At 38.1% G+C, this 57,671-nt stretch carries 54 protein-coding genes and 1 riboswitch (1 of these 55 running past the window's edge); of the genes, 13 read left to right on the forward strand and 41 right to left on the reverse strand.

Annotated elements, in window-relative coordinates:
• Positions 1 to 352: 352 nt before the first annotated feature.
• Together ACTH6U_RS13505 and speA are read right to left on the reverse strand one after the other, a co-directional pair.
• Positions 353 to 1,345 carry a tyrosine-type recombinase/integrase gene (locus ACTH6U_RS13505; protein WP_441832429.1) on the reverse strand — a complete coding sequence of 331 codons (993 nt, stop codon included), beginning with the start codon at positions 1,343 to 1,345 and terminating at the stop codon, positions 353 to 355.
• 98 nt (positions 1,346 to 1,443) lie between these two features.
• On the reverse strand, positions 1,444 to 3,348 hold the full coding sequence (gene speA / locus ACTH6U_RS13510; protein WP_294103190.1) for a biosynthetic arginine decarboxylase: 1,905 nt from the start codon (positions 3,346 to 3,348) through the stop codon (positions 1,444 to 1,446).
• 694 nt (positions 3,349 to 4,042) lie between these two features.
• Between speA and metK the strand changes: the two genes are divergently transcribed.
• Positions 4,043 to 5,194: a methionine adenosyltransferase gene (gene metK, locus ACTH6U_RS13515; protein ID WP_294103187.1), complete on the forward strand. Its 1,152-nt coding sequence runs from the start codon at positions 4,043 to 4,045 to the stop codon at positions 5,192 to 5,194.
• A 160-nt stretch (positions 5,195 to 5,354) separates the two neighbouring features.
• Here the strand turns inward: metK and ACTH6U_RS13520 are convergent, their stop codons facing one another.
• From ACTH6U_RS13520 to ACTH6U_RS13530, 3 genes are read right to left on the reverse strand one after another with little or no spacing between them, the layout of a single operon-like run.
• Entirely contained in the window at positions 5,355 to 5,765 is a 411-nt protein-coding gene (locus ACTH6U_RS13520) for a DUF6691 family protein (protein ID WP_294103185.1), read from the reverse strand.
• Between the two features lie 5 nt (positions 5,766 to 5,770).
• Positions 5,771 to 6,208: a YeeE/YedE family protein gene (locus tag ACTH6U_RS13525; RefSeq protein ID WP_294103183.1), complete on the reverse strand. Its 438-nt coding sequence runs from the start codon at positions 6,206 to 6,208 to the stop codon at positions 5,771 to 5,773.
• A 1-nt stretch (position 6,209) separates the two neighbouring features.
• Positions 6,210 to 6,536, reverse strand: coding sequence for an ArsR/SmtB family transcription factor (locus tag ACTH6U_RS13530; protein ID WP_294103181.1), 327 nt, complete (start codon positions 6,534 to 6,536; stop codon positions 6,210 to 6,212).
• A gap of 128 nt (positions 6,537 to 6,664) precedes the next feature.
• Here ACTH6U_RS13530 and ACTH6U_RS13535 point away from each other — a divergent pair, with 128 nt between their 5' ends.
• On the forward strand, positions 6,665 to 7,192 hold the full coding sequence (locus tag ACTH6U_RS13535) for a SprT family zinc-dependent metalloprotease (protein ID WP_441832454.1): 528 nt from the start codon (positions 6,665 to 6,667) through the stop codon (positions 7,190 to 7,192).
• Between the two features lie 31 nt (positions 7,193 to 7,223).
• Here ACTH6U_RS13535 and ACTH6U_RS13540 read toward each other — a convergent pair whose 3' ends face one another.
• On the reverse strand, positions 7,224 to 8,294 hold the full coding sequence (locus tag ACTH6U_RS13540) for a magnesium transporter (RefSeq protein WP_294103179.1): 1,071 nt from the start codon (positions 8,292 to 8,294) through the stop codon (positions 7,224 to 7,226).
• A 73-nt stretch (positions 8,295 to 8,367) separates the two neighbouring features.
• Positions 8,368 to 8,540, reverse strand: a riboswitch (M-box (ykoK) riboswitch).
• Between the two features lie 563 nt (positions 8,541 to 9,103).
• On the opposite strand from ACTH6U_RS13540, the gene ACTH6U_RS13545 reads away from it, so the two are divergent.
• On the forward strand, positions 9,104 to 9,340 hold the full coding sequence (locus ACTH6U_RS13545) for a HEAT repeat domain-containing protein (protein WP_294103177.1): 237 nt from the start codon (positions 9,104 to 9,106) through the stop codon (positions 9,338 to 9,340).
• 122 nt (positions 9,341 to 9,462) lie between these two features.
• On the opposite strand, the gene hcr is transcribed toward ACTH6U_RS13545, so the two are convergent.
• Complete coding sequence (hcr, locus tag ACTH6U_RS13550) at positions 9,463 to 10,467, reverse strand: NADH oxidoreductase (RefSeq protein ID WP_441832430.1); 1,005 nt, start codon at positions 10,465 to 10,467, stop codon at positions 9,463 to 9,465.
• 76 nt (positions 10,468 to 10,543) lie between these two features.
• On the reverse strand, positions 10,544 to 12,196 hold the full coding sequence (gene hcp, locus ACTH6U_RS13555; protein WP_294103174.1) for a hydroxylamine reductase: 1,653 nt from the start codon (positions 12,194 to 12,196) through the stop codon (positions 10,544 to 10,546).
• Positions 12,197 to 12,516: 320 nt separating this feature from the next.
• Here hcp and clcA point away from each other — a divergent pair, with 320 nt between their 5' ends.
• Positions 12,517 to 13,920 (forward strand): H(+)/Cl(-) exchange transporter ClcA, encoded by a 1,404-nt coding sequence (gene clcA, locus ACTH6U_RS13560; protein WP_294103169.1) that lies wholly within the window; start codon positions 12,517 to 12,519, stop codon positions 13,918 to 13,920.
• A gap of 90 nt (positions 13,921 to 14,010) precedes the next feature.
• Here the strand turns inward: clcA and tehB are convergent, their stop codons facing one another.
• From tehB to ACTH6U_RS13585, 5 genes are all read right to left on the reverse strand, one after another.
• Positions 14,011 to 14,898, reverse strand: coding sequence for an SAM-dependent methyltransferase TehB (gene tehB, locus ACTH6U_RS13565; RefSeq protein WP_294103166.1), 888 nt, complete (start codon positions 14,896 to 14,898; stop codon positions 14,011 to 14,013).
• Between the two features lie 115 nt (positions 14,899 to 15,013).
• Positions 15,014 to 16,093 carry a linear amide C-N hydrolase gene (locus ACTH6U_RS13570; RefSeq protein ID WP_441832431.1) on the reverse strand — a complete coding sequence of 360 codons (1,080 nt, stop codon included), beginning with the start codon at positions 16,091 to 16,093 and terminating at the stop codon, positions 15,014 to 15,016.
• Positions 16,094 to 16,370: 277 nt separating this feature from the next.
• Entirely contained in the window at positions 16,371 to 17,144 is a 774-nt protein-coding gene (locus tag ACTH6U_RS13575; RefSeq protein WP_441832432.1) for a topoisomerase IV, read from the reverse strand.
• 202 nt (positions 17,145 to 17,346) lie between these two features.
• Entirely contained in the window at positions 17,347 to 17,925 is a 579-nt protein-coding gene (locus ACTH6U_RS13580; protein WP_441832433.1) for a YceI family protein, read from the reverse strand.
• 13 nt (positions 17,926 to 17,938) lie between these two features.
• On the reverse strand, positions 17,939 to 18,496 hold the full coding sequence (locus tag ACTH6U_RS13585) for a cytochrome b (protein WP_434719384.1): 558 nt from the start codon (positions 18,494 to 18,496) through the stop codon (positions 17,939 to 17,941).
• A gap of 388 nt (positions 18,497 to 18,884) precedes the next feature.
• On the opposite strand from ACTH6U_RS13585, the gene ACTH6U_RS13590 reads away from it, so the two are divergent.
• Positions 18,885 to 19,514, forward strand: a complete 630-nt coding sequence (locus ACTH6U_RS13590) for a glutathione S-transferase family protein (protein ID WP_434719385.1) — start codon at positions 18,885 to 18,887, stop codon at positions 19,512 to 19,514.
• A gap of 180 nt (positions 19,515 to 19,694) precedes the next feature.
• On the opposite strand, the gene ACTH6U_RS13595 is transcribed toward ACTH6U_RS13590, so the two are convergent.
• Entirely contained in the window at positions 19,695 to 20,315 is a 621-nt protein-coding gene (locus ACTH6U_RS13595) for a malonate decarboxylase holo-ACP synthase (protein ID WP_434719386.1), read from the reverse strand.
• A 231-nt stretch (positions 20,316 to 20,546) separates the two neighbouring features.
• On the opposite strand from ACTH6U_RS13595, the gene ACTH6U_RS13600 reads away from it, so the two are divergent.
• Positions 20,547 to 21,515 carry an FUSC family protein gene (locus tag ACTH6U_RS13600; RefSeq protein WP_294103148.1) on the forward strand — a complete coding sequence of 323 codons (969 nt, stop codon included), beginning with the start codon at positions 20,547 to 20,549 and terminating at the stop codon, positions 21,513 to 21,515.
• 26 nt (positions 21,516 to 21,541) lie between these two features.
• Here ACTH6U_RS13600 and ACTH6U_RS13605 read toward each other — a convergent pair whose 3' ends face one another.
• Complete coding sequence (locus ACTH6U_RS13605; protein WP_441832434.1) at positions 21,542 to 22,234, reverse strand: DAPG hydrolase family protein; 693 nt, start codon at positions 22,232 to 22,234, stop codon at positions 21,542 to 21,544.
• A 93-nt stretch (positions 22,235 to 22,327) separates the two neighbouring features.
• Between ACTH6U_RS13605 and ACTH6U_RS13610 the strand changes: the two genes are divergently transcribed.
• Entirely contained in the window at positions 22,328 to 22,972 is a 645-nt protein-coding gene (locus ACTH6U_RS13610; RefSeq protein ID WP_434719387.1) for a TetR/AcrR family transcriptional regulator, read from the forward strand.
• 110 nt (positions 22,973 to 23,082) lie between these two features.
• Positions 23,083 to 23,724, forward strand: a complete 642-nt coding sequence (locus tag ACTH6U_RS13615; protein WP_434719388.1) for an NAD(P)-dependent oxidoreductase — start codon at positions 23,083 to 23,085, stop codon at positions 23,722 to 23,724.
• 94 nt (positions 23,725 to 23,818) lie between these two features.
• Here the strand turns inward: ACTH6U_RS13615 and iolB are convergent, their stop codons facing one another.
• The 4 genes from iolB to ACTH6U_RS13635 are packed head-to-tail and all read right to left on the reverse strand — an operon-like array spanning position 23,819 to position 28,673.
• On the reverse strand, positions 23,819 to 24,649 hold the full coding sequence (gene iolB / locus ACTH6U_RS13620) for a 5-deoxy-glucuronate isomerase (protein ID WP_441832435.1): 831 nt from the start codon (positions 24,647 to 24,649) through the stop codon (positions 23,819 to 23,821).
• Between the two features lie 36 nt (positions 24,650 to 24,685).
• Positions 24,686 to 25,579, reverse strand: coding sequence for a myo-inosose-2 dehydratase (gene iolE, locus ACTH6U_RS13625; RefSeq protein WP_294103131.1), 894 nt, complete (start codon positions 25,577 to 25,579; stop codon positions 24,686 to 24,688).
• 30 nt (positions 25,580 to 25,609) lie between these two features.
• Positions 25,610 to 27,514: a bifunctional 5-dehydro-2-deoxygluconokinase/5-dehydro-2-deoxyphosphogluconate aldolase gene (locus ACTH6U_RS13630; RefSeq protein ID WP_441832436.1), complete on the reverse strand. Its 1,905-nt coding sequence runs from the start codon at positions 27,512 to 27,514 to the stop codon at positions 25,610 to 25,612.
• 25 nt (positions 27,515 to 27,539) lie between these two features.
• Positions 27,540 to 28,673, reverse strand: coding sequence for a Gfo/Idh/MocA family protein (locus ACTH6U_RS13635; RefSeq protein WP_336428867.1), 1,134 nt, complete (start codon positions 28,671 to 28,673; stop codon positions 27,540 to 27,542).
• Between the two features lie 477 nt (positions 28,674 to 29,150).
• Between ACTH6U_RS13635 and ACTH6U_RS13640 the strand changes: the two genes are divergently transcribed.
• Positions 29,151 to 29,471 carry a type II toxin-antitoxin system RelE/ParE family toxin gene (locus tag ACTH6U_RS13640; protein ID WP_441832437.1) on the forward strand — a complete coding sequence of 107 codons (321 nt, stop codon included), beginning with the start codon at positions 29,151 to 29,153 and terminating at the stop codon, positions 29,469 to 29,471.
• Complete coding sequence (locus ACTH6U_RS13645; RefSeq protein ID WP_441832438.1) at positions 29,464 to 29,748, forward strand: helix-turn-helix domain-containing protein; 285 nt, start codon at positions 29,464 to 29,466, stop codon at positions 29,746 to 29,748. Before ACTH6U_RS13640 ends, ACTH6U_RS13645 begins: the two co-directional genes overlap by 8 nt.
• Before the next feature lie 55 nt (positions 29,749 to 29,803).
• Here ACTH6U_RS13645 and ACTH6U_RS13650 read toward each other — a convergent pair whose 3' ends face one another.
• The 5 genes from ACTH6U_RS13650 to ACTH6U_RS13670 all read right to left on the reverse strand — a co-directional run bounded on the left by ACTH6U_RS13650 (position 29,804) and on the right by ACTH6U_RS13670 (position 37,257).
• Positions 29,804 to 30,232 (reverse strand): PTS sugar transporter subunit IIA, encoded by a 429-nt coding sequence (locus tag ACTH6U_RS13650; RefSeq protein ID WP_294103120.1) that lies wholly within the window; start codon positions 30,230 to 30,232, stop codon positions 29,804 to 29,806.
• 76 nt (positions 30,233 to 30,308) lie between these two features.
• Complete coding sequence (locus ACTH6U_RS13655) at positions 30,309 to 31,715, reverse strand: sugar porter family MFS transporter (protein WP_441832439.1); 1,407 nt, start codon at positions 31,713 to 31,715, stop codon at positions 30,309 to 30,311.
• 443 nt (positions 31,716 to 32,158) lie between these two features.
• Positions 32,159 to 33,145 carry an inositol 2-dehydrogenase gene (gene iolG / locus ACTH6U_RS13660; protein ID WP_434719395.1) on the reverse strand — a complete coding sequence of 329 codons (987 nt, stop codon included), beginning with the start codon at positions 33,143 to 33,145 and terminating at the stop codon, positions 32,159 to 32,161.
• A 650-nt stretch (positions 33,146 to 33,795) separates the two neighbouring features.
• Positions 33,796 to 35,733, reverse strand: a complete 1,938-nt coding sequence (iolD, locus tag ACTH6U_RS13665; protein WP_441832440.1) for a 3D-(3,5/4)-trihydroxycyclohexane-1,2-dione acylhydrolase (decyclizing) — start codon at positions 35,731 to 35,733, stop codon at positions 33,796 to 33,798.
• A gap of 12 nt (positions 35,734 to 35,745) precedes the next feature.
• Entirely contained in the window at positions 35,746 to 37,257 is a 1,512-nt protein-coding gene (locus ACTH6U_RS13670) for a CoA-acylating methylmalonate-semialdehyde dehydrogenase (RefSeq protein WP_441832441.1), read from the reverse strand.
• 367 nt (positions 37,258 to 37,624) lie between these two features.
• Here ACTH6U_RS13670 and ACTH6U_RS13675 point away from each other — a divergent pair, with 367 nt between their 5' ends.
• Both ACTH6U_RS13675 and ACTH6U_RS13680 read left to right on the forward strand, forming a co-directional pair.
• Positions 37,625 to 38,464, forward strand: coding sequence for a MurR/RpiR family transcriptional regulator (locus ACTH6U_RS13675; protein ID WP_294103108.1), 840 nt, complete (start codon positions 37,625 to 37,627; stop codon positions 38,462 to 38,464).
• A gap of 308 nt (positions 38,465 to 38,772) precedes the next feature.
• Positions 38,773 to 39,768 (forward strand): hypothetical protein, encoded by a 996-nt coding sequence (locus ACTH6U_RS13680; protein ID WP_441832442.1) that lies wholly within the window; start codon positions 38,773 to 38,775, stop codon positions 39,766 to 39,768.
• A gap of 222 nt (positions 39,769 to 39,990) precedes the next feature.
• Here the strand turns inward: ACTH6U_RS13680 and ACTH6U_RS13685 are convergent, their stop codons facing one another.
• Positions 39,991 to 40,245, reverse strand: a complete 255-nt coding sequence (locus tag ACTH6U_RS13685; protein ID WP_294103103.1) for a helix-turn-helix domain-containing protein — start codon at positions 40,243 to 40,245, stop codon at positions 39,991 to 39,993.
• Between the two features lie 936 nt (positions 40,246 to 41,181).
• On the opposite strand from ACTH6U_RS13685, the gene ACTH6U_RS13690 reads away from it, so the two are divergent.
• On the forward strand, positions 41,182 to 42,069 hold the full coding sequence (locus ACTH6U_RS13690; RefSeq protein WP_294103101.1) for a helix-turn-helix domain-containing protein: 888 nt from the start codon (positions 41,182 to 41,184) through the stop codon (positions 42,067 to 42,069).
• A gap of 115 nt (positions 42,070 to 42,184) precedes the next feature.
• Here the strand turns inward: ACTH6U_RS13690 and ACTH6U_RS13695 are convergent, their stop codons facing one another.
• From ACTH6U_RS13695 to napG, 16 genes are all read right to left on the reverse strand, one after another.
• Complete coding sequence (locus ACTH6U_RS13695; RefSeq protein ID WP_294103097.1) at positions 42,185 to 44,215, reverse strand: TonB-dependent copper receptor; 2,031 nt, start codon at positions 44,213 to 44,215, stop codon at positions 42,185 to 42,187.
• A gap of 172 nt (positions 44,216 to 44,387) precedes the next feature.
• The gene (locus ACTH6U_RS13700; protein WP_336428854.1) at positions 44,388 to 44,813 is read right to left on the reverse strand and encodes a DUF2946 domain-containing protein; all 426 of its coding nucleotides are present in this window, start codon (positions 44,811 to 44,813) and stop codon (positions 44,388 to 44,390) included.
• Positions 44,814 to 45,233: 420 nt separating this feature from the next.
• Complete coding sequence (locus ACTH6U_RS13705; protein ID WP_294103092.1) at positions 45,234 to 46,265, reverse strand: phosphotriesterase family protein; 1,032 nt, start codon at positions 46,263 to 46,265, stop codon at positions 45,234 to 45,236.
• A gap of 2 nt (positions 46,266 to 46,267) precedes the next feature.
• The gene (locus ACTH6U_RS13710; RefSeq protein ID WP_441832443.1) at positions 46,268 to 47,233 is read right to left on the reverse strand and encodes a DMT family transporter; all 966 of its coding nucleotides are present in this window, start codon (positions 47,231 to 47,233) and stop codon (positions 46,268 to 46,270) included.
• 113 nt (positions 47,234 to 47,346) lie between these two features.
• Entirely contained in the window at positions 47,347 to 48,084 is a 738-nt protein-coding gene (locus ACTH6U_RS13715; protein WP_294103087.1) for a glutamine amidotransferase, read from the reverse strand.
• Between the two features lie 26 nt (positions 48,085 to 48,110).
• Positions 48,111 to 49,331, reverse strand: coding sequence for a PfkB family carbohydrate kinase (locus ACTH6U_RS13720; RefSeq protein WP_294103082.1), 1,221 nt, complete (start codon positions 49,329 to 49,331; stop codon positions 48,111 to 48,113).
• A 511-nt stretch (positions 49,332 to 49,842) separates the two neighbouring features.
• Entirely contained in the window at positions 49,843 to 50,913 is a 1,071-nt protein-coding gene (locus ACTH6U_RS13725; protein ID WP_294103080.1) for a cytochrome c-type biogenesis protein CcmH, read from the reverse strand.
• A complete protein-coding gene (dsbE, locus tag ACTH6U_RS13730; RefSeq protein WP_434719402.1) occupies positions 50,910 to 51,467 on the reverse strand; it encodes a thiol:disulfide interchange protein DsbE in 558 nt (185 codons plus the stop codon). Before dsbE ends, ACTH6U_RS13725 begins: the two co-directional genes overlap by 4 nt.
• On the reverse strand, positions 51,464 to 53,395 hold the full coding sequence (locus ACTH6U_RS13735) for a heme lyase CcmF/NrfE family subunit (protein WP_336428843.1): 1,932 nt from the start codon (positions 53,393 to 53,395) through the stop codon (positions 51,464 to 51,466). The genes dsbE and ACTH6U_RS13735 overlap by 4 nt, the downstream gene beginning before the upstream one ends.
• On the reverse strand, positions 53,392 to 53,871 hold the full coding sequence (gene ccmE, locus ACTH6U_RS13740) for a cytochrome c maturation protein CcmE (RefSeq protein ID WP_336428841.1): 480 nt from the start codon (positions 53,869 to 53,871) through the stop codon (positions 53,392 to 53,394). Before ccmE ends, ACTH6U_RS13735 begins: the two co-directional genes overlap by 4 nt.
• A complete protein-coding gene (ccmD, locus tag ACTH6U_RS13745) occupies positions 53,868 to 54,080 on the reverse strand; it encodes a heme exporter protein CcmD (RefSeq protein WP_434719403.1) in 213 nt (70 codons plus the stop codon). Before ccmD ends, ccmE begins: the two co-directional genes overlap by 4 nt.
• Positions 54,080 to 54,817: a heme ABC transporter permease gene (locus ACTH6U_RS13750; protein ID WP_294103069.1), complete on the reverse strand. Its 738-nt coding sequence runs from the start codon at positions 54,815 to 54,817 to the stop codon at positions 54,080 to 54,082. Before ACTH6U_RS13750 ends, ccmD begins: the two co-directional genes overlap by 1 nt.
• A gap of 239 nt (positions 54,818 to 55,056) precedes the next feature.
• On the reverse strand, positions 55,057 to 55,695 hold the full coding sequence (napC, locus tag ACTH6U_RS13755) for a cytochrome c-type protein NapC (RefSeq protein ID WP_294103066.1): 639 nt from the start codon (positions 55,693 to 55,695) through the stop codon (positions 55,057 to 55,059).
• Between the two features lie 9 nt (positions 55,696 to 55,704).
• Positions 55,705 to 56,154 carry a nitrate reductase cytochrome c-type subunit gene (napB, locus tag ACTH6U_RS13760; RefSeq protein WP_294103063.1) on the reverse strand — a complete coding sequence of 150 codons (450 nt, stop codon included), beginning with the start codon at positions 56,152 to 56,154 and terminating at the stop codon, positions 55,705 to 55,707.
• Positions 56,151 to 57,014, reverse strand: a complete 864-nt coding sequence (gene napH / locus ACTH6U_RS13765) for a quinol dehydrogenase ferredoxin subunit NapH (protein WP_336428836.1) — start codon at positions 57,012 to 57,014, stop codon at positions 56,151 to 56,153. The genes napB and napH overlap by 4 nt, the downstream gene beginning before the upstream one ends.
• Positions 57,001 to 57,671: the 3' portion of a ferredoxin-type protein NapG gene (napG, locus tag ACTH6U_RS13770; RefSeq protein ID WP_294103053.1), read on the reverse strand. 40 nt of this gene lie beyond the right edge of the window; 671 of the gene's 711 nt are visible here — the last part of the coding sequence; its start codon lies off the right edge, out of view; its stop codon occupies positions 57,001 to 57,003. The genes napH and napG overlap by 14 nt, the downstream gene beginning before the upstream one ends.

Raw genomic sequence — 57,671 nt, forward strand, 5'->3', positions numbered from 1 at the left:
TGTAATAACTAATTTTTTTGGATTAGGATCCAGTACTGATAGTACTCGAAGACGAGTAATCCAGTACTGAAAGGTTGGGTGCTAATATAGTACCTAACCTTTATTTTCAATGTGTTATGTGAATATTCGCGTGCTGATGGTAAAAACTTAGCTATGTTGGAACAACATGGCTAAGTTCGGTCAATGGCTTCTTTCATCAGAAAAATAGGCTCTTTCCCTCTGTATACGCTATCAGTCATAGTACTACTACTGTGACCAAGTATGCTAAACCTTATATGGTCGGGGAGGTCTGATATATCTCTTAGCCTATCACTCATAGCGTATCGATAGTCATGTGGGCTATGCTTTTCATCTATTTTTTAAATAGGTTTGCTACAGCATTAGATACTGGATTATGAACAGCCCATGGAAATACTGGCTTCTCATCCATAATTCCGCTTTGAAGTAAATTTTTATGAATTGGTATAGTTCTTATACTACTTGAATTTTTAATCCTCTTACCATCCCTATCATTAACACTTATACAAGCTATCTTTTGTCCTTTATCTGCAATGTATACATAATCCTGCTCTGTTAGCTGTATACATTCGGTCACTCTCATACCTGTGTAATATAATACCTGTATAAGCCACCACAGATGAGATTTGTGCTCTATAAGTTCAAGTACTTTTTTGTGTGATTCAGTGGATACAGAGATTCTAGGGTTAATTTTTTTAATCTTTTTATATCCCATATTACTAAATGGATTTTTAGTAATATAATCCCTTTTATCAGTGGCAAAGCTAAAAAGAGCAGATACTTTCTTAAACATGGATTGGCTAGAGAATTCAGACTTATACTTATTCTTTAAAGCTTTTTTAAAACTAGCTACCTTTGATTTGTCAAATGACTGAATATCAGTATCACCATATAGGCTAATTAAGTAATCAACCGCAGCCCTGTTACCTTTAAATGTTAATGGTCTCCATTCAGATTTCATTTCGTTGTGCCATTCATCAAAAACTTGGCTAATTTTATGACTTTTAGCTTGAAAACCCCCATCATACGGCTGTCTATTGGGTAAATTACCACTATTAACCCAGTGAATGTAGTTTGCTTCTAAATGGATCTCTTGTTCGATGAACATATCTCGCTCATTCATTAAATGTGCTCTTATTTCATCAATATCGCTACATTCTCTTTTTAATCGATGAAAAGTACTAAGTATAATTTTTGAACGTTTATGAGCGATTTGTAGATCTCTAGTTCTCAAGTCAAATCGAATTAGCTTTCCTACATATGACTTTTGCCAAATATAATAACCACGAGAATTACATGAAATATACATGAAATGTACATGTGCCATTGGTGCCCCTTGATTTACCATCAGCACGCGAATATTCACATAACACATTGAAAATAAAGGTTAGGTACTATATTAGCACCCAACCTTTCAGTACTGGATTACTCGTCTTCGAGATAGGTATAACCATACAACCCATTTTCAAATTCTTCTACAAAGTCTTTTTGTAACTGCTCACTCAGACCTTTGCCTTTTACTTGCTCAATGAAGCTTTCTAATAGCACTTCCGGCACTAATTTGACGTATTGCAGCATGTCTGCGACAGAGTCACCTTCTTCACTTTGTAAGTAACGCGCATTGCCTTGGCTGTCTACCCATACATCTATCGCTGCGGTGTCACCAAATAAATTATGCATATTACCCAATATTTCTTGATAGGCGCCTATCATAAAGAAACCTATCATCGGTGGTTTTTCTGGGTCATAAGCTGGCATTGGCATTGTGGTTTCAATGCCATCGCCATCAACATAGTGGTCGATGATGCCATCTGAATCGCAGGTAATATCAAGTACGACAGCTCGTCGGTCTAAAGGTTTATCTAAGCCTTCAATTGGTAATACTGGGAAAACTTGATCAATACCCCACGAATCCGGTAGCGATTGGAACAAAGAGAAATTCACATAGAATTTGTCTGCCATACGCTCTTGTAGCTCATCTATAATCGGGCGATGTGCTCGGTTGCTTGGATCTAAGTCTTGCTGGATACGACGACAAATATTGAGGTATAGCTCTTCTGCCCAAGCACGTTGAGTTAAATCTAATACTCCGTGAGCATATTGGGTATGCGCTTCTTGCAAGTCAAATTGACTATCATGCAACCATTCGCGTAGTGAACGACTATTACCTTGATGCTGCATTGATTCCCACGTTTCCCACAAAGAAATCAGTGAGCGTGGCGCATCTTCACTTGGCGCAGAGGTTTTCGTAAATTCATTACGCTCTACCCCGATAACATTAGACACTAAGACCGTGTGATGCGCAGTAAGAGCACGACCCGATTCAGTGATAACGGTTGGGTGAGGTAGATTAAATTCTTCACAGGCGTCACCAATTGCCCAAATAACGTTATTAGCGTATTCATTTAGCCCATAGTTAACTGAACAATCAGATTGGGAACGAGTGCCTTCATAGTCAACACCCAGACCGCCACCTACATCAAAACATTGAATATTGACGCCAATACGATGTAACTCAACATAGAAACGCGCCGACTCTCGCACACCTGTCGCAATATCACGAATATTCGCCATCTGAGATCCGAGATGGAAATGTAATAATTGCAAGCTATCTAAGCGATTCGCATTACGTAAAATTTCGACTAACTGCAAAACTTGCGTCGCGGCTAAACCAAATTTTGATTTTTCCCCACCACTCGCCTGCCACTTTCCTGAACCTTGAGATGCGAGACGTGCACGAACACCTAAACGAGGCGTTACATTCAAGCTTTCAGCTTCTTTAAGCACCATTTCGATTTCGGACATTTTTTCGATGACGAGGTAAACTTTATGACCCAGTTTCTCACCAATAAGTGCCAATCGAATATATTCACGGTCTTTATAGCCGTTACAGACAATCACAGTACAAGTACGTCCCGCATTCGCGAGCACTGCCATGAGTTCAGCTTTAGAGCCAGCTTCTAGTCCTAAAGGCTCTCCTGAATTGACAAGAGATTCAATCACACGACGCTGTTGATTAACCTTAATGGGATAGACCAGAAAGTAATCGCCTTTATAGCCATACGACTCACGGGCACGCCTAAAGGCTGCGTTTATCGAACGTAAACGATGTTGTAGAATTTGCGGAAAGCAAAATAGTGCAGGTAAACGCAGACTCTGTTGCTCTTCTTTCACTTGATAAACAAGTTCAGCCAAATCAACAACGGTGTCAGGACTTTCAGGGTTAGGGCAAACACAGACATTTCCGCGTTCATTCACCTGATAGTAACCTCCGCCCCAATACGCGATGTTGTACGTCTGGCGCATTTTGCGAGCGATATTATCATTCATTATAAACTCCTAGTATGGAGGGGTGAGTGACGCGTTCTCTTTCCAGTCAAATATCAGTCAAAGACATGATACCGCTAGGCGGTTATGCTAGGGAAATTGCTATACTCAGATTTAAATTAAAAGTGCTTAGAACTTCTAAACGGTGACAATATATACCCTTAAGCTTAGCTAATTACTGACTAAAATTTAAGGACATAAGATAGGTGTGACGGTAACTTCGTGATGAAGTAAAAAAAGACAGGAAAGTAAAAGCCAATGTCACGCGGCGATCCGCATATGACGGTTGGACACTGTTATTCAGTAGATTATGGATCATAGCCCATTAACCCCCAATATAACTGTTTATACTTTAAAACTTCAATTTAGCTGTGTTTTCAGCATGTTTTTCATTGAAATTCAAAAGATTATAAACATTCCTGATAGATAGCAGATAACTTGTGTGTTCTGCTGGTATATAACGGGAAACAAGAACCATCCGTTACGGTCGCAGTTTATACATCTATTAGACCAAAAATGCAAAACCAAATTGCATGAATCGAGATAATATTTTGCGAATTGCCATTTTATGCCCCACTTCGTTTTTAATATAAAAACAGCTAGAATTTTTTACGGTATGATACTAAAATAGATAAATAGACGTCTAGATGTTAAAACATCCAATTATAATTCTGCGAATTTTTAAGGTATCAATCTAATGGCCACACACCTATTTACCTCTGAGTCTGTATCAGAAGGGCATCCGGATAAAATTGCTGATCAAATTTCTGATGCAGTCCTCGATGCTATTCTTGAACAAGACCCGAAAGCACGCGTTGCCTGCGAAACCTATGTCAAAACAGGTATGGTAATGGTTGGAGGAGAAATCACCACCAGTGCTTGGGTTGATATTGAAGAAATTACACGTAAAACCGTTCGTGAAATCGGTTATACCAGCTCAGACATGGGCTTTGATGCTAATTCTTGTGCTGTATTGAGCGCTATTGGTAAACAGTCACCAGATATTAACCAAGGTGTTGACCGTGAAAACCCATTAGAGCAAGGCGCAGGTGACCAAGGTATCATGTTTGGTTATGCTACAAATGAAACTGACGTATTAATGCCAGCACCGATTACGTTTGCTCACCGTTTAGTGCAACGCCAAGCTGAAGTGCGTAAAAATGGGACACTTCCGTGGTTACGCCCAGATGCAAAAAGTCAGGTCACATTTAAATACGATAACCATAAAATTGTCGGTATTGATGCGGTTGTTTTATCAACTCAGCACTCTGAAGATATTCATCAAAAAGATTTGCATGAAGCCGTGATGGAAGAAATCATCAAACCTGTGCTACCCGCAGAATGGCTTTCATCCGCAACTAAATACTTTATTAACCCAACAGGCCGTTTTGTTATTGGTGGACCAATGGGAGACTGTGGCTTAACCGGACGTAAAATTATCGTTGATACATACGGCGGTATGGCTCGTCATGGTGGCGGCGCGTTTTCAGGTAAAGATCCCTCTAAAGTTGACCGCTCAGCAGCCTATGCAGCACGCTACGTAGCAAAAAACATTGTTGCCGCAGGTCTTGCAGATCGCTGTGAAATCCAAGTGTCCTACGCTATCGGTGTTGCTGAACCAACATCCATTATGGTAGAAACTTTTGGTACTGGTAAAGTTTCAGAAGAGCAACTCATTACGCTAGTGCGTGAATTCTTTGATTTACGTCCCTACGGCCTAATTCAAATGCTTGACTTGTTGCACCCAATCTATCAACAAACCGCTTCATACGGTCACTTTGGTCGTTCCCTGTTCCCTTGGGAAAAGACAGATAAAGCAGAAATCTTACGTGCAGCCGCGGGTTTATAAATCGCTGCTTAAGTACGCTTAATTGACTGTTTTATTGAGCTATATTTAACATTCTATCGCTCAACTAAAAACCCATCCTAGGATGGGTTTTTGTTTATCTAGCTCATATCAAACTATCAGCTAAACTATTTTAATGTTTTTATTATCGTTATTTATCTAGCTAATTTTTTTGACTAAATTGAAAAATAGCCATACCCGCAATCATCGCTAGGGTAAAAATAACACCCTGAATAATCCCCATTCCAGTCAATAATAATGCAGGTCCCGGACAAATACCGGCAAGTCCCCAACCCACACCAAAAAAAACACTTCCGGTCACTAAACTTACGTCTATTTTTTGATTGGTTGGAATTTGAATTGGGCAATTTAATACACTGCTTTTACGCTTTTTAACTAACGCAAAAGCAATGCCGCTAATCGCCATAGCAACGGCCATAGTCACCAGCAAAGATGGATCCCAATTACCGGTTATATCTAAGAAAGCGAGGATTTTAGCGGGATTCCCCATTCCTGCAATAATGAGTCCTAATCCAAATAATAAACCTGAAATTAATGCGATAAGAATTGGCATAATTATTATCCCCCTAGTCCATAACTATTAGAGATAGCAACCGTAATAAAAGCCACAACCATAAAAATCAGTACTGCGACTATTGAACGACGGGAGAATCTAGCCATACCACAGATACCATGACCACTAGTGCAGCCGCCACCTAAACGAGTACCAAATCCAACAAATAAGCCGGCAAGAATTAAAATTGGCATACTTGTCGTTATCACAACCTCTGGACTATAAGCGAAATAAATGAATAATGACGGCGCTATCATGATCCCTAAAATAAATGCGACTTTCCATCCGGTATCCCCTTTAATTGGTTTCAATATACCGGCTAAAATACCGCTAATACCTGCTATCCGACCGTTAAAAACCAATAATAATGCGACAGCTAAACCAATCAATACCCCGCCGAGTGCAGCCGACAAAGGTGTAAAATGAGCCCAATCGATAGTCATTTTATTTCTCCTGAACAGGGCAATAAAGTTGATATAACGTGTTCAATAATATGAACAATTTTTCATCTGCAATAGCATAATAAATACGTTTTCCTTCACGACGTGTGACAACAAACGCTTCATTACGCAATACCGTTAACTGTTGTGATAAAGTCGGCTGTAGAATACCCAAGGTCTCCTCGAGCTCACTAACACATGCTTCCCCCTGAGTTAACTGACATAATATGATTAACCGATCAGGATTTCCGAGTATTTTTAAACGCGCCGCGGTTTGAATCGCCGCCAGTTTCATTGCACTAAGTTGTGCTTCTGATGTGTTATTATTCATATTACCCACAAACATTGGCTATGTTATATATAATTACAATATATTTTTTAATATATTAAATGTCAATTATTGCTAGCTAGATATAATTACCATCGCGTACTATTTATAAAATAAAAACAATTTATAGGATAAAAACAATTCGAGTCCCTATCTTTTTACAACAGCGTGTCATGCAGACACTGCGAGCCAAAATTGCCCTCGCAGAGCAAAAATTGGAACAAAAATTTCCAGAGCCTATCGTTAACTATAAGCAGCGAGGAACCACCGCAGGCAGTGCTTATCTCAAAGAATGGGAAATTCGTATCAACCCAATATTATTGATAGAAAACCCTGATAACTTTATTGATGAGGTTGTTCCTCATGAACTGGCCCATTTACTGGTTTATCGTGTTTATGGACGCAAGGGTATTTTACCTCATGGCAATGAATGGAAATGGATGATGCAAAGTGTGCTTGAAGTAAGCCCAAGCCGTACCCATAATTTTTCCGTCAGCACAGTAAAAAGTAAAACATTTACCTACCATTGCGCATGTCCTTCAAATCATGAATTAACTATTAGAAGACATAATAAAGTGGTACGAGGCGAGAACCAGTATTTGTGTAAAAAGTGCGGGGAAATTTTGCGAAGAGAAAATGAGGTTGCGGCAGAAAATTAGTCTTCTGCCGCACTAAATTATGGGCGTGTCTTTAAGCAAACTCTGTCATCACAAGTTTTGCAATTTCAAAGTAAATAATAAGACCCGTACCATCAATGAATGTTGCAATAAATGGTGCAGAAACCACCGCAGGGTCAACTTTCAATTTTTGCAGTACCATTGGGATAATTGAAGCAACAATCGAACTCCACACTGTAATAGCAACAATAGTTAAGCTAACAACAATAGTAACTTCATAGCCGACACCTAGTATCCAAGCTCGAATCAATGCTGCGCCACCAATTGTGATTGCAACTAAAAAAGATGTCGAAACTTCCTTTCTCAGCACCGTACCCAAATTACGTAAACTCACTTCGCCGAGTGCCATTGCTCTCACTAAAGTTGAGGTAATTTGCGTACCACTATTACCACCGGTTCCAATTAACAATGGAATAAAAAATGCGAGTGAAATCGCCGCTTCCAATTGTTCTTCAAATGCTTTTAAAACAGTACCTGTATAAGCTTCGGCGACAAATAGCATTAATAACCAAACTACACGTTTACGCCATAAAGTAACTGGGCTAGTGGTTAAATAAGGTTCATCAAGTGGCGTTGTCGCACCCTGCAATTGAGCATCAAGCGTATTCTCATCTTCAATCAGTTCAGCAATATCTTGCGGTCGCAAAACACCCATCAATTTACCGAATTGAACTACTGGTATCATATCTAGACCACTATGATTAATCAGATCATAAACGGCATGACGAGATTGCTCAGGCGAGACGGAGAAATAATTGTGTCGCATAATATCGGCTACTAATAAATCTTCTGAAGCCGCTAATAATGATTTAACTGAAAGAATACCATTTAAATAATTATCGCTATCGACAACAAATAAATAAGTGGGAATTTGTTCGCCTTCGAGGTGTTCAATTAAACTAATCTTCACGCTAGCAATTGAGTCAGCAACCGAAACTGGCAAATATGATTGGCTCATATAAGCACTAACGGTTGTATCATCAATTTTAGGTTGCTGGGTATGATTGTTTTTTTGACGTACGTTTTTCACTGCGGACTGTGCAATTGCTACAGTGCCCGCTTTGTTCTGGGTAGTGAATGTCATTTTTTTAGTCCCTATTACTGTTGGTTACTCAAACAGTACTCACATAGGGGCGAAACCAGATGAGAGAATGCGATTGCTATCTCTTCGTCTCGGTTTTAGCACTATACAACGTATCCTGTTTAATACAGGAAGTTACATGGGGATATACCTTCGGTCGATATATCCTGTCCTGATCTTGGGCGTCTCTCGACGTCGTCAGATCAGTAACCTATGTTTGTATAGGAGCCTCGCCTAACGAGTTACTGCACTTTGGATGCGGCGCAAATTATACCCACTTAATGATTAATTACTAGCTTTTAAATAAGTCATTATACTGATGGAACTAGGCCGTTTATGTTTTGTTTAAGTTAATATGTAATAAGGATTCATCACGTAACAAAATGTAACTCAGAATAAATTTTGTTATGAAAATTGATTAAAAACACATAATAGCTTTAATAGTCAAACACCATAATCATAAAAAACATTAATCAAATTAATACGTTATTAAAGGTAATAAGCCAACCTCAGAATAATAAAAATATATTATAAGTTTTCATAAATTAAGCCTTATATAATATAAGCTCAACTCATTTATCGAGTGGTTATATTACTTAGCTCTATAAAATTAATATAATCCATTTACGCACACTCATATTTAGAGTTAAATGCTATAAGAATAAATACTTACGTAATTATTTAGTTCGAAATATTCAATTAAAAATATAACTTTTGAATTAAAAGCTTCATTTACCCTATTAATTTAGGATTAAATATCTTTAGATTTAACTTAAAATGATGTGAATTAATTTAACAGTGAATATTTTATTATGGATAAAGTAATCGTCGATATGTTAACAAACTTAACATTTCGAATGAATGATGAAATAAAAATTGCAGCGATATCGGCTTTAGGCGATTTTAAAGCGACAATTGAATATAATGATGCCATTATTCGGATCATTGACTTATGCCAAGACCCTAATAAGGAAGTTGCTGTCTCAGCAATAAATACATTGAGTAAATTATCCATCTACTTTGTTTCAGGGAAATTTCCTGAACACTAATTTAGAGTAATAATTAAATTATATTTATTACTGTTATTTTTAATATTAAAAAATCATAAAATAATATTATTTACTGTCCCATTGTTCTAATCCATGAGACAGTCTACTTTTATTATCTTTACTCAAGCGATTTCAACATCACTCTGTAATTGGCAGCTACAAGCTAAAACATAACCCGCATCTATTTCATCTTGAGTTAATGTCATTGTACTCGTTGTCGTATAATTACCCGATAACACTTTTGTTTTACAACTACCACAAACACCGGCACGACATGCAGCAATGACAGGCTGTTTATTTTGTTCTAATGCACTTAGCAATGATGTACCAACGGGCACTTTAAAATCGATTAATCGGTGGCGAATTTTAAGCGTTAATACATCTTCGTTATTCACTGCTTCTGGTTCAGTTGAGAAGCGTTCCATAAAAAAATGCTCCGCAGGTACACTCAGATTTTCTGCAAGTTTCTGCGCATTTTTCATATAAGGAACTGGGCCACAGGTCATCACAACCCTTGAAGCAATATCAGGTACTAATACTTTTAGTTTTTCTTCATTCAAACGACCTTCAGTAATACCCCCGTTATCTGGATTCTCTGCCATAATACAAAGTTGCAGTCTATCTGGATAAATATTTGTTAGCTGTTGCCACTCTTCGGCAAAAATGACTTGTTGAGCATCACGGACATTGAATAAAACTTTAACATTTGTTTCAGGGCGATTAGCCATTAACCAACGGGTCATCGACATAATCGGTGTCACGCCACAACCGGCGGCTAGCATCAAATACTGATGACTGTTGACATTCGCACAAGTAAACTCCCCTTGCGCTTCAGAAAGCCAAAGATAATCCCCAGGTTTTACCGCACGAGTTAACCAATTTGAACCAACACCATCGTCTAATCGTCTTACAGTAATAGAGATAAAGCGGCTTTTTCCCGGCGATGAAGAAAGGGTGTAGGCACGCATGACATCCTCACTATTTTTTATACTAACCAATGCATATTGCCCTGGTGAATAAGTATAAAAATCATGATTAATTAAATTAATTGTCCAAACATCCGATGTTTCTTTAATTATAGAATGAATTTGCATTCTATTCGGACATAAATTACTTGGCATTGTCATCCCTTTACTCCTTTAAAGGGGAGAAAACTCCCCTTTTCTCATAACGATATATTAGTTAATAACAACATATAAATAACTATGCAGGTAAAATCTCAGCAAGATCTTGTTCAACTGTCGTAATACTACGCATGCCAAACTTTTCATTTAACACATTTAATAAGTTTTCGGTTAAAAATCCTGGCGCAGTAGGGCCGGTATAAATGTTTTTAACGCCAAGCGCTAATAGTGTTAATAAAATAACAATCGCTTTTTGTTCGAACCAAGATAATATCAAACTCAGGGGTAAATCATTAATTCCACAACCCAATTTTTCAGATAAATTTACAGCTAACATAATGGCAGAATATGCATCATTACATTGCCCAACATCAAGCAAACGCGGCAAACCTTCTAAAGTACCGAAATCTAATTTATTAAAACGATATTTACCACATGCCAAAGTAAGAATTAAACAATCTTGTGGAACACTACGAGCAAAGTCAGTGTAATAACTTCTTTCACCACGGCTACCATCGCAACCGCCAACTAAAAATACATGGCGTAATTTTTTCTGTGAAACTAAATCAATCACAGTATCAGCCGCACCTAACAAAGTTTGACGACCAAATCCAACGGTGATTTTATGTTCTATTTCTGTGTATGGAAAGCCCGACATACCCAATGCTTGCTCAATCATTGGTGTGAAATCATCACCTACTAAGTGTTTCGCTCCAGGCCAACCAACAATACTACGAGTCCAAATTCTATCTTTATATTGTCCAACATCTGGGTCAATAATACAGTTTGAAGTCATTAATACTGAGCCTGGGAATTTAGCAAATTCCACTTGTTGATTTTGCCAACCACTTCCGTAGTTACCCACCAAATGTGAATATTTTTTAAGTTCAGGATAACCATGTGCAGGTAACATTTCACCGTGGGTATAAATGTTAATACCTTTGCCTTCGGTTTGCTCTAATAGCATTTTCAGATCTTTTAAATCATGACCTGAAATTAAAATACATTTGCCCGCAACAGGACGAACATTAACTTCCGTCGGTGCTGGATGACCAAACTCTCCGGTTTCCCCTGCATCTAATATTTCCATGATTTTAAAGTTCATCAGACCAATCGCCATGGAATTATCGAGTAACTCATTCATATCAGCAGGTAATGTGCCTAGCCAGGCCATAATCTCATGATATTGAGCATATATATCATTATCATATTGACCTAATACATGGGCATGTTCCATATAGGCTGCTGCACCTTTTAGGCCATATAGACATAGCATCCGCAAACCATGAATATCTTCACCAATTTGCGCTTTATCAATATCCAGTGAAAATTGTGCTGCTTGTTTTTGTAGTGTTGGGATATCGGTGCCATCTAATTGGAGATTTATCAATGGATGATTAAATACAATCGCACTATTTACGGACTGACATTGTTTGATTAATTTATCGCGAAAATAAATGGCTTCACGCGCATAACCAATAATACGTTCTGAATCGAAATTTACGTTAGTGAGTGTTGAGAAAAATGCGAGTGGTGCAAAGCTATCGACATCATGATCAATAATACCAAGTTCACGTGCAGTCACTGCGCTTGCTGATAAGCTCTGTAATACAGCAACTAATAAGTCTTGTAGATCAGATGTTTCTGCTGTTTTACCGCACATACCCTGCGCGTATGCACAGCCATTACCCACTGGGGTTTTCATTGTTTGTTCACATTGCACACAGTACATGTTATTCGCCCTTTAAAGTTGCATTTTATATACAACATTAAGGTTACCCCTTTCCTAGGAATAAAAAAGTAGATTTGAAGGCTATTTGACAGTTTATTGATCTAAGCTAATGTTTTATATTAATGAGAACTATTATCAATACAAAAAGTATGATATTGCCCAATACTCTTTCTATTTATAGAATTTATTATCACTTATTAATAAAATATAATGTCTATTCATTAGAGTATAATTTCCCTATGATGGGATTTATCATTCCTCTTGCTATACTGTAATCATAAGCTATTGTTATTTAATCGTAAAAAGAGAGTCAATTAAAGATGAAACAGGACAATTCGATAAGCAAATCCACGATAAAAATCCGTTTCGGAATACTTAAACGATTAAAAGAATCTGATAAAACCCCCATTAAAATCCTTATCTTAGCTGCTGTTATTGGTGCTACGGTTGGGCTTATCGGCTCCTTATTTATGTTAGGGACAACATGGATTAGCCATTATCGTATTCATTCAGTCGGCGAATTTGTTACCCATAAATGGTTAATAGTACCAACGATGTTTGTCGTCTCTGCTGTGCTTGCCATGATAGGTTATTATTTAGTGAGACGTTTCTCACCGGAATCCGGAGGCTCAGGTATTCCTGAAATTGAAGGGGCATTACAAGATCTTCGCCCTGTTCGATGGTGGCGAGTGATCCCCGTTAAATTTATCGGTGGTTTAGGTACGCTAGGCTCAGGTATGGTGCTTGGACGTGAAGGACCTACAGTGCAACTTGGTGCCAATATTAGCCAGATGTTTTATGATATTTTTCGTCTTAAAGATAATGAATCACGTCACACATTATTAGCCTCTGGGGCTGCCGCTGGCCTTGCAACTGCATTTAACGCTCCTCTTGCGGGGATCTTATTTATCATCGAAGAAATGCGCCCACAATTTAAATACAGCTTAATCTCCATCAAAGCAGTATTTATTGGCGCAGTCACAGCGACTATCGTATTTAGGATGATTAATGGGGATGCAGCACTATTAAATATTGGGCAATTTTCATCTGCACCACTAAATACCTTATGGCTATATTTAATTTTAGGTATGTTATTTGGTGTTGTCGGTATTTGCTTCAATCGCTTTTTATTATTCCTACAGACGAAATTCCTCGCCTTTTATCAAAATAAAATCTCGCGCTTTGTTTTAATGGGTGGATTGATTGGTGGAGCCTGTGGTGCGATTGGCGTCTATACCCCTGAGATTGTTGGTGGTGGTTATTCCGTCATCTATCAAATGGTCGCTAACAGTTTTACGGTCACCATTTTGTTAGTATTTTTTGCGCTTCGTTTTCTCACGTCAACAATCAGTTTCAGCTCTGGGGCACCAGGCGGAATTTTCTCGCCATTACTTGCTTTAGGGACTTTATTTGGTGGGATTTATGGCTATACCGTTTTGACGCTCTTTCCACAATACCCTATTGAAGTCGGCACTTTTGCTATTGCGGGTATGGGGGCTCTATTTGCGGCGACGGTACGAGCACCTCTCACCGGAATTGTTTTAGTTCTTGAAATGACCAGTAATTACCAACTCATTTTACCCATGATTATTACCTGTATCGGCGCAACAATAGTCGCTCAATTCTTAGGGGGAAGACCGCTTTACTCCGTCTTACTCGAAAGAACACTTCAGCGTAGCGCTCAACAAAAGCCAACTGCAACAAGTTCTTCGACAACAAACTAGCTGAATACGGAACAGTATTATTTTATTGAAAGCAATGTTTAAATAGATAACGGGTTGCCAATAGCAACCCGTTATTATATGAAAATAAAACTATTTCTTTTTAGCGATCAAGGTAGCAAAATTAAGTTTGATTCGATTACCTTGTGCATCTGTTTTATGTAAATGCCCCGGATTTTCATTATATTTTAAAATTTCCCAATCCTTGTAGCATTCTTGCAATTCACCCGGCTTTAAAAAACATTTAAAAGGCACCAAGTCTAGTGGTGCATCGGGAGTTTCAACAGGACAAACAATCACATTGATACCGCCAGCCAAAGTATGATCTTGCATATCAGCAATCACATTGGCAATTTTATCTCTTTGCAAAAACATCAAGACAACTGTCGATATAATTAAATCATAATCACCCTGTATTTGATGGCGATTAATGTCATAGACTGCGGTATTAATATTATCAACACCTGACTGCTTTTTCACAAACTCAATTGCTTGGATATGCTGTTCATTAATATCCACCGCGGTCACATCATAACCTTGCAAGGCAAGATAGAAACTATTACGGCCTCGACCTGAACCCAAATCCAACGTTTTACATGGTGTAGATAATTTCTGTTCACACAAATAACGTACTTCAGAATGCGGTGTCGTTAATCCATACTCTTTAAAAAATTTAAGTTCTGGCTGACATAAGAATGAAAGCTGACATTGCATATCATCACTACAAGCAGAAATTCGATGCCAAACTTGAGGTTCAATAATCGGAGGTTGGTTATTTACATCAAAAGTAAAGTGCTGCTCACTGTCGTCTTCACCAAAAATAATAAAATCTAGTGAACCTTGTAAGATTTCAAGTTGCGCATAAGAATCTTCTTTGGTGTTATGGCGCTCTTGAAACATTAAAGGAAGAGACGTTTTATTCCAAACAGGCATGGTTTTATAGCTAACTAACTCATTCATATCATCACCAATAAGTTGCATTTTAAATACATCTTATACCGTTCATTTTTTATCTGCAAAGCTTTCATTGATAAATAAACAATGATTTGACTAAAATCAACCTCCTGAAACAACAGGAGGTATCATCAAGATTAGCTTAATAGCCCAATTGCTTAGCACTCAGACCTAAAAATTCAAATGGTATCGTATCTACATAACTATTGGTCGCATCACCTGAATAAATATGGCTCTGCTCTTCACCTAAATCTAATTTTTTAACTTTACCTGTTTCTTTAGAAAAATCGATTTTAGCTAAATCAGTCCAAAAAATATTGGGCGTTAATGCAGATTCAAAAAAGTAAAGTTGGCGTTTATGGTCAACTAAAGTTCTCCAACGTGTTGAAGATATTTCAGGGGAGGTTTCTGACGTTAATCCATAAGGTACTGACACATTACGAATAACACCAAAAACACTCGCAACAGCTTTATTCGCGGTAGTTTCTTGTGGAATAGCATTTACATAAAATTGTGCACGCGCAAATCTATCGGCTGAGCGATTTGTCCCTGGTAACATTACAGTACCACCAATACCTTGCCAATATTCCTGCATCGCTAACTGTTTTTCATAAGCGGGCGAATTCGTCATCACCTGATATTTTCGACTATGATGAATAACTTGCTTTCCATTAATATATTCGACAATTGCACTGTCGCCACTTGCGTCAGATAGTGATAAATGCAACGTTGCTAAACGTGCTTGTCCCGGTACATTATCCGTAGCAACCAATAATGGTATTTTTTCTAATGCAGTCACCACTTCTTCAACGGTCGCATAATTATCTAACATGTATTGCGCCCATAACGAAATTGACAGCGCAGGTTGTTTACTATTTAGTTGCGGATATTCTGATTCAGCTAGCCATAATAAATTAGCGACTAATCCTTTCTCATTAACACCATCTGTAGTCGAAATATCATAACCTGAGGCAATAACGCTACCATATTTTGATGTCCATTTGAGAGAGTTAGGACCCGCGATACCGTTTCTATCCATACCTCGAGGAAATACCCATAAATTAGTGCCGATATCATATTTCCAGTCCATTGTTCGTCCGGTCATTATTTGCTCATTATCCCCAAGATAAACAACTCGGGTACAAGCTTGACTGACCATGGCAGGAATAGAGATAGCCGCAACGGTTAATAATGTCACGATGCTTTTTTTGACTAATTGCATGGTTTCTCCAAGATAGTGAAAAATTAATTTATTACTAAGGTAAATATACTACACCATGAAAACGTGTTTGAGTTTATTTAAATATTTTCTATAGCGCCAATTTACGAGAGGATAGCATACTGCTATTTATAATTTAAAGGCTCTATCACTAAGTAAATTAATGATAGTTCATCTTTTTATGAGGGTTTTGAAAAAATTATATTGATAGCAATAAAAATTGGAAGCTTCACTGTTTAGCAAAGCTTCCTCATTATTTTTAATAATTTTCAGTGAACAATTAGTTATTCACTGAGGAAAATAATGTTCTCAGTAGTGAGGCTTTCTTATCATTATCTGGCATTGCTAAAATTTCATCATAGAAACTGATTGAGATATTACAAGCCATATCAGGTGATTTTTGTCCTGCCTTTAAATTACCTAATATCGATACTTTATTACCATATTTTTCAGTTAGTCCGGTCCTTAATGTCGCTAATGTATTGCTGTATTCAGCTTTAGGCATTAATATTTGTTTTACGCCGGCCTCACTTGAAATTAATAACTCGTTTGTAGCTTGTATTTGTTTTAATAAAACCGCTTGGCTTTTTTGTGGTGGAATAATTTCAGCGGTTTCTCTCATGTGAGGAAATAAAGAATAAAAGCAGGTTTTACCTGATGGTTCTTCTTCTAATAACACTTTTAAATAGTCATTTACTTTAGATGTAAAATTAATAACCGATTCATCAGACGCATATGGCATGCGCTCTAAAACAAGTTTCATCACACTTCCGACAACTTGATCAAATAATTGCCGACGCAAGTCTTCATTATCCGGATCATACTGAGTAATCAAATGCTCGAAACCTTGATAAGTTTCGGGGCTTATTTTTTTAACTGTCGCAATAATAGGCAACTCTTTTTCCACTTGAACAAGAGCTTTTGAGTGAATAGCAATATTATTTTCGGTTGAAAGTACATTGTTATCTTTGCTTATCCAGTAAAAACCGAATGCAAATGCAATGAAAATGATGATGACAATCAATGCCGTTTTACGTGAACTATTTATATTCAAGATTGCGCTGCCTTTTATTAATAAAACAAATAACGAACACTATTTCCAAGTCATTAATGATATAACCTGAAATAAAAATTATAGGCGCTATTCTATCCTGCAATTGTGTTAGTGAGCTATAGGAATAAGAGTAATTGGTATCCGAAAAAGCAAAAAGCCTTCGATGTTAACACCGAAGGCTTTTTACATATAAATCATTGTATTACTTCGCTTGAACACCTTCTACTGAAATTAGAAGTTCAGCTTCTTGTGATTTAGGTCCAAGGTCAGACTTTATATTAAAGTCTTTTAACTTGATGTTACCTTGCGCTTCAAAACCTGCACGATAACCACCCCAAGGATCTTTACCTTCACCCATTAATTTCGCATCTAATGTAATTGGTTTAGTCACACCATTTAAAGTGAAATTACCGGTAATTTTATACGTTTCACCCTCTTTTTTCACTTGAGTTGAAACAAATTTAGCTTCTGGGAATTTGGCCGCATTTAAGAAGTCACCACTACGCAAGTGCTTATCGCGCTCAGCGTGGTTTGTATCGATACTTCCGGTTTTAATCGTGACTTCAACGTTATCTTTTGATGGTTCTTTTTCATCATAAGTAAATTGACCATCAAAATCTTTAAAGCTACCGTAAACCCAGCTATAACCTAAATGCTGAATACGAAACTCAATAAAAGCGTGTTGACCTTGTTTATCAAACTGATAAGTTGCTGCAAATGCTGAACCTGCTGTTAATAATAAAGCGCCAGATGCCAGACCAAGAACCGTTTTCTTCAACATAACTTTCTCCACGTTACTTATCGGGATTAAAACCCAATATTCTTTTTAAAGTAATATCACCATCAAAAATGTGATGTTTAAAAGCTGCAAATGCATGTAAAACTGATAACAAAACAACTGCCCAGGCTAAATATAAATGTATTTCACCTGCTGTATCCGCTTGTGTCGCTGCTCCAGTAAATAAAGCAGGTACTTCAAACCAACCAAATACACTAATTGGTTGCCCATCAGCGGTTGAAATTAAATAACCACTAATTAAAATACTGAACAAAATAATGTAAATCAGAATTTGAACAATAATAGAGCTCACTTTAGTTAATTTACTATAGCTTGCTAATGGCTTTGGTGGAGGTGAAATAAATCGCCATACCACACGAAATGCCATAATAATAAAGAGTAATATTCCTATACTCTTGTGTATCTCAGGTGCTTGATGATACCAACTGTCATAATATCCCAGAGAGACCATCCATAAACCTAAGGCAAACATTCCATATACGACGATTGCGACCAACCAATGTACGAGCAAAGAGATATGCCCATAACGGGTGGTATTATTTTTCCATTGCATAATTAAAACCATATAGATTTAAGGGTAATTATTTAATTAACAAAACCGTAACCATGATAAGGTTAATTTCCTGATATTCCTATCCCAAAGTTAAACAAATATTTTGTTGAAGATATTCAAATAGTATCAACATAATAAACAAATAGATTAAAATAGAAATTTGTCTAGCTAAAACACTAAAAGTTTAATAAAGATTCATCCATTTTTGTAAATAACAGTTACAAACCTAATATTACAATCAGTTGATTAATTTAATTTGAATATAACTTATAATTTTAAAATATATCACTTTATGATTTAATTTTTAAAATCATTTGTAGATACACAGATTACACTTTAGATTAGCTTATTGTATGCTAATTTTCCTATCACACTATAGGCTGATCTTATGTATAAACTTTGGATAGCAAATAAAAACTACTCTTCATGGTCCTTACGCCCTTGGGTATTACTAAAAACATTACAAATTCCATTTGAAGAAAATCTCTGTTTCTTCGAAAACGGTAAGAGCAGCCATGAAAAATTCAGCCGTTTTTCACCCACAGGATTAGTGCCTTGTTTAGTCGATGGTCAACAAACCGTCTGGGATTCCTTAGCTATTTGTGAATATGTAGCTGAAGAATTCCCTCAAGTTTGGCCTACAGATAAAATAGCAAGAGCATGGGCTCGAAGTGCCAGTGCAGAAATGCATTCCGGTTTTACCGCTTTACGCCAGCAATGCGCGATGAATGTGAGTATGCAATCGCCTATAGAGACCATTTCACGAGAATTACAAGCAGATCTCAATCGAATACAGCAATTGTGGCAAGATGGACTTGATGCCTTTGGCGGGCCATGGTTAGCCGGCAGTAAATTTACCGCTGTCGATGCCTTTTTTGCTCCTGTTGCATTTCGAATTCGTAGCTATCAGCTACCTGTTAATGATACGGCCAATCTTTGGGTTCAGCGTGTTATCTCTCTTCCTGCTATGCAGGAATGGTATCAAGCCAGTTTACAAGAACCACCTATTACTCATTAACGCCCTAATGAACAGCTAAAAAATAGCCGCGTTGTCAACAACAACACGGCTATTTAACTCTATTTCCAACTAGTTTTCATTGATGAATAAAAAATCATCTGTACGAACATCAAAATTACTATTTAATCAATAAGTTCATCTTTCAATCAGACATTGATTATGCTTTACCCACATCGCATTTTATAGGCTTTCATCCCAAGGATCAGCGGTCATAACATTGCCTGTTGGAGTATGCAAAGTCACTTGATCATTTTTAAACCATTGGGCTAAAGAAAAACCACCCTTTGGCGTTTCAACATAAATATCAATTGGACAATAAGGGGTATTTGCCTTAATTGCAAAATCAGCAAAATCTTCTTTTTGATGACGTGTTGGGCATTTAATGACGACATCAAGGTCGCCATCTGAAAGCATACTTTGAATATCTGTCGCCAACGTATATGCACAACTTCCCGTAACACCCCATTTCCATGGCCAGTTATGCTGAGAAATCAGTAATAGAACTTGTACTGGCGGCAAAGCGATAAACATCGAACGTTGTAATTCAATAGAATTAGACACTAAAGATTCGATATTCATAATATGCGTGATTGCAGATTTATCGATTTGTGTTGTCACTCGTTGTGAAGGTCGTATCCCTCGAATTGAAACAGTTAATTTCCCATCGTCAGCTTTTTCCCTAAACACAATAAGAGGAAGTCGGCTGTTCCACTGAGATTTAACCCATTCAGGAAGTGATTCAATAGGGACGTCGCTATTGCTACCGACCCAAACAAAATCATGAGGGTTTATAATTTGCATTTATTCTTCCTTTATTATCATGACAACTTGCTCTATCACTATTATGCATTTTTTAGAAAAAAAAACACAACGACCTGAATAACAATATTTTATTGTTTACTACAAGTGCCTATTTTACTGACAATAAATTGAATAACATATTATCCTTTCATAATATGTTATTATTTAATTCTCTTAATAATTAATGAGTTAATCAACAAATTATGAACATCTTATTGTGAGTATCTTATTATGAGAACATTACCTGCCATCCATGATGGGATCATTTTCAGTTGCTGTATGTTACTAAGTGCAGGAGCAGCTTTTGCAATTTTAGATGTGCAAGCCGCCATGTGGGCAGCATTTTCTACTTTATACTCTTTCAATCTGTTTAATGCCGCCAAAGAGTATAAAAATTATGCTTATACCGCTTTTTGGTTAGCCATGATTTTAGTCGCCATTTTAATTGGTGATACACTACGTTTAGGTATAGGCTTTTATATCTATTTAGCTGTTTTTTCTTTTATTTATTACCAACTATACGGTACAGATCCTGCGATGGACTTGACGATGAAATTTATGATTATCATGTCAACCATCGGCACCATATTGCCCGATATATCAAAAAGCTTAGCACTCGGTTTTGTCATTGGTAGTGGTATTACTTTAGTGACCAACTATATATTGAGTCATAAAGTTTATCGCCATTCAGTTATTAGCAGTAGCTTAGTCGAACAAAACTTATTTACCCTGCGCAAAAATATTATTCCCCGAGCCATGACTTATACTCTCGGATTATTACTAACATTAGCCATTCCAAGAATGTTCGATCTTGGACATTTTTATTGGACATTACTGACCTTCGTTTTTGTGTTACACCCTAAATCACAAAGTATTATTCACATCACCTTACAAAGAGTTGCCGGAAGTTTAATTTCCGTTGTACTGCTTTATTTCCTGTTTAATACTCCGCTCATGCCTTATATTGGTTTGAGCGCTATTGTGATTTTTGCGTTTCTCATGCCAATGAGTTTTCATCATGGCTATACATTTATGACATTTGTGGTAACTAGCCTAATACTGTCTATTCTTGAACAAGTTATTTATTGGCGTCATCCCGCCTATGTTCTACTGTTTGATAGAGTATTAGAAACAGCCCTTGGTGGCGCGATTGCTATTGTTACCAGTATTATTTTAAAACTATTTAGAGAAGCAAAATAGCCCTAATAATAGGGCTATTAGAATAATTACCAAGGTAAAGGCGCTTTCTCTTCATTTGCATGCTCACCATAATACAGTGAAGGTAAGAAACGCGACAAATACGTAAATTCATTGTAACAATGGCGCATAAGTTCTAACCCGATTTCATCAGGTAACTCATGTTCTGGTGAAGATAGCGATGCCCCTAATAAAAAACGACTTCGTAGCACACAACCAAACTCAGTATCACGCGTTAAATGCATCATTTTACCATCGAGTGGATAGCCATTCTTATCCATTAGCACATTGTCACCAAATCCAATTGATGCACAAACAGCACCCGAAATTGATTTGTTTTCAATTGCTTCATGTAATTTTTGCTCATCAAAAAAATCTCTTGCTTCTCTAAATTTAAGTTTTGCCGCAACAGGTGGAATATTGCCTAAAGACTCCACAGCATGAATTGATGCGCCAATAAAGCTTTGTCCTTTCTGCCATTTTTCATCCCAGCCTCTGTGCTCTACATGATCATGGGGATGCCACCAGCGAATATGTTGCGTTGTTTCAAAAAAAGTAAACCACCATTCAAGCATTCGACCTTTACAACCATGTAAGTCTGTACGTACCGCAATAGTTAACAAGCCCTCACTGTCACGCTCAATACCCATTTCAAGACGTAATGGCTTCGATAATAATAATTCATTGATGTTATCTACTGCCCATGTTTTATTCGTTGTCATCACTCACCTCATTTAGGAAACTAAATTTGTTTCTTAATTATATTTGATGTAAAATAAAACAAAGTCAAGAAAAAAATTTAAGGATATCCCTTTATGTCAACACCTGAATTACCTAAGCAAACCCGAGGTAGACCTAGCGTTCCAGAGAGTGAATTGAAAGAAAAAATTATTCAAGCAACGGCCGAATCTCTGATTGAAAATGGATACCAATTCACCACTATCGATAATATTGCAAAACGTGCAGGTGTCGCTAAAAAAACAATTTATCGTTTCGTAGATAATCGTGAAGCACTGATAGAGCTAGTTATTTTGAGTTGGACTGATAGTTTCGTCCCTCTGTTTGAACGTGAAGCAAGTTCCATTGATGAATTCTTTGATTTGTTAGCCTGTAATCTAAATGCAATCGCCCAAAAAGTGTTATCTCCCAGCGCCGTGGGTCTATATCGATTACTGCAAACAGATTTTAATCAAAAAAATATTCTGCTCGATAAGTATCAAAGAAGCGGTATAGAACGTAGTCGATATTTACTCAAACAATGGCTTGCTATTCATGCCGATAAGCAACTCATTAATAACCATGACTTTACGGTTATGAGTGATTTGATTTTATCCATGGCTATTGCGGAACCTTTAAGACAAATATCGCTAGGGATCATTCCCCCTGGTATGACACCTGAATTAGAACAACGAATCCAACACATCATCTGTTTATGCAGATTTGCGTTGCAGATAGTATAAAATACGCAAAGTTTTTTTAATTGATTGAGAGTCAGGACATAACGCTAACGGCAACCGTGCTCTATACTTTAAAAATGAATCTAAAGTATCGATATCATGAGAGGCAAAAAATGAAAATATCCATCATTGGCGCAACAGGGTTTGTGGGTAAAGCATTAGTTAATGAAGCCTTACTACGTCATCATCAGGTGACTGCCATCTCTCGCCATAGCAATCAACTACCACAACATGCAAGGCTCATCACCGCAACAGGTGACATCACGGATGTTTCTTGGCTCACGGCAAGATTGAAAGGACAAGATGTTGTCATTAGTGCCTTCAATGGCGGCTGGCAAAATCCAAATTTATATCAAGACACAGTGGCCGGTAATCGAGCAATTTTACAAGCCGTAAAAAACTCACTCGTTAAACGCTTTATTGTGGTTGGTGGCGCTGGCAGTCTTGAAATCGCGCCCGGTGTCGATTTAATTGATTCACCTAATTTTCCTGCGGAAATAAAACCAGGTGCAGAAGCAGTCAGGGAATTAAAAAAACAATTACAAACTATCGACGATATTGATTGGACCTTTGTTTCACCTGCCGCAGTACTTGAACCGGGAGAACGAACCGAAACATTCCGTCTTGGTGGCAATCAATTACTGATGAATGGCAATGTACCCGCTAAAATCTCAGTCGAAGATCTTGCGGTTGCAATACTGGATGAAGCCGAAAATGCACAGTTTATTCGCCAGCAATTTACCGCGGCTTACTAGCTTTTGAATCATTTAAGCAAAAAAATGCCGGTAATTATTACCGGCAAAGAATAAATAACAGATTTGGTTTCAACTTAGCGACATATTCTATAACTTATTTTTCACGATGCTTGGCTGCATATACTTCACTATTGACCCAATTGTGATCTTTTTCCCACGTAAATAACCATTTACGTGTTGGACCTGCCATCACATTCAAATAATAGTTATCATAACCCGCAACGGTTGCCATTGGGTGATATCCCTTTGGTACCATGACCACATCTTTATTATACACCGCCATACACTCATCTAATTCACGATCCTCTGTGTATACCCGTTGCATACAAAACCCTTGTGACGGATTCAAACGATGGTAATAAGTTTCTTCTAAATAAGTTTCATTTGGTTCGTTATCCACATCATGTTTATGACTTGGATAAGAACTTGTGCAACCTTCATCAGTGAAAACTTCAACAACTAATAAGCTATCCGCTGCCTTATCATCAGGTAAAATGTTATGAACATAGCGTTTATTAAAACCATGGCCGCGTTGTTCTGCATTAATATCTTTAGGCTCAATTAAACGCGTTGGGTAAGTTCCTTTTCCTTTAGCACGACAAACTGCAAGCTCAAGTGCCGTTTCTGCTTTAACTTCAGCAAACTCATTAGCTGTCACATATACCGCATAAGGTTTCTTACGCTCAAATGGGTCCATGCGATCGCCGATATTTTCAAATGTTTGTGCAGGTGTTTTCACCGAAGCTTTACCAGCGACTAATACCAAACACATTTCATTATCCGATGCCAGTAAGGAAATTGACTCACCCTGCTTTAATTCATAAACATCAAAATGTACGTATCCCCAATGCGCGGACTCAGGCGTAATATGCTGAGTACGCTTATCTGTATCCGGAGCATGGTACTTTGATAATAATTTAGACATATCGCTTACCTCTTTATACCCGTCGAGCACTTAGACTTAAATCAGACCTGCATCTTTAGCAAATTTATGTAGGTTATTGTACCCTAAAGTCGCATAAGTCAATGGATGCGCAATAGAAGGGTCTTGCTCTGCTTCAACCACTAACCAACCATTCTCATACTGACTGTTTTTCAATACCTTAAAGACTTCCGGATAATTAACACAACCGTCACCCGGTACGGTGAAAACACCCGCTAATACTGCATTCAGAAAACTGGTTTTCCGATTTTTGACATCTTTTAATACGTCTGGGCGTACATCTTTGCAATGCACGTGATTAATACGTTTCGCCCAACGTTTTGCCACTTCCACCGGATCGGCACCTGCAAAGGTTAAATGCCCTGTATCTAACAATAAACCGACTTCATCACCGGTATATTTCATCAAGTTATCAACATCTTCCGCAGACTCAATTACCGTCCCCATGTGATGGTGATAAGCAATTTGTACACCTTGAGATAATGTATATTTCGCAAACTCAGTCAATTTTTTACCGTATTCTTCCCACTGATCTGCTGGGAATAATGGGCGCATATGAACAGGTTTATCTTGGTCACCGTGAATACAATGAGTAACCTCAGCAAAAACCATTACTTTAGCGCCAAGATCACGCAGTAATGCAAGATGGTCTTGCGCCGCTGCAATTTCTTCTTCCACGCTGCGAGTCAGTAATTCACCTGAATACCAGCCTGAAACTAATTTTAAATCGTGCTGCTCTAAAATAGGTCCCAAAATTTCAGCTTTACGCGGAAATTTGTTACCCAATTCAAAACCAGCGAATCCTGCCTGACGGCCTTCTGTTAGACAAGTTTCCAGAGTCGTTTCCGCCCCTAGTGTTGGTAAATCATCATTGGTCCACGTTAAAGGGTTAATACCAAGTTGGATTGCCATGATGAAGCTCCTGTGTAGGTAAAAGTAATATTATTTACGCTGACGCCATAAGGCTATCAGGTTGAGGTAATTAGTTTTAATCATCTGTACCAGCTCGTCATCGTTGATTTCCCCTTTCATCCACTCTAATGAAGGTTTACCAAACAATGTCCGTCCGACAGCAAATCCTTTTACAATGGATTTACCCGCTGCCGCATTGAAACCTGCCTGAAGCTCAGCTTGTGGCGCATCAAGGCCCAAGAGAACCACACCACGGCAATAAGGGTCACGCTCTTGAATTAAACTATCAACTGCGTCCCAATTTTCGGCTTGTAAAGGCGGTAATTTCCACCAGTCCGGTTTAATGCCTAAATTATAAAAACGTTTTATTGCCCGTAGATAGAGCTCATCATTACGCTCCATATCCGCAGGTAGAATAATCTCTAGCAATAATTCATGCCCTGATTGGCAACAGGCGCTATACACTTCTTGAACCGTTTTTTCTTGTTCAAGACGCAGAGGATGATTATCTTCTGGATGGAAAAAGACTAAACATTTTACAATGTGTTCTTTCGGCCAGCTAACCAGTTGAGAGCCAATATTTCCATGCTCTAAACAAAGTGGTCTTGAAGCAGGCAACTCAATTGGACGCCCTATCCACCAGCCTTGTCCGGTCGCATCATTTAAAACATCTTGTCCGAAAGTACTGTCACAAAGTAATCCCGCTTTCCCTTTCAGGTTAGCTTCTTGAGCCACTTCACGGCTGGCTCGGAAAATGAGTTTTTTCAGATAGGGAATACAGTCAATGTCAACACCAGCAGTACGCGCCATATCGACAAATTGAATACGATGATCAAATGCCATGACACAAAGTTCTTCCCACTGTGTCCCCCGCGTAGTCACACGATGCAAATGATTCAAGATAGGATCTAAATCAGGACGAGGCACTGATGCCGCACGTTCAAGGTAATTATCTAACTCAATTTTAGATGGCATTGCAGGGGCGCAGCCATGGCGAGAAACCACCAAAGCGCCACAAGCATTAGCATAAGCGCAAGCTTTCTCCCAACCTTCACCATTCAAGTAGCCACGTAGCAAGCCAGACATAAAAGCATCACCTGCGCCTAACACGTTTAGAACATCAACTCGAACGCCATGAACAGTAATACCTTCGTCTAAAGTTTCAGGAATTGCCCCACTATATACTGAGCAGCCTAGTGAACCTCGTTTACAAACTAATTCAGCATGACTGATTTTACGAATATTTTTCAATGCTTGAATGGTGTCCGTTGTACCACCTGCAATGTGGAACTCTTCTTCCGTTCCCACAATCAAATCAAACATTGACAATACTTCTTGCAGTTCTTCAGTCACTTTGTCTGATGCAATAAATCGTGTTTCGCCATCCCCCAGAGAAGTGAGTCCCCACAAGACAGGGCGATAATCGATATCAATAGCCGTCTTAACATTATTACGTTTGGCATATTCCAGTGCTTTTAACACCGCGGCACGCGTTTTAGGGTTTGATAAATGAGTGCCTGTAATCGCTAAGCAACGAGCTGATGCAATATACTCTTCAGTAAAGTCATCAGGTGTGATAGCCATATCAGCACAATTTTCACGATAAAAAATCAACGGAAAAGTATCTTGATCTTTGATGCCCAAAACAACCAGTGCAGTTAAGCGATCTTTATCGGTAATCAGATTACTGGTATCACAGCCAACACGTTGCAATTCTTCACGTAAAAAACGACCCATATGTTCATCACCAACACGAGCAAGCATTGATGATTTTAAGCCTTGTATTGCAGTACCAAATGCAACGTTTCCAGAAGAACCGCCTAGATACTTAGCAAAACTACTCATATCTTCTAATCGAGAACCTATCTGTTGTCCGTAAAGGTCAACGGCAATACGGCCCATACAGATAACATCTAACTTCTTCTGCTTATCCATTAATCACCCCTTAACTACAACAGAATCAATTGATTTCATTAACTTTAACCCATCGCTGCTCATCATAAGAAAGAGCGATAGCATCTAAAATACGCGACACCTTCCAGCCTTCTTCAAAGTCAGGCCACATTTTTTTATTCGTCGCAACGCCATCAATTAAATCGCGAACCTCAACGGTCTTTTGATCATTAAATCCAATACCATGACCCGCGCCATTACAAAAAGGAGCGTAATCAGGATGCTCTGGGCCAACTAAAATTGTTTTAAATCCTTGGCGATTTGAAGGCTCATCATGGCGATACAATTTCAGCTCAGCCATTCTTTCTTGTGTAAAGGATAATGTTCCTTTCGTGCCCGTCACCACATAAGTCAGTCCCATTTTACGACCCGATGCAATACGAGACGTTTCAATAACCCCCATTGCCCCACCCGCAAAACGTACCATTGCGTGAGCTTGGTCTTCATTTTCAACTGTTACCATGACTGAGGAGCCCATTTTTTCCGGACGCTGTTTAATCACAATTTCCATATCGCCACAGACAGTTTCAATATCGCCGACCAAAAATTGTGCCATATTGATAATATGTGCAGATAAATCACCTAATGCACCCAAACCCGCTTTTTCTTTAAAACAGTGCCAATGGATAGGCGCTTTAGGGTCAGCCATATAGTCTTCATTATGAGTACCATAAAAATGGATAACGTCACCAATTTCACCATTAGCAATAATCTGTTTCGCTAATTGTGCCGTTGGGTTTTTCATATAATTGAAGCCTACTAAGGTTTTGACGCCTGCTTTTTCAGCCGCTTCAACCATTTCTTTAGCATCTTGTGAATTCAACGCTAATGGCTTTTCACAATAAACATGTTTGCCATGTTTAATCGCTTCCATTGCCATTTCTTTATGTAAAAAATTTGGTGAACAAATATCAACCACATCTATATTTGGGTCAGCAACCAGCTTGCGCCAATCATCTGTTGAACGATTAAAGCCCATTTCTTTTGCACGTTCTTGCGCCAATTCAGGTGTAATTTCAGCAATCATTTCACGAACGAGCTTTCCTTGCAGAGGAAAAACTGTTGGCGCCTGAGCATAAGCAATTGCGTGAGCACGCCCTATGTAACCGGTACCTATCATGCCAATACGAATTTCTTTCATTTTGAACACTCCCTCTATCGCTCATCATCTGCGGTGCGTTTATCAACCCGATGTCTGTGCTTGATATTTTTAATTTGATACTAATGTTATACGGAATATTCATTTCACTTTCAATAAAATAAGGAATATTAGTTTCATTTTGTGATCTGGCGTTAATTTTTTGTTTAATTGATTAATATATAAGGAAATTAATTATTGGAGTTGTAGCAATGAAATACAGAATGAAATGAAAAATGGAATAAAACCGATATAAATGAAATGAATTAAGCTAGAAATGGAATGTTCGCGTCAACAAATATCACACATGAATATTAAACAAGGGTACTAGCACGTTAATTATCAATATTTACATAATTTTTAATAGTATTTTTCTAAAACAAACACTATTAACTTAAACATTAATTCAACCTATAAGTTAATTAAACTCTTGAATGTTACTATGCTTTACTCTATTGTGACTTATTCGGAGGGATGCTGATGTTTGAGATTGAAATTCACAAGGATGCATTACAAGAGTTAAAAGAATTACCTAAAATATTACAAGCTAAAATGACTAGGCAAATTGATAAACTCGCTATATATGCGATATCACTTCGAGAGCCAGATACAAAACCAATTAAAGACGGATTTTTTGAATTAAGAGCAAAAACTGGGGATATAGGGCGTGCTATTTATGTTTATCGAAAAGGTAAGCGAATTTTCATCCTAAAAATCTTCGCAAAAAGTACCGTAAAGTTGCCTTCATCAATGTTATCTGATGCAGCTAAACGACTAGAGGAGATGCTACACGATGAGTAAAAAATCAGTTTCATGGGAAAGTGCACGTGAAGAAATTTTATCTGATCCTGATATTAATACTCTTTATGAAAAACAATTAAGATCAGAACGTGTTAGTGAACAATTAGTAGCATGGCGCTGTTCTGCAGGTCTAAGCAGCTCTCAGGTTGCGGCACGTCTCGGAATATCACCCGCAGCAATATCTCGAACTGAACGTAATGCTGAAAAAGCAACAATAGAAACATTAGCTCGCTATGCTGCTGCTTGTGGTGTTAAAAACCCTAAGATTATCCTATGAACTCATATGAAAAAACCATGAGCACCCCACATCGGTGCTCATGGTCATAACCTATCTAGCGATGTAAAATACTGAGGAACTCTTTCTCACTTGAAGTGATAGATAGCGCATTAGCAATAAACTCATCACTAAAAATCAACGCTATTTCTCTAAGAACATCAATATGTTCTCTTGATTTTGCAATCACACCGATAGCAATAAACATCACATTCGTTCTATCCCAAATAACGCCATCGGGAAATTGAAAGATCTCAATGCCTGTTTTAAGAATAATATCATTCGCAGACTTCGGTAGATGAGGCAGCGTAATGCCATTGCCTAAAAACGTCGATATTTGCAACTCTCTTTCATTGAGAAAATGAACGCAATCTTGATCCACATAACCTTTATTCTTAAACTCATGGCCGACCATTTTCAATACTTCGGCTTTGTTTTTGGCTTGGCAACCCAAATGTAAGTTACTTGCCGTTAGTTGTTCTATCATATACAACCCTCTTTATAGATAATTAGGTGTATTCATATCGCAAATGCAATTGCCCTATATTACCTTTATGACAATGCTACATTGATGATAATTCTTTTTCTAACTGTTCTAGTGACTTGTTTGAGGTCTCAGGCAGCAACTTCACAACAAATATTATCGCCAAATAGTTTATTATTGCGAAAATTAAGAAGACAGGGCCTAAGCCAAGCTCTGCTTGCATCACTGGGAATAAATAGCTCACGATAGCATTCATTATCCACATGAAGAATACTGATATCCCCATGGATAACCCTCGAATTTTCAGTGGGAACAGTTCAGCTAAGACAACCCAAGTCAAGAAGCCCATAGTACCTTGCATTACACCTACAAAGACGGCTCCCAATAGCCAAATCAACGTTGCTTTTACATCACCTGTTAAGAAATAGTCGGTGGCGGCAATTAATAAATGCAGTGATGCCATTAAAGCAAAACCGCCTACAATTAATGTTTTACGTTTAAAACGATCAACTAAGAAAAGTACGCCAATCACCATACCACCAACTGAGAACACCCCGTTCAATACGTTAAAAATCAACGAAGTTTGTTCAGAAAAACCCGCTGTTTTTAGGATTTCAGTTCCGTAATACATGATGACGTTAACGCCCGTGGTTTGCTGTAATGCCGCCCACACAATACCAATTAAGACGAGCTTTAAGATCCACGGTGTATTAAAAATAAGTGCTAAGTTTTTCTTATGGGCATGCGGATTTCGTTTCAACTCTGCCGCTTCAACATCTAGCAACGTAACAATATCTTGATACTCTTGAATCGCTCTTTTTTCAGGGCGTATTTGTTTCAGAATCTTTAATGCTTCTTCACGACGGTTTTTGCTCATTAACCAACGTGGGCTTTCTGGTGCTCGCCACATACCAAATAGTAAACACAGCGCAGGGATCGCTTGAACCAATAACATATAGCGCCAAACTTCAGGTAAATGCCCCCAAATCAAGCCAATAACAGCATTAATAGCGAAAGCGGCAAGCTGACCAATAACAATGGCAACTTCATTTAATCCCGTTAATTTTCCCCGCATCTCGGTTGGAGCAACTTCTGAAATAAATGTAGGTGCGGTCACCGAAGCGCCACCTACGGCAAAACCGAGTAAAAATCGAGCAATTAATAATACTTCAATATTAGGCGCGGCAGCAGATAAAAACGCACCAACCAAAAATAGAAAAGAGAGATACAATAGATAGGTTCGGCGTCCAACAAAGTCAGCAATACGCCCACCACAAACACTACCCAAGGCTGCGCCAACGAGCAGAACACTCATGACTAAGCCTTCTGTCGTCGGCGTTAGCCCCATGTTTTCTTTCAATGAAGAAAATGCACCATTGATAACACCGGTATCATAACCAAAAAGTAATCCACCAAAAGTTGCAACCAATGTTATTTGATGCAATCTTTTTCTTTGTTGCTCATTGAGATTCATTATTAATGACATATTATTATTACCTTATTATCTGAATCACTATGTCTGCCAAAAAAAATCTTTCTCAGTATTTAAAATTTCATTGAACGTATTTAATATTAAATAATGAAAAGTTTTTGGCACTTTAATTGAATTATTATCAAGATAATTGCAAGCCTGATATAAAGAATAATTAAAATATGGCGCACTCACTCATTCTTTATAAAAACAAATGCATACACTTAAATAAGGTAAATTGAAATAAAATAAATAATATAAAACCTAGACTTATAGCAAGGTATAAATCATTTATATCATTTTAGATTAAGTGTAAGGTCTGCATTGCCTCTGTTGATTTTATTCCTTAAAATTACAGAGTTAATATATTCAGGCTTGTGTTATGAACGAGAGAATATCCCTCGTTCATAACATGACTCTAATTAGATTAAAAAGTCTAATCCAATTAAAAATATAAACTATAATTTGACTTCTTTACCTGTCTTTAATGACTCAAGAGCTTTATCTGCAAGATATAAAGCAAGTTCACCATCGGTACCGGTTGTTTCAGATTCAGCACGTCCAGCTAAAATATCAACAAAGTGATTCCACTCTGCTTTGTAAGCTTCGTTGTAACGCTGTAAGAAAAAGAATTCAGGCTTTGCAGATAAACAGCCAACTTCGCTAAGTAATTCCACACTATTTTCTTTGATATTTCCCGCCGTTAATAATCCTTTTTCACCATGTAACTCAACACGTTGATCATAGCCATAACCTGAGCGACGACTATTCGAAATCGTTGCCATAGCACCAGATGGGAATTTCAAAATTATAAATGCGGTATCAATATCTCCAGCTTGACCAATTGCAGGATCAACGACATTACTACCTTGTGCAAAGACAGAACATGGCTCTTCACCAATCATAAAGCGCGCCATATCAAAATCATGGATGGTCATATCTCTAAACATACCCCCTGAAACTTTCACATATTCAGCAGGTGGTGGTGATGGGTCACGTGAAGTGATAATTAAAGATTCAGCTTTACCAATTGCGCCTTGTTCGAATAAATTTTTAAGGTGACGGAATTGAGGGTCATAGCGGCGATTAAAACCAATAAAGAGAGGAACATTGTGTTCCTTAACGCTTTTTAAACACTGCTTAACACGTTCAAGATCTAAGTGGACAGGCTTCTCACAAAAAATAACTTTTTTATGTTTTGCTGCCAATTCAATTAAATTCGCATGAGTGTCTGTCGCAGATGCAATCAAAACACCGTGTACATTCGGGTCTTGCATTGCTTCTTCTACTGATTGAATTTTTGCCTGATACTTTTCAGCTAGCGCATCTGCATTTGGTTGGTATGGATCAATAACAGAATAAAGTGTGGTTTCTTTATGGCCGGCAATATTAACAGCATGCACCTGTCCAATACGTCCTGCGCCAAATAGTGCTATGTTGAACATTTAAATGCTCCTTGATACTTTAAATCCACTATTAGGATAGTATGGAATATACCAAATAAAACATTCATTTCAATTTATAATTATTTGAAAATTATATTTTTGAGCGCTAGGTAACAAATGTTATCTAAAAGTGGATTTTTAGTGTTATTAAGATCACAAAACAATAATGTAAACTCAATCAATTAGACGTATAAAAGCGCAATGGCTCCTTTTTCTATCGAAAAACAAACGATTTCAATCACAAACGAAACAAATTGAAATGAACGTTTCAATTTATCCTTCGGTTTTAATCAACTACTGCATAGCTTTAAGACTGCTTAAGATAAAAAGAAAAATAAAAAAGTTCGAAACAGTTTACATTTACCCAGTTGATTTACAATAAATTAGTCATTGAAATGCAATAATGTAAGAAAAAAATCTCACATTAACTGCTAATCAAATCATTAAGCACAAAAAAGCTCAGCAAAAGCTGAGCAATAAAAATAAAACAACGGCATTAATTAACCCAATTAAAATTAAATAATATCCGAAAGCAATCCATGCAAATAATCCGACATTACCCTACCTCACGACCTTTAGAACAAGGGAATATACTCAAAGGCAAATTGCCTTCGAGTTCCCCTAAAACTCATTTTCTAAAATGACGTGTACTAATACAGGCGAACGTTATTATCCACCATGTGCTTAATTTTATCCGCAGCTGCGACTATTTCAGGTTTATTAGCAACCTGAGCTGTACCCGTTCGCCACCATGCCTCATAGCCATTTGTCATGGTTTTAGGTAAGACTTTAATATCAATTAACACACAGCCTAATTGCAGCTTTGCATCTTCAATAGCAGAGATTAATTGAGTTTCATCATGCACGCGATAGCTCTTACATCCATAACTTTCTGCATTCTTAGCAAAGTCCACTTTAACTAATGGACCATCCATTAAACCCGTTTGTGGGTTACGATGACGATTTTCGGTACCAAAACTCCCCATACCTTGGCTCATTTGCAGGTTATTAATACAACCAAACCCTGCATTATCAAATAATAAGATAGTGATCTTAAGGTTTTCTTGGATAGCAGTTTGTAACTCGCTGTGTAGCATCAGATATGAACCATCACCGACCATTGCATAAACAGGTTGTGTTGGCGCTGCAATTTTAGCACCCACTGCGGCCGCAATTTCATAACCCATACAAGAGTAGCCGTACTCAAGATGATAAGTATCACGATGTTTCGGTAACCAAATACGCTGAAGATCGCCCGGTAGCGAACCCGCAGCACCCACGATAATGGCGTTATCTTCCATATTTTGCTGAATAAGCCCTAAAACGCGAGTTTGTGTAAGCTCAGTGCCTAACACATTCTTGTATTCTTCCAACTTGTCATCAAGATGTCCGGCAACTTCAGGTACAAAATCCAATGGTTTATATTGAATTGAAAATAAACGTGTTAATTCTGTTTGCCACTGCTGTTTTGCTTTAGAAATAGCTTCGCCCCACTGTGCTTGATAGCCAGTTCCTTGCATTAGCTTATCGATAGCCGAAAGTGCCTCTTTAGCATCAGCGATAACTTTTAATCCATCAAGTTTGCCTGCATCGAACTCTGCTACGTTAATATTCAAAAACTTGACATTGGGATGACTAAATAATGATTTAGACGCCGTCGTAAAGTCAGTAAAACGAGTCCCTACGCCAATCACCAGATCGGCATCTTTAGCTAATAAGTTTGCCGCGAGTCCTCCGGTAGTCCCAATCCCCCCAACGTTCAGAGGATGACTTGCCACAATCGCACTTTTACCCGCTTGGGTTTCCCCAAAAGGTATCGAATAACGCTGAGCAAAATCTAGAAAAACATCATGTGCTTCTGAATAACGAACACCGCCACCACAAACTAATAATGGTTTTTTGTGACTTTGAATAAGACTAACAGCTTCATTCAGGCTGATCGTGGTAGCAGGACGTCGCTCAATACGATGAACTCGCTTTTCAAAAAAATAATCTGGGTAATCCCACGCCTCACCTTGAACATCTTGGGGTAGACAAATTGTCACCGCGCCCGTATCCGCAGGATCAGTTAGTACTCTCATAGCATTAATCATTGCTGCCATAAGCTGTTCAGGTCGAGAGACTCTATCCCAATAACGAGAGATAGGCCTAAAGCAATCATTAGTACTAATAGTTCCATCACCATATTGCTCGACCTGCTGCAAAACAGGATCAGGTTGGCGGGTGGCAAATGTGTCGCCCGGTAATAGCAATAATGGAATACGATTAGCTGTTGCTGTCGCCGCAGCCGTTATCATATTTGCTGCGCCAGGTCCCACCGAAGAGGTCACAGCAAAAATCTGTTTACGTTTTTTTTGCTTCGCAAAACCGGTAGCAATATGAGCCATACCTTGCTCATTGCATCCTTGATAAACACGTAAATGACCCGGCGCTTCTTCAAGCGCCTGCCCTAACCCAACAACGTTACCATGACCAAAAATGGTAAATACCCCCTGAATAAACGGATACTGTTCACCATCGACTTCAACATACTGCTGATTAAGAAATTTAACCAACGCTTGAGCTGTGGTCATTTTCTGCTTATTCATAAGGGTCTCCATTTATTCCATAGTTGGCATTGTGAAACTACTTTCATGATGCTCTAAACGAACACTAGCAGGCCAACGACTTGTTACTGTTTTCATTCGTGTATAGAAACGAACACCGTCATTACCATGGACATTCAATGGGCCAAAAATAGAACGTTTCCAACCACCAAAGCTATGGAATGCCATTGGTACTGGGATCGGAATATTTATCCCAACCATCCCTGCAAGCACATTTTCTTGGAACTCACGCGCGGTTTCACCATCACGAGTAAAAATTGCAGTTCCATTACCATACTCATGTTGATTGATAAGTTTCAGCCCTGTTTCAAAATCAGGTACACGGACAATCGCGAGTACTGGACCAAATATTTCTTCTTTATAAATATCCATTTCAGGGGTGACATTATCAAATAATGTTGGGCCAACAAAATAACCATTTTCAAAACCAGAAACTTTGAAGCTACGACCATCAACTAATAAGCTCGCACCTTGTTTCTCACCACTAGTAATATAGTCACAAATCTTCGCTTTATGTTGCGCTGAAATCACCGGACCCATATCATTTTCTTTGCCTTCGGTAAGACCTGGGCCTACCGTCATTTTAGCAATTTGACTTTTGAGTTTAGCAATTAAAGAATCTGCGGTTTCATCACCAACAGCAAGAACAACTGACAATGCCATACAGCGCTCACCTGCCGCACCGAACGCAGCGCCCATGATGGCATTTGTTGCTTGGTCCATATCTGCGTCAGGCATCAATATGCAATGATTTTTTGCACCGCCGAGTGCTTGACAACGCTTACCATGCTTAGACGCTGTAGAATATATATATTCAGCAATCGGAGTCGAGCCAACAAAACTGACAGCTTGAACTTCTGGCGCTGTGAGTAATGTATCAACAGACTCTTTATCCCCTTGAACAACATTAAACACGCCATCAGGTAAACCTGCTTCTTTCAATAATTTAGCGAGTTCCAATGCCAAAGAAGGGTCTTTTTCTGAAGGCTTCAAAATAAAAGTATTACCTGTTGCTAAGGCAACTGGGAACATCCACATTGGGACCATTGCAGGAAAGTTAAACGGAGTAATACCAACGCAAACACCTAATGGTTGCATCAGTGAATGACTATCAACACCTGTTGCAACGTTGGCTGAATGTTCACCTTTTTGCAGATGAGGAATACCGCAAGCAAATTCAACAACTTCAAGACCACGCGTGACTTCACCCACTGCATCAGAAAATACTTTACCATGCTCTTGTGAAATAAGGCGCGCTAAGCTATCCATATTAAGTTCAAGTAATGCTTTGAATTTAAACAGAATACGAGAGCGTCTTAGCGGAGATAGCTTAGACCACTGAGAAAATGCTTTATGTGCAATCTCTATTGCCTGTTTAGTTTCATCGGCGCTACTTAGTACAACTTGTGCAATTTGCTCACCCGTCGCCGGGTTATACACTGGCGCAAAACGTCCACTTTTACTGGATACTATTTCGCCACCAATGAAATTTTGAATCTGTTTCATGTTGCCTCTCTTTAGCTGATAGAGTTACCTTGTTAGTAAAGGTATATGAAATATTCATTTCATTTTCAACTAAAATTGAAACAACATTCAATTTATGTGATCCAGACAAAGCTTTTATGAAATTATCAATTCAAGATTACGATTCTTGTTTCAAAATTGCATTTAATCATTTATTCACATAGATACTCATCTTAATTCACGTTATAAGTCATTATTTATAAAAATTGCGGCATTATTTATACTACCCAAAAGTTAAATTATTTAGGGCATCGGAAAAGGTCATTTTATCTGTTTGAACTAACTGTTTCAAAAAGATTCGACTAACAGCAGAAAACAACTACAATTAATGGCCAATCACGGAGGTTATATGTCCACAGCATCAAATTTAAATGAGTTTCAGGAGCAAGTTCGCTCTCGATATGATGAGTTAAGTAAACGGCTACAACAAGTGGCGAGATACGTGTTAGATAATACCAACAGTGTCGCATTTGATACCGTTGCAGTTATTGCTAAAGAGGCGAATGTCCCTCCTTCAACTTTAATTCGTTTTGCCAATGCATTTGATTTCAGTGGCTTTAATGAAATGAAACAATTATTTCGAATGAATCTTGTTGAAGAAACTGCAAGCTATACAGATAGAGCAAGACTGTTTCGTGAGATGGATAGCGACCAAGAATTGAGTGATGACCCTGCTCAAATTTTAAAAGAATTTGCTCACTCAAACGCTCAAGCATTACAGCAAATGGCAGCGAGAACACCGCCTGAAGATATGGAAAAAGCAGTATCTTTACTGGCAGAGGCTCAAAATATTTACATTATAGGCCTACGCCGCTCCTTTAGTGTTGCCACTTATTTAAGCTATGCACTTAGTCATCTTGAATGCCGTCCAGTATTAATTGATGGCCTCGGTGGAATGTTTAAAGAGCAAATAAATCGTATTAGTGAAAATGATGTCGTTATTTCTATTAGTTTCACACCTTACGCATCTGAAACTATTATGGTCAGTGAAAAAGCAGCACAAACTGGAGCTCGGCAAATCGTTATAACCGATAGCCAAATTAGTCCATTAGCCAGTTTCAGCGATGTGTGTTTTGTCATTAAAGAAGCGCAAGTTGATGCATTTCGTTCCCAGTCAGCAACACTTTGTTTAGCGCAATCACTGACGGTGGCCTTAGCATATCGCCAAGGCAGTAAAAAATTAATTTAACCATCAACGCCAAAGACTCTGTTACAAACGCCTCCATTGTGACAGAGTAATTTTTTTAAATTTTTTCATGTTAATTTTAATCATTCATATCAAACATTATTTAAATTTTTAGTATCTCCTAACCATACATCGTGATAACAATTTATGGTGACAACCACAATATCGTTTTTCTCTATTATTATATCTAATTTGTGAGTTCTGTCAGAAAATACAAATTTCAACGTAACAATGAAATGAAATTATTGTTTCATGCTGCTATGTTGAGATTATGTGAATTCTGAGTATAACGCTTATTATAGGGAACGACGATGATGAATACTCACTTCCTCTATTTACTTGGTCATCTTCGTTTACTTGAAGAACAGCATTCTCTTGTTTCATTAAATAGAGTGGGAATTGGCTTAATCGGCTCGACGGCTTATAACCACCGTTACATGCAAGCTATCAACCACAGTTCTCACCATTGCGAACTCAAAGCTGTTTGTGAGATTGATTCGGCAATGCCCTCTGCATCTTACTTTATGTGCCAAAAAAGAAAGATTGAGAATCTCATTAATAATGAAGAAATTAGTTCAGTTATTATCACATCTGTTTACAGTGATGAATTATTAAAATTTACGATCCACACAGCAGTAGATGCAGGTAAAGATATACTACTTAATAATATTCCTAACTACTGCGAAGATGAGCTATCGACCTTATTAAAATTAGCTAAACTCAACGGTGTCAACATAAGTCATAGCCATCCCATAAGTTTTGAAACGCAATTTTGTGATTTAAATTTAGAATTGTTATCAGAGAAAAATTCAGAGGCGGGTTTACTGAGATTATCGGCTCATAGAAAAATTGAGCCCGATGACCGAATACCGTTCAATACATTACGTGCAGTAATTTCAGATAAAGTATCACTTCTTTTAACACTATTGCCTAGTTTTACATTAAGCACTGCGTCTATCCAATACTCTCATCCTTTTTCAAAAATGGAAGATGGTGACGTACTAATCATTAATTTACGTACTGAAAATGGGTTACTCATTTCATTTGAGTTATTTTTCAATACGGGAAATATTTCAGACCGACTATCATTAAAACAACGCAATCATAACTTTCAGTTTGAGAATAATTTAATCACTGAACAAAAAAACCATCTAGTTACTGATGATGATGCAGTGATCAAGCAGCTTGACCAATTTGTTTTAAAGTTACGAAGTGAAACTAAACAAAGAAAAGCCACGCATTTTATGAATACCAACCTGATAACTGAAAATATTTTAGGGCAACTAAAACTCAAAGCGTTTATCTAATGAATTGCATAATCACCATCAAAAGGGGTAAGAGCCTAGGCTCATTGAATTACCCCTTTTAATGTTATCTATCGTCATCACATTCTTTATTGTTAAAAATTTTAATGTAAACAACCCAATACCTATGTAATTCAATATTACATTTAATACTTATAAACTGTGTTTTAATCAATGGTGCTTAAAACGATAGCACTTAAAAAGTGTACTTTAATAAATAATACTTTAATGAATAGTGTTACGCGTACCACTATTGATATTGACGACACTCGTTAAAAATACTGTCGGCTCTAAATTAAATAAATATGCAAATTGGAATAAAGAATCTATATCAATACAACTTTCACCACTTTCAAACCGATTCATTTCATCCTCTGAAACCCCAATTAGCAGTGCAGTCTGCTTTAGTGTCATCTTATGACTTTCTCGTTGCTTACGGATTTTAATGCCTAGCATTTTTGCAATTTCATCTTTATGCATAGATACTCCTATTATTAATATAACTGAACATGAACTGTCGGCGAGTAAATTATCACCACATTTAAATCAAATAATTGACCTACATTAATAAATGTGATGAAAATCACGTCCAATTTTGACTACTTTAAAAATGAAACAATCAAAATAATTCATAACCTATTGATTAACATCAAATGAAATACAATGTAATAATAATTAAAAATAGTGATGCAAGTCACTTAAAAACATTAATTAGGCGATATCCTAAGTCTAATTAAGACAGTCAACTATTGATTAAAACTTAAAAGCGTATTAATTGCTAGAATATAAAGTCTAGCTTATTCTATTGATGTAACAAAACAATTATCTAATATTAAGTATTAGTTTTTACAATAATTCGTCACAATTTGTATTTACAAGTTTCTAATGGTTTCTGCTTAATAGCATATTTTTTTGAATTCTTAGATAATTCTTAATTACTATTTAAAAAACATATTACCCAACAAAATTAAATCATCTATCACTATTGGTCATATTTTTATAATTAATAGTTGCAATAATACACTTCAATTATCACTGTAAGAAAAATATTTGTTATTTCAATATGTTATTTAAATACTTAATTTCATAACGGCAACCAAAAACATAGCACGCAAAAAAGGAGAATTTCATCGTATCAACTTATTTACCACTACAATAACCCACATAAAATAATCCTAGAAGGATTTTTCTACCAGAAAGTACTAACTAAAGTCAATCCCATGTTACCCATGAGAAGCGTTATCTTTAATAATAAGAGTAAAACTTACTTAACTTCACATCTGTTTAAAAAAATTCTCAGTAGCTATGCTATTCTGTTACTGGTAACTATTATTTTTTATCAGATTCAATCCCAACAACCGATAACTCGGCTCTCTATATTTCAAGTTTAAGTAAAAATGACTAGAAAGGGCAACCATGCTACAAGAAAGTGTTATCAGGGAAATCATTCTCTGGATAGAGCAAAATTTAGAATCTCGGCTATCTTTAGATACAGTCGCTGATAAATCTGGATATACTAAATGGCACTTCCAGCGCCTGTTTAAAAATCAAACAGGCCTAGCCTTAGGCTCTTATATTCGAGCTAGACGTCTATCATGCTCAGCTGTCGCACTGCGTCTCACAAATGACAGCATCATGGACATCTCGTTGAGATACCGCTTTGACTCTCAGCAAACATTCTGCCGCGCATTCAAAAAACAGTTTAATATCACACCATCAGAATATAGAAAGCGTACAGGATGGAAGGTAGAAGGCTTTTGTTTGCCATTAAGAGAAAGTAAAGAGCTACAAGCAGAAGTTAAACTTGTTCATTTGCCTGCTATCAACCTTCTAGGTACTACTCATCGTTATGTACAAAACATTAATGAGTGGAATCTTAATACGCAAGAATTAAGAAAAAGCTATTGGCGAAATTTTCTTGATAAAAATAAGTACGTTACAAAAAATCTCTACGCTATACATGGAATTGATGCTTCTGCTACTGAAGAAGGTCGCTTTTTATATTCAACAGCTTTTGATGAGAATGAAGTTGATATCGTTACGCCTCAAACAAAAAGTTTAAAATTACCACAAGGGAACTACCTCAAAATCAAATTTATAGGGAGCCTTAAAGGTATTAATTACAATGATATTATTTATACGGTTTACGGAAAAGTATTAGCTGAAATGGATATTGCTCGTGGCGAAGGAGCAGACATTGAACATTATGTGTTGAATTCTAAACCAACCTATAATGAATTCATTGATAATTCACATAGTTATATTAAAGAATTAAATTATTACATACCTGTCATCGCTGAATAATCAAACTAGTTAGCCAGTCGATCCTTCGACTCGCTAACTATAGTCAGCTTATACCGATATTACAGGTATAACGATCAGCGTCACAACACCTATTATTTTAATTAATAACACACAATTAAAATGTCAGATTCATTTTCGCCCAAAATGTTCTACCTGGCTCATTAACAGGGCTGTTTGATGAATAACCAAAACCACTATTTCCAGCCAAATTCAAATGTTCGCTGTAGGTTTTATCAAACAAATTATCAACCCCTGCGCTCAATTTCACATTCTCGTTTACTTTATAGGCGGTATTGAGTGAGAAAATAGTAAAACCTGCACTTTTACTGAAGTCTTTGCCCACAACGTTTCCATCATTGATCGCAACACGATCTTGGCGGCTAACAACACGAATTAACCCCGTTGTTGTCCAATCTCCTTTTTCCCAAGAGAGACCAAAACGGCTTTCGAGTGGTGGCATTTGTGGTAATGCTGAGCCATCCGTTCTATTTTCCCCCCAAGAATAAGCTAAGCTCGCATCCGCTTTCCATTCGTCGCTGAGCTTTTGGGCAATACCCAGCTCCCCGCCCATAATCATTGCATTCACATTTTCAACTTGGCTCATTCTTGAATCCGTTGCGCTATAACGGAAAAGAATGAAATCATCAACACGCCCCATGTAAGCCGAAACCCAAGCATTAGTTTGCTCATTGCTGTATTTAGCACCAATATCTAACTGCGCGGTTTTTTCTGTCTTCAACGTATCAAAAACACGACTCGTACCATCAGGACCTAGCTTAGGTGAAAAAAGCTCCCAATAATCAGGAAAACGTTCAGTATAACCGACCCCGGCATACAACATCACAGGCACATCAGAAAGCGAATATTCATAACGAGCAAAACCAGCAGGCATCACCGTATTACGCCCTGAAGCACCTACGTCTTTATAATTATCGACAATAACTCTATCTAAACGCGCCCCACTCACCATTTTTCCTTGCTGTGTTGCGTTCCAAGATAGCTCACCAAAAACACCATAATCCTGAAACTTAGCATCTTTAATCCAACTATTATTGCTATTACTTCGATGCTGATTCGTTTGCATATCAGCACCTGTTCGTAACTCATAGTCAGACCAAATCCAAGTACTCATGACTCGACCGCCAATGGTTTCGCGGTCAACACGCATTTTCATTGGCATATTCATCATGCCGTGGCTACTAGACATATGACCGGAACCCATACCGTTTGAAGTTGAGCGTAAAGAGTAATTATCCATAACATGGTCGGCATAGTTGTAGTACATACTCGCTTCAACTTTATCCAAGACAGTACCAATGTTACTTTTTTCAAAACGTAAACCTAAACTATCGCGCTTAAATTGTGAACCATCCATTCCTCTTCCCGCATAGCGTGCTTCACCATCCCCTTTGCCTGCGGTTAACTCCAATAACGTATATTCATCGGGGGTCCAACCCACGGCAATATCTGCATTCCATTTATCCCATTTTGATGGCACTTTATCGCCATTGCCATCTTTGTAGTCATTAGAACGAGACTTATTACCTATCAAACGGACATAACCTTTTTCATTACCTATACTAATATCCGCATTAGTATCCAAACGGTGATTAGATGCAGTTAAAGCACTCGCATTCCCTTTAATTCCAGCTTCAGTAAAATCAGGTTTTTCTCTATCAAAACGAATAGTACCTGCTGAGTTACCCGGCCCCCACAACACAGTTTGCGGGCCTTTAATCATATTTAATACATCAAAATTTTCAGGTGAAATATAAGACGTTGGCGCATCCATACGTGATGGGCAAGCACCTAACATTTCACCGTCATTGGTTAAAATTCGTAAACGAGAACCAAACATTCCACGAAAAACAGGGTCACCGTTTGTCCCTCCATTTCTGATTTGTGAAAATCCTGGGATCGTTTTTAAGTAATCGGAGCCATCACTTGCAGGCACAGGCTGCCTTGGTGTTTTTGTTGATGTAGAAATAGTTAAAGGTGAATCAACCGGAGCCGTAACTATCATTACTGAGCTTTCTGATAACAAACTTTGATTAGCACTATTAGCCGCGGCGATAGATGCAGCAGAAAAAATCGCACCAACAACCAACAGAGTCACTGGAGTAAGCTTAAACGTTTGTGTGTTCATATATATTGCCTGTTTCTTTATTAAATATTTTTTGCCTTTGACTCACGGTATTTATTTCGTGCATTAGGGCAGCGCCTAAAAATGAAAGCCAAATTCAGGATGCACGAAACCACTTTGTACACAATGTGGCAAAAGTAAGATAAAAATTAGTTAAATACGTTAATTAAAGAAATCAGGTGTAAGGGGGGGCTCGAGCCAGACGTAATGACCATGGGCGAAATACCCATAACTGAATACAGCGCTCAAAAGGAATAAAGCGTGTGAGAGTAGCCAATTGTCGAATAGCAATGGCAATAAATAAGATTAAAAATGGAAAATGTACTAATAGCTGACAGTAGCCGCAGGCAATATCTTCCATCGGCGACTGTCCCATACCTGTCATTAGCATATGGTTCATCATACCGGTTGATTCGCAATTTTCAGGCGATGGGAGCCCCTGATGCTGATGCATCGAGTGCCCCACCATTTGACTATGGCTATCTGTGCAACTATTCATTTGTGCCATTGATTTTGAAATCAATGGTGCAATAAACAACATAGCGACGGCCAGTAATCCTAGGTAAGTTGCGAGTTCTCTGATAAAGCGGCGCAGGTGCAACGTTTTTCCGTCATTTTAGTACGAATTTATGGGGCAAAAGTGTATCTTATTTAGATGTTTATTGTTATTACTTTTTACCATTAATGTTAACTATATGCTTTTATTTTTGCACTCCTATATAGATTAAATACTAAGCAGTTATTCATCAAATATTACTTTAGTCATAACAAGTAGAACATTTTCATTTATCTGAATCATAACCCCATGTTGTAATTGACCTTTTTATTCTTCCTTTTAAGCAGTTAATATAATATTAATAATATATTAATCCAATAACAAAAATATAATAACTAATAACATTTAGAATAAAAATGCGACACCACATTTAATGAGTTGTCGCATAATTAAAATAGCAATTTTATTTAAGCTAATTATTCAATATTATAGAAAGATGAATATACTTAAATTAAGCATCTTGATTTAAGCCAATAAATTAGCAGGGTTATCAATACAAAGACGCGCGATAATTGCTTTATCGACACCTTTTTTTGCTAGCAATGATAAAAATACATTTGGTACGAAACCCCAACCATTCCCACCATTTTTTGCCCACATTTGTTTTAAAAACACATCGTGGCTTAGCACTATCTGATGTCCATATCCCATTTCAATCAATTGATAAACTGCATCTACAGTTTCTGTGACTGTCGGCGCAACACCTTCTTTTGGAAATGAAATATCGAGGCCTATCATATCAAATTCAAGCCATACGCCTCGGTCTAGCATACGACGTTGATACTCAAAATCTTTACCTGATGGGTCTGAATGCGCTAACGAAATTTTTGCTGGATTAACACCCATTTCTGTAATTAAAATGTCGAGCACTTCATCGCCACGGCGCTGCCAACCAGGCATATGAATATTCATTGATACATGATCATTCGCAAGTTGAGCTAGTGACGCCGCACGTAAACTATTTTTTTCACCATCTGTAAATGATGGAGACACACCAATTTCACCAATCATGCCCGCACAAATATTCGTGCCATCAATACCAATATTTAGCTCGTCATCAATCATTTTTGCCATAGCATCTATATCATTGACTAAGCGGTCGCCTTCAAATTTTTCAATATATAGGCCTGATGAAGCCACAACATTAATACCTGTTTTCACTGCAACGTCACGTAACTGAAGAACATCACGACCAATAGCACTAGAACCCGTCGCATCTACCAATGTTCTACCACCGAGATCTTTAAAATTATTCACTTCATAAATAACATCTTCAATCGGCTTTTTATCCATATTGTCACAACAGCAATAAGGATCATGTTTGAGCCCCCATTGAATATCAGCCGTCACTTTTTTATCAACTAACACATGGGAGAAATCATAAAAAGGCTGATCGACAACGGTTGAGAGATCATTAAATAAATGTTCATGTGGTAACGTTAGCCCCATATCTTCTTTTCTAACTGGACCTGTTACAGTTTGAATATACCCTTTCATAATTATACTCCTGTTGCTTTCTCGGCTTTGGCTTCTCTGAATTCAGGAATGGTTGTGATAATTGCACCCACTAATGCGAATAGCGTTCCAATTATGGTGACAAAGTAAACAGTATTACCTAGTGATGGTAGCAAAGTATCAATTAAGACTGACCCCAATAGTTGACCTGCGGTTGATGCAACACCCAACATTAAGAGACCTAATCCACGAACTAAGATAGCCATTAATGCAATTGACATCAGACCTAATGGGCCACCGAGATACATCCACCAAACACCAGGAAGCTCTAACGTAATGTGACCCAATGCCATACGAATAACCAAAGCAATGGTTAACACAGTAAAACCAACGATAAAGTTCCATGTAATTGAAACTAACATTGAACCTGTTGCATCGGCGACTTTTGAGTTACCTGCTGGTTGCCAACCCGCTAACAAACCCGCCAAGAATGGAAGGATAGCTAAATAAATGGCTGAGCTTGAATGCCATTGTGGTGATACCACAAATAAGGTCGCAATAACGGCAAACACAGCACCAAGAACACGGAAAGTTGTAAATGGTTTTTTCTCATCGATACCAATACCAAATCGGTCACACAGTAAACCTGATAACAAGAGTGCTGAAATAAGCGCTGTTTGGAATGTAGCAATACCAAGTGCACTTGCAGATGCTCCTTCAGAAAAAACGACCATCGCACCACAAAGGCCAGCAAACCAATTCCATAAAGGTATTTTCTTATTTTTAATTAAACTCGGAATTGCTGCAAATTGTTGGCGAGTTTGTTTTTTCGCTAGAATGACAAAAAACATAACAACTAAACCACTAGCAAAAGAAATAACGGCACTCGCATTTCCGTCTTTTAATACATCTCCAAGCTGCCCATTTACGGCGGATTGCATTGGTGACAGCATACCGGCCAAAACCGTCGCTATCATAAGAAAAGGGGTAGAATAACTTTTTGTACTCATAAAATATTCCTTATGGATTTTGACTATGAGTCATTATTATTGTAATCGGTAGGTTAAGCGCAGAGAAAACTCTGCACTTATTTTCTTTATTTTTAGAATTTTAATTTTATAAATTAGCGAGAAACTTGTTTTAAAATATTTACCCACATATCGGTATAATATTCCCAAGCTAAAAACTCACGACTTCCCCAGTGCGGCGAACAGTCACTCATAAAACAACCAGTTTTGCCTTTTTCATATTGGCCAAATACCAATAAAGGATCTTCACCAATATTTAATACAACTTCTGTATTTTCTTTAGCTGTAACTTTGTTATAACCCAAGAACATTGGCCAATTGCTAAAGCCTTTTACTGAATCATGTTCAGAATTAACGGGTGATGCAAAAATACCTTCTGGTTTTTCAACTCGATCATCACCATTAAGCATTTCTACAGGTAATACATCTGCGAGTAATGTATTTTTATAATTTGCTTTAGCCTCAATACCCATAAAGGATAAATAACCCCCTATCATTAACAAGCCGCCACCATTAATAACATATTGTTTAATGAGCTCTAAAGCATTTGGTAATACTTTCATATTGTAGAAAGTATCATTTTGTAATAAAAATGTATTAGCACCAATATCGCTAATCACAACTACATCGTATTTAGCCAACTCTTCAACTGTTTTAGGAAATGCCATTTGCACTGTGTGTGCTGGCATATAGTCAATTTCAATTCCTTTGCTTTTCAAACAGCCTAATAAAAAAGTCGCACCTTCTTCATATTTACTTGAAGTAAAGCTGTCATAACCTTTGGTATGGATCATGTGAATGTGCCATGACTCACCAATAAATAAAATTTTCATTTTTATTCCTCTTTCAGACTATTAATTTATTCAGGAGATTGAGTAACAACCTGAGAGTAAGTTGTTTGATTAATTCGATGCATGACATTAATGTCATCGGGCATTTCAGAAGCATTACCGGTTTCAACTGCAAGAGATGAGAATGCTGAGGCGTAACGTAATGCATAAGAAAATTGCTTACCTTTCGCTAATGATGCCGCCAATGCACCATTAAATGCATCACCCGCCCCCGCGGTATTCTTCACTACTGCGGTATAAGCCGGTGAATAAATAAATTTATTACCGTCATAAGCGATAGAGCCTTTACTACCAAGCGTAATGACAACCTTTTTAACACCTTTTTCATAGATAACTTTCGCTGCTTTTTTCGCTGTTTCTATATCAATCACATTAATATCAGAAAGCAAACTCGCTTCGGTTTCATTCGGTGTTAAAATATCTATTTTATCAATTAACTCATTCACTATATCGTTGTAAGGTGCAGGATTTAATATAATTGGAATATTATATTCATTACCGATGGAAATAATTTCTTTTAATGCATCAATATTTGTTTCTAATTGTAGTAGGATAACATTTGAATTAATCACCCTATCCTTTTGAATTTTAACCTCATCAGCGGTAATATCCATATTAGATCCAGGATAAATAGAAATAATATTTTCACCACTATTTTCGGATACAAATATTGAAGCTGTACCTGTTTGATATTTTTCTGTTTGGTATATGGTTGATGTTTTAATTTTAGATGATGAAATAAAGTTTATAGCATATTCACTAAATTGGTCAGTTCCTATTTTAGTAATAAAATGCACCTGAGAATCTGAATAGCTTGCAGCTAAAGCTTGATTACAGCCTTTACCACCTGGGGAGAATATAAATTTGTTTGCTAATAATGATTCACCCGCTTCAGGTAATCGGGGTAAATAACTAATCATATCAACATTAAATGAACCTAATACGCAAACTTTACCTAACACGGCATCATCCTTATTTGTTTTATCATTAAAGCTTTCATTACATTCAAGAAATTGAATTATTTCCTTTTTGGCAACTTTATCTAAAGTTTCAAATTCAATATAGGCACCGCCATGACAGCGACTAATAATGCCTTTTTTTGCTAAAGAATTTAAATCTGCCCTAATCGTTTCTTTAGTGACATTAAGTTCTTTCGATAAAACAGAAACTTTCGCTGAGCCTGTTTTTTTTAAAAAATTAATTATTTTCTTATGTCGTTCTGCTTTCATGCCATTTTACCTCATGGCATTAACTCTAATTTATACCTTGTTAAGTTAATGTGACTATAATCATATGTTCCCATTCAAAAGCAAAAAAAAGCAAAAAGCATAAAACTAAAAACAAAAAAAAACAAAAATGCAGTCTTAAAGCTAAATACATCATTTATATCAAGATAATATAGCAACCTATAAATTAGGCTAATTAAAACAAAAAAATATACAAATTCAGTTAATTAAAATTAACTATAAAAATATTTTTAATATTTCATTAAATGAATTAATTTAAATCCAATTTAAAGTCAAATAAATCTTAAATAACATCAATTATATTTATCTTTATTTTACTATAAAGATAAAATAACTGAATATTATCGAATTATTTTCAATAGAATTTATTCTTTGTATATTGGGAGGAAGATCACAAATGGAGAAATGCGTATTAGTGAGGATTATCATTACAACACTGATAAAAACGGGCGCAATTGCGCCCGCTTATATAATGACTAACTACTTTTAAAGATTATTGGCTGCCTGCCGTACCTTTTTTCTCGTGTAGCAACACTAAAGCTTGTTCTACACTTCGCTCGATAATGGTTCGGCGCTGATCGTTTTCAGGCAATAATTTTAACATCATTTGCCAAGCTGAAATGGCTTCTGCATATTGCTCTTGCTCAAAGGCATTGAATGCAAACAAACTTAATGCTTTAACATTAGTTCGATTTTCAGCAATCAATTTTTTCAGTAGCTCAGTACCTTCACGATTATCTTCCGGATCAGATGAACGGGTTAACACTTCTGCATATCCCATCGCCACACCTTCATCATTCGGCGATAAGCGGTAAGCTCGACCATAAGCATCTGTTGCCATCGTCGCATTACTCAATACCATGCCGATACGCCCTAGCATTACCCATGCTTCTACGTTTTGTGGATCTTCTTGTAAACGAGTGCGTAAGCCTAATGCCAAACGTTCCATCTCTTCATTATTAAGTGGCGGTTCTTTTGGGTCAAGGGCTCTATCAAGCAAAGCGGGGGCTTGCTGGTAAGCAATATTCCAATCTGCAACTTTGCTATAGCTTCCGACTTGATAATACGCCACTGCTCCAATGCCAACGGCAATAATAATACCCGGCACATAGACCCAAATACTCGCTCGTGATGATTCAGGTAAATCATCTTCATCATTTAGGGATGAATTTTTAATGCGTACCCGTTTTTTAGAACGTGCAAAAATAATCCACCCACCCACGGCTATAGCGGCAAATGGGAGCCCCCAAAGTATCACCGTTAAAGGAGTTAATGGTGGATTATAAGTGACAAAGTAACCATATCGCGCCACCATATAATCAATGATTTCATCGCGATTTTTACCCTCTTTCATCAATTCATACACTTTTTGACGTAAATCTAGCGCAATCATTGAGTTAGAGTCAGCAATACTGTTATTTTGACATTTAGGGCAGCGTAACTCTTCCGTTAATTTACGAAACTGCTGCTCTTGTTGTTCATTATCAAAAGTAAACACTTCTGTCGCCGCAAAAGTAACGGTTGCACTGAGCGCAAACATCAGCAAGCCTAATAAATATTTCATTGGCTGGCCTCCTTGCTATAACGGTCCCACAGTGGCTTCAACTCTTTTTCCCACACTTGCTCATCCATAGCCCCTGCATGGCGATAACGAATAATGCCATTGCCATCAATAAGAAAAGTTTCAGGTGCACCATAAACGCCAAGATCTAAGCCCAACATACCTTCACCATCAAATAAACTCAGCGCATAAGGGTTGCCCAGCTCACGTAGCCAACCAATCGCTTTTTGCCGATTGTCTTTATAATTAAGACCAACAACACGCACTCCTTGCGCCGAAAGTGTATTCAGATATTGATGTTCGGCACGACAAGTAGGACACCATGTCGCCCAAACATTTAATAGAATTGGTTTACCTTGGTTGAGCACATCCGATTCATAATGTTGCCCTGGATTCTCTAATGATTCCAAACGAAACACCGGCACGGGCTTACCAATTAATGCAGATTCTAATAAGCGAGGATCATCCCCTTCAGCATTACGCATCAACTGCCATAAAAGCACAGCAGCAATCGCCGTAAATATAATAAAAGGGATTAAAAATACTTTACGACTCATGCAGCCTCCCCTTCAGCTTTACGACGGCGATAGCGTGGGTCAAACAAGCAAAATAGCGCGCCAATAGACATCAAAATACCACCTGACCAAATCCAACGCACAAAAGGCTTATAATATAAACGCAGTGTCCAGACGTCTTTAGTAATTTCCTCACCTAAAGCCGCGTATAAATCACGGGTAAAACCACCATCAATAGCTGCTTCCGTCATCACTGCACGACTGGTCTTATAAAAGCGTTTTTCAGGCAGTAAAGTCGTTAATACTTTATCATTTTCTTTAACCGAGATGCTACCAATAACCCCTTGATAATTCGGACCATTAGCTTCATGTACACCGTTAAAAACAAAGGTATAAGCGCGAATAGAAATACTATCACCGGGCTTCATTTTGACATCTCGTTCAATACTATAATTTTGACTAAATGCGATCCCGACAATCGTGACGGCCAAACCTAAATGAGCCAACACCATTCCCCAATAACTTGATGTTAATTTAATTTTCTTGCTAATCCGTATTTTCATTTCGACGAATGCAAGAATGACTATCCAACTCGCCATCATCAAGCCAAGATAAGTCAGCGCTTCAACTCTATCTTCCATCAACCAAGGCAATAAGAAAGACAATATCAGTGCCATGACTAGGGCAAAAATCAGTATTTTTCGAATAGCGGCTGGGCGATCGCGTCCCCAACGAACTAATGGCCCGATACCTAACAACAGAGCAAAAGGTACCATTAACACAATAAACATCGTATTAAAGAAAGGTTCGCCGATTGAGATAGTCCCTAAGCCAAGTTGCTTATGCACTAAAGGTAGTAACGTACCAAGTAACACGACTAACATTGCTGCGGTTAGGATGACATTGTTACCAAGCAACAAGGACTCACGAGACCACAGCGAGTTATTCACTTTCGAGCGAATTTTATGACCCCGAACAGCAAATACCAGTAACGATCCGCCAATCACTAAGATCATAAAGGCTAATATAAACAGGCCACGGGATGGATCAGACGCAAAGGCATGGACAGAGACCAACACCCCAGAGCGAACTAAGAAGGTGCCAAGCAAACACAATGAGAACGCGGAAATAGAAAGTAACAGTGACCACGCTTTGAATGTCGCTCTTTGTTCCGTCACCGACAATGAGTGGATTAGTGCGGTGCCGACCAACCATGGCATAAACGATGCATTTTCAACTGGGTCCCAGAACCACCAGCCTCCCCAGCCCAGTTCATAATACGCCCATGCAGAACCTAACATAATACCGAGTGTGAGGAAGAACCAAGCAGCCATTGTCCAAGGACGTGCAAAACGGGTGAAAGCGCTATCGAGTCGACCACTCAATAATGCGGCAATAGCAAAAGCAAAAGCAACCGAGAATCCAACATAGCCCATATATAATAATGGAGGATGGAAAATTAAGCCGGGGTCTTGTAACAGCGGGTTTAAATCTCGCCCTTCAATAGGAAATGCAGGCAACGTGCGTGAGAATGGGTTTGAGGTAAAGATAATAAATAACAAGAAACCGACACTGACCATGCCCATCACAGCCAATACACGCGCTACAATATCCAATGGCATACGATAACTACAAAGAGCGACAGCAAATGTCCAACCGCTCATTAATAAAACCCACAAAAGCAAAGAACCTTCATGAGCACCCCATGTAGCAGCAACTCGATACCAGACAGGTAATAACGTGTTCGAGTTATTCGCCACATAAGTGACAGAGAAATCATTAACAACAAAGGCATTCACTAATACTAAAAATGCGCCCGTCACACACAAAAAAAGCAGCCATGCAAGAGGACGAGATGACGCCATCAGCCGAGAGTCATTACGCGCGACACCCCAGAGTGGATAAAAAGATAGCAATACCGCAATACCCAATGCCAAACATAGCAAGATGCTACCAATCTCAGGGATCATGATGCGTTATCCTTATAGACCGCAGCAGGTCTTCGATGATTTTCTTGCATCGCTTGTTCTATCTCTGGTGGTGTATAATTTTCATCGTGCTTTGCTAATACTTCTTTAGCTAAAACATGATTATTTTCTTCAAGCTCACCTTGCACAACCACACCTTGTCCTTCACGAAACAAGTCAGGCAAAATACCATCATAACTGACTTCAATTTCCGCTTCCGCATCATACACAGTAAAAGTAACTTTTAATGATTCAGGATCGCGAACCACCGTGCCTGGCATCACCATACCACCAACACGTAAACGCTGTCCTACCTCAGGAATTTGCTGTGTTTCCCGCTTACCATAAATGATTTCACCGGGTGTATAGAACAAATCAATGCTTGAACGTAATGCATATAATATTAATGCTATTGTTAAACCAGCACCCACCAATATAGCGCAAATTAACCATAATCTATTTTTTCGGCGTATATTCACATCCCCTCCCGGCGAGCTCTTGCGGCTTTTTGTCTAACTTCACGTGCTTGTTGCTGAATAATTGCCGTAAAAATCATTTTTCTTTGAATATAGGTATGCAAGCACAACAATAATATCGGCACCAATGCTAAAGCTACAGCTAACCATACATAGAATCCATAGCCACCCATGGCAAAAAAATCCGTCCAAGATGCAAAAGCGCTATTCATTATTTTTGTCCTCGCTTATTGACGATATCTAGAACCCATGGACGATTACGCTCTAACAGTAATAATTGGCTGCGTAAGCGAATTAATGTCAACGATATAAACAGAAATAGATAACCAAGGATAGCTAAACGCAATGGTGTCCGCATTGCTGGATTAATACTTTGCTGCATTCGAGTCGAAGGCTGATGCAATGTTTGCCACCATTCGACAGAATAATGGATGATAGGTAAATTAATAACACCAATTAAGACTAATATTGCTGCTGCTTTACCCGCAATGCGACGATCATCGAATGCATGCCATAAGGCAATAATTCCAACATAAAGAAAAAATAAAATCAGTTCTGAGGTTAGACGTGCATCCCAAACCCACCATGCGCCCCACATAGGTTTCCCCCATGTGGCACCGGTAACTAAGGCAATAAAGGTAAATACAGCGCCAATAGGTGCCATGGCAGCGATTGCAAGCTCAGATACTTTCATTTGCCAAATAAGACCAATAAACGCAGTGATTGCCATAGTCGCATAAATACCCATCGACCACATTGCAGCCGGCACGTGAATATACATAATACGGTAGCTATCACTTTGTGTTTTATCTGTTGGCGCAAAGCCAAATCCCCAAATCCAGCCAGCCGCGAGAAAAATTACGCTCAAGACAATAAACCAAGGTGCGAGATATCCGCACAAGCGATATAGGTTCACAGGAATGGCAAGTTGGTGAAGCTTTTTCCACATAGTTTAATAGCCCCAATTTATGTCGTTAGTTAGCTTTGTACTAGTTCAATCTACGATACACATAACTACAACAAATTTATTGATTTAACACAAATATAATTTAGGCTAGTCAAGCATTTAACTGCCGACTAGCCTATTTATCATCATTATTCGAACTGATTGTACGTTAACTACACGCTGTTATTCGATTCGCTGATCTAAATCAGTCCATCACAACCAATCAGAACAAGTCATTCTTCCTAAAAGCCCGGTTCAACATCACGCATATCCGGCAATTTATGTGCAATACCTTTATGGCAATCAATACAGGTTTTGCCATCTTGTACAGCTTGGTCATGCATTTTTGATGCGACACTTTTTTGTGCGGTGAAATCCATGTATTCAAAGTTGTGGCAATTACGACACTCCTGAGAATTATTATCTTTCATGCGCCGCCACTCACTTTGAGCCATCGCTAAACGATGATCTTCAAATTTTTGAGGCGTATCGATAATGCCAAAGATTTTACCGTACAACTCTTTACTCGCCTGAATTTTTCTGACCATTTTAGGTCCAAATTCATGTGGTACGTGGCAGTCAGGACAGGTTGCTCTTACACCACTACGGTTAGTATAGTGAATAGTATCCATATATTCTTCATAGACATTTTCACGCATCTCATGACAGCTAATACAAAACTCTTCTGTATTGGCTTTTTCCATTCCCGTATTAAATCCACCCCAGAAAATCACGCCACTGACAAAACCAATCAGTAAAAGTGTTCCAAGTGCTAAACGGCTAGGACGACGCCACCACTGCCAAAGCCGGCGGATAAGCCCTATCAAGCCTGACTTTTTGGGTTTATCACTACCTGCTTGATTCTCATTTTTATTGGCCATATCTCCCCCTTATTTACCAAAGCCTTTGGATGGGGCAAAAGTATTATCAACAATCGGTGGTGTATCTGATTGCGGTACATGGCACTGCAAACAAAAATAACGATTAGGTGAAACTTCACCCAGAACTTTACCGCTAGCATCCATAAAGTGAGTCGGGCTCACTCTTGGCGCACCCGTAGTACGATAGTTTTCAACGCCATGGCACTGTAAACAACGGTTGGTATTTGTTGTGATTTGATACCCATCAACACTATGAGGGATCATCGGCGGCTGATTAACGTAGTTCAACGCCATTTTTTCTTGCTCTTTAGGAACATGGATGCCCCCTTCTGGCGTGCCTGAAACTTCAGGTGACTGATTAAAATCCACACCGTTAGCAGCTAAAACAAAACTACTTACAACCAAGGCCATACCAGCCATCCAACGGCTTATTGTTTTTTTCAGGGCATGATTTTTCATGATTTAGCTCCCGAACTCCATCGTAGTGTTATTTTAAAAACATCCTCAGCACAGACATCGATACAACGACCGCAAGTGATGCAATCCATATCTGAAATCAGTGCAGGGGCTTGTTTATCGAGAACCGGCAACCGCAAAACATGCGGCTCCGGACAAACGTGAAAACAATCCATACAGCGGTTACAATTTTCTTTTCTTTCCGCTGTAACAGCCAGTGCACCTTTACAACCCGTTACGCCATACAAGGCACCAAGGGGGCAAAGGTGACCGCACCATCCATGTTCCACGACTAATAAATCGAATAAAAACAGTGCAACTAAAACCAAAGCACCACTGCCAAAACCAAAAATAAGGCTACGCCCCATTAACGAAACTGGATTTAACCATTCCCATAACAAGGTGCCTGTTATAGCTGAACCAATTAAAATCACACCCAACAATACATACCGAATATTGCGAGGAATTGTTGCAGATTGATTCAACTCGAATTTACGACGTAACCATGCGGCTGCGTCGGTGATTGGATTAACAGGACACACCCAGCTACAAAAAAACCGTTTTCCCAGCAATGCATAAACAGCAAAAACGAGAGCCGCACCAATTAATGCTGAAATACCAGGTAAGTAACCACTTGCTAAGCTTTCCAGCGTAATAAGCGGATCAGTTAATGGAACAACATCCAACAATATGCTACTGCTATAATTTCCATGTAAGATCCACACACCAAACCATGGACCACTTAGAAACATAGCCAAGACCAAAAGTTGACTTGTTCGCCTTAAAACCAGCCATTTATGGCTTTGCCACCACCCTTTTTTAGCCAGAGCCTCACGTCCGGCATCGTGCTTACGATTTGCCATTGCTTCCCTCCAACCAACCGAAACGGTAATGATGTCCTAACTCGCCCTTGGCTAATTCTCTTGGTAAAACTTTAATCGCGGACTCTTCCAGTACACAAGCCTGCTCACACTTTCCGCATCCCGTGCAGAAATTGCTATTTACCGTGGGTAAGAAGCGTGCATGCTTACCAGTGCGATGATTTTGTTCAAGTTCAAGTGTGATTGCTTCATCAATTAACGGACAAACGCGGTAACACACATCACATCGTAGCCCTTGAAAATTAAGGCAGTTTTCGTGATCGAGTAAAACAGCCAATCCCATCCGAGCATCATTAATCGATTCCATGTTTTTATCCAATGCACCACTTGGGCACACCTTGGCACAAGGAATGTCTTCACACATCTCGCAAGGAATTTCGCGGGCTATGAAATACGGCGTACCTGACTCAAGACCGGATGCCAACGTAGCTAATTTCAACATGTCATAAGGACAGGCTTGAACACATTGACCGCAACGAACACAAGCACTCGAAAATGCATTTTCAGCAAGCGCTCCCGGCGGGCGGAGTCGTACACCACTCGCACGGGAAGTTTGTTGCTGTAGCCCCAGTACCACACCAACCGCCGCCAGTCCGCCTGCTGTGCGAGCAATGTCGCGCAGAAAACGACGGCGGCTGT

Source organism: Providencia sp. (assembly GCF_052096715.1).
Classification (GTDB): domain Bacteria; phylum Pseudomonadota; class Gammaproteobacteria; order Enterobacterales; family Enterobacteriaceae; genus Providencia.

Coding starts and splice junctions, on each gene's coding strand:
- ACTH6U_RS13715 (WP_294103087.1), bottom strand. CDS start 48,084: ATGAAAATTTTATTTATTGGTGAGTCATGGCACATTCACATGATCCAT.
- ACTH6U_RS13655 (WP_441832439.1), bottom strand. CDS start 31,715: ATGTCATTAATAATGAATCTCAATGAGCAACAAAGAAAAAGATTGCAT.
- ccmD (WP_434719403.1), bottom strand. CDS start 54,080: ATGAATAGCGCTTTTGCATCTTGGACGGATTTTTTTGCCATGGGTGGC.
- ACTH6U_RS13610 (WP_434719387.1), top strand. CDS start 22,328: ATGTCAACACCTGAATTACCTAAGCAAACCCGAGGTAGACCTAGCGTT.
- iolG (WP_434719395.1), bottom strand. CDS start 33,145: ATGTTCAACATAGCACTATTTGGCGCAGGACGTATTGGACAGGTGCAT.
- ACTH6U_RS13640 (WP_441832437.1), top strand. CDS start 29,151: ATGTTTGAGATTGAAATTCACAAGGATGCATTACAAGAGTTAAAAGAA.
- ACTH6U_RS13505 (WP_441832429.1), bottom strand. CDS start 1,345: ATGGCACATGTACATTTCATGTATATTTCATGTAATTCTCGTGGTTAT.
- ACTH6U_RS13545 (WP_294103177.1), top strand. CDS start 9,104: ATGGATAAAGTAATCGTCGATATGTTAACAAACTTAACATTTCGAATG.
- iolD (WP_441832440.1), bottom strand. CDS start 35,733: ATGAATAAGCAGAAAATGACCACAGCTCAAGCGTTGGTTAAATTTCTT.
- ACTH6U_RS13570 (WP_441832431.1), bottom strand. CDS start 16,093: ATGCAATTAGTCAAAAAAAGCATCGTGACATTATTAACCGTTGCGGCT.
- ACTH6U_RS13645 (WP_441832438.1), top strand. CDS start 29,464: ATGAGTAAAAAATCAGTTTCATGGGAAAGTGCACGTGAAGAAATTTTA.
- ACTH6U_RS13705 (WP_294103092.1), bottom strand. CDS start 46,265: ATGAAAGGGTATATTCAAACTGTAACAGGTCCAGTTAGAAAAGAAGAT.
- ACTH6U_RS13585 (WP_434719384.1), bottom strand. CDS start 18,496: ATGCAATGGAAAAATAATACCACCCGTTATGGGCATATCTCTTTGCTC.
- clcA (WP_294103169.1), top strand. CDS start 12,517: ATGAAACAGGACAATTCGATAAGCAAATCCACGATAAAAATCCGTTTC.
- ACTH6U_RS13600 (WP_294103148.1), top strand. CDS start 20,547: ATGAGAACATTACCTGCCATCCATGATGGGATCATTTTCAGTTGCTGT.
- ACTH6U_RS13630 (WP_441832436.1), bottom strand. CDS start 27,514: ATGGATAAGCAGAAGAAGTTAGATGTTATCTGTATGGGCCGTATTGCC.
- ACTH6U_RS13580 (WP_441832433.1), bottom strand. CDS start 17,925: ATGTTGAAGAAAACGGTTCTTGGTCTGGCATCTGGCGCTTTATTATTA.
- ACTH6U_RS13750 (WP_294103069.1), bottom strand. CDS start 54,817: ATGTGGAAAAAGCTTCACCAACTTGCCATTCCTGTGAACCTATATCGC.
- ACTH6U_RS13675 (WP_294103108.1), top strand. CDS start 37,625: ATGTCCACAGCATCAAATTTAAATGAGTTTCAGGAGCAAGTTCGCTCT.
- iolB (WP_441832435.1), bottom strand. CDS start 24,649: ATGTCTAAATTATTATCAAAGTACCATGCTCCGGATACAGATAAGCGT.
- ACTH6U_RS13530 (WP_294103181.1), bottom strand. CDS start 6,536: ATGAATAATAACACATCAGAAGCACAACTTAGTGCAATGAAACTGGCG.
- iolE (WP_294103131.1), bottom strand. CDS start 25,579: ATGGCAATCCAACTTGGTATTAACCCTTTAACGTGGACCAATGATGAT.
- ACTH6U_RS13635 (WP_336428867.1), bottom strand. CDS start 28,673: ATGAAAGAAATTCGTATTGGCATGATAGGTACCGGTTACATAGGGCGT.
- ACTH6U_RS13590 (WP_434719385.1), top strand. CDS start 18,885: ATGTATAAACTTTGGATAGCAAATAAAAACTACTCTTCATGGTCCTTA.
- ACTH6U_RS13520 (WP_294103185.1), bottom strand. CDS start 5,765: ATGCCAATTCTTATCGCATTAATTTCAGGTTTATTATTTGGATTAGGA.
- ACTH6U_RS13685 (WP_294103103.1), bottom strand. CDS start 40,245: ATGCATAAAGATGAAATTGCAAAAATGCTAGGCATTAAAATCCGTAAG.
- napB (WP_294103063.1), bottom strand. CDS start 56,154: ATGAAAAATCATGCCCTGAAAAAAACAATAAGCCGTTGGATGGCTGGT.
- hcp (WP_294103174.1), bottom strand. CDS start 12,196: ATGTACTGTGTGCAATGTGAACAAACAATGAAAACCCCAGTGGGTAAT.
- ACTH6U_RS13690 (WP_294103101.1), top strand. CDS start 41,182: ATGCTACAAGAAAGTGTTATCAGGGAAATCATTCTCTGGATAGAGCAA.
- metK (WP_294103187.1), top strand. CDS start 4,043: ATGGCCACACACCTATTTACCTCTGAGTCTGTATCAGAAGGGCATCCG.
- ACTH6U_RS13680 (WP_441832442.1), top strand. CDS start 38,773: ATGATGAATACTCACTTCCTCTATTTACTTGGTCATCTTCGTTTACTT.
- ACTH6U_RS13615 (WP_434719388.1), top strand. CDS start 23,083: ATGAAAATATCCATCATTGGCGCAACAGGGTTTGTGGGTAAAGCATTA.
- ACTH6U_RS13725 (WP_294103080.1), bottom strand. CDS start 50,913: ATGAAATATTTATTAGGCTTGCTGATGTTTGCGCTCAGTGCAACCGTT.
- ACTH6U_RS13525 (WP_294103183.1), bottom strand. CDS start 6,208: ATGACTATCGATTGGGCTCATTTTACACCTTTGTCGGCTGCACTCGGC.
- dsbE (WP_434719402.1), bottom strand. CDS start 51,467: ATGAGTCGTAAAGTATTTTTAATCCCTTTTATTATATTTACGGCGATT.
- ACTH6U_RS13650 (WP_294103120.1), bottom strand. CDS start 30,232: ATGATAGAACAACTAACGGCAAGTAACTTACATTTGGGTTGCCAAGCC.
- ACTH6U_RS13735 (WP_336428843.1), bottom strand. CDS start 53,395: ATGATCCCTGAGATTGGTAGCATCTTGCTATGTTTGGCATTGGGTATT.
- speA (WP_294103190.1), bottom strand. CDS start 3,348: ATGAATGATAATATCGCTCGCAAAATGCGCCAGACGTACAACATCGCG.
- ACTH6U_RS13540 (WP_294103179.1), bottom strand. CDS start 8,294: ATGACATTCACTACCCAGAACAAAGCGGGCACTGTAGCAATTGCACAG.
- tehB (WP_294103166.1), bottom strand. CDS start 14,898: ATGCAACTTATTGGTGATGATATGAATGAGTTAGTTAGCTATAAAACC.
- hcr (WP_441832430.1), bottom strand. CDS start 10,467: ATGACAATGCCAAGTAATTTATGTCCGAATAGAATGCAAATTCATTCT.
- ACTH6U_RS13710 (WP_441832443.1), bottom strand. CDS start 47,233: ATGAGTACAAAAAGTTATTCTACCCCTTTTCTTATGATAGCGACGGTT.
- napC (WP_294103066.1), bottom strand. CDS start 55,695: ATGGCCAATAAAAATGAGAATCAAGCAGGTAGTGATAAACCCAAAAAG.
- ACTH6U_RS13695 (WP_294103097.1), bottom strand. CDS start 44,215: ATGAACACACAAACGTTTAAGCTTACTCCAGTGACTCTGTTGGTTGTT.
- napH (WP_336428836.1), bottom strand. CDS start 57,014: ATGGCAAATCGTAAGCACGATGCCGGACGTGAGGCTCTGGCTAAAAAA.
- ACTH6U_RS13605 (WP_441832434.1), bottom strand. CDS start 22,234: ATGACAACGAATAAAACATGGGCAGTAGATAACATCAATGAATTATTA.
- ACTH6U_RS13720 (WP_294103082.1), bottom strand. CDS start 49,331: ATGAAAGCAGAACGACATAAGAAAATAATTAATTTTTTAAAAAAAACA.
- ACTH6U_RS13670 (WP_441832441.1), bottom strand. CDS start 37,257: ATGAAACAGATTCAAAATTTCATTGGTGGCGAAATAGTATCCAGTAAA.
- ACTH6U_RS13595 (WP_434719386.1), bottom strand. CDS start 20,315: ATGCAAATTATAAACCCTCATGATTTTGTTTGGGTCGGTAGCAATAGC.